At 55.0% G+C, this 57,671-nt stretch carries 52 protein-coding genes (1 of these 52 cut by a window edge); 25 read left to right on the top strand and 27 right to left on the bottom strand.

Translation table 11 applies throughout. The features are described 5' to 3' along the window. The 8 genes from Q4606_RS00555 to Q4606_RS00520 all read left to right on the top strand — a co-directional run. Nucleotides 1–1,522 carry the 3' portion of an EAL domain-containing protein gene (locus tag Q4606_RS00555; RefSeq protein WP_303606361.1) on the top strand. Its footprint begins 725 nt before the window's first position, so the window shows 1,522 of its 2,247 coding nt (coding positions 726–2,247); the start codon falls outside the window, past its left edge; its stop codon occupies nt 1,520–1,522. A gap of 71 nt (nt 1,523–1,593) precedes the next feature. Next, nucleotides 1,594–1,914, top strand: a complete 321-nt coding sequence (locus Q4606_RS00550; protein WP_303606360.1) for a hypothetical protein — start codon at nt 1,594–1,596, stop codon at nt 1,912–1,914. A 149-nt stretch (nt 1,915–2,063) separates the two neighbouring features. Continuing rightward, nucleotides 2,064–2,495, top strand: coding sequence for a MerR family transcriptional regulator (locus Q4606_RS00545; RefSeq protein WP_303594925.1), 432 nt, complete (start codon nt 2,064–2,066; stop codon nt 2,493–2,495). A gap of 6 nt (nt 2,496–2,501) precedes the next feature. Further along, nucleotides 2,502–5,117 (top strand): heavy metal translocating P-type ATPase, encoded by a 2,616-nt coding sequence (locus Q4606_RS00540; protein ID WP_303606359.1) that lies wholly within the window; start codon nt 2,502–2,504, stop codon nt 5,115–5,117. 140 nt (nt 5,118–5,257) lie between these two features. Continuing rightward, the gene (locus Q4606_RS00535) at nt 5,258–5,707 is read left to right on the top strand and encodes a DUF411 domain-containing protein (RefSeq protein ID WP_303606358.1); all 450 of its coding nucleotides are present in this window, start codon (nt 5,258–5,260) and stop codon (nt 5,705–5,707) included. A 177-nt stretch (nt 5,708–5,884) separates the two neighbouring features. Beyond that, nucleotides 5,885–7,603: a diguanylate cyclase gene (locus Q4606_RS00530; RefSeq protein ID WP_303606357.1), complete on the top strand. Its 1,719-nt coding sequence runs from the start codon at nt 5,885–5,887 to the stop codon at nt 7,601–7,603. Nucleotides 7,604–7,673: 70 nt separating this feature from the next. Next, on the top strand, nt 7,674–9,650 hold the full coding sequence (locus Q4606_RS00525; RefSeq protein ID WP_303606356.1) for a ribonuclease R family protein: 1,977 nt from the start codon (nt 7,674–7,676) through the stop codon (nt 9,648–9,650). Nucleotides 9,651–9,722: 72 nt separating this feature from the next. Then, a complete protein-coding gene (locus Q4606_RS00520) occupies nt 9,723–9,944 on the top strand; it encodes a hypothetical protein (protein WP_303594934.1) in 222 nt (73 codons plus the stop codon). Between the two features lie 30 nt (nt 9,945–9,974). On the opposite strand, the gene Q4606_RS00515 is transcribed toward Q4606_RS00520, so the two are convergent. Continuing rightward, a complete protein-coding gene (locus Q4606_RS00515; RefSeq protein WP_303594935.1) occupies nt 9,975–10,868 on the bottom strand; it encodes an acyltransferase in 894 nt (297 codons plus the stop codon). A 126-nt stretch (nt 10,869–10,994) separates the two neighbouring features. Between Q4606_RS00515 and Q4606_RS00510 the strand changes: the two genes are divergently transcribed. The 4 genes from Q4606_RS00510 to Q4606_RS00495 all read left to right on the top strand — a co-directional run bounded on the left by Q4606_RS00510 (nt 10,995) and on the right by Q4606_RS00495 (nt 15,511). Continuing rightward, a complete protein-coding gene (locus Q4606_RS00510) occupies nt 10,995–11,906 on the top strand; it encodes a LysR family transcriptional regulator (protein ID WP_303594936.1) in 912 nt (303 codons plus the stop codon). 227 nt (nt 11,907–12,133) lie between these two features. Then, nucleotides 12,134–13,345 carry a Bcr/CflA family multidrug efflux MFS transporter gene (locus Q4606_RS00505; RefSeq protein ID WP_303606355.1) on the top strand — a complete coding sequence of 404 codons (1,212 nt, stop codon included), beginning with the start codon at nt 12,134–12,136 and terminating at the stop codon, nt 13,343–13,345. 85 nt (nt 13,346–13,430) lie between these two features. Continuing rightward, nucleotides 13,431–13,928 carry a thiol peroxidase gene (gene tpx / locus Q4606_RS00500; protein ID WP_303594940.1) on the top strand — a complete coding sequence of 166 codons (498 nt, stop codon included), beginning with the start codon at nt 13,431–13,433 and terminating at the stop codon, nt 13,926–13,928. A 311-nt stretch (nt 13,929–14,239) separates the two neighbouring features. Then, the gene (locus tag Q4606_RS00495) at nt 14,240–15,511 is read left to right on the top strand and encodes an MATE family efflux transporter (protein ID WP_303606990.1); all 1,272 of its coding nucleotides are present in this window, start codon (nt 14,240–14,242) and stop codon (nt 15,509–15,511) included. 5 nt (nt 15,512–15,516) lie between these two features. Here Q4606_RS00495 and Q4606_RS00490 read toward each other — a convergent pair whose 3' ends face one another. After that, nucleotides 15,517–15,942, bottom strand: coding sequence for a thioesterase family protein (locus Q4606_RS00490; RefSeq protein ID WP_303606354.1), 426 nt, complete (start codon nt 15,940–15,942; stop codon nt 15,517–15,519). Between the two features lie 210 nt (nt 15,943–16,152). On the opposite strand from Q4606_RS00490, the gene Q4606_RS00485 reads away from it, so the two are divergent. Next, nucleotides 16,153–17,790, top strand: coding sequence for an MBL fold metallo-hydrolase (locus tag Q4606_RS00485; protein ID WP_303606989.1), 1,638 nt, complete (start codon nt 16,153–16,155; stop codon nt 17,788–17,790). A 36-nt stretch (nt 17,791–17,826) separates the two neighbouring features. On the opposite strand, the gene Q4606_RS00480 is transcribed toward Q4606_RS00485, so the two are convergent. Further along, nucleotides 17,827–17,985: a YqaE/Pmp3 family membrane protein gene (locus tag Q4606_RS00480; RefSeq protein WP_303594944.1), complete on the bottom strand. Its 159-nt coding sequence runs from the start codon at nt 17,983–17,985 to the stop codon at nt 17,827–17,829. A 202-nt stretch (nt 17,986–18,187) separates the two neighbouring features. On the opposite strand from Q4606_RS00480, the gene Q4606_RS00475 reads away from it, so the two are divergent. The 3 genes from Q4606_RS00475 to Q4606_RS00465 are packed head-to-tail and all read left to right on the top strand — an operon-like array spanning nt 18,188 to nt 20,987. Next, nucleotides 18,188–19,624 carry a succinylglutamate desuccinylase/aspartoacylase family protein gene (locus Q4606_RS00475; protein ID WP_303606353.1) on the top strand — a complete coding sequence of 479 codons (1,437 nt, stop codon included), beginning with the start codon at nt 18,188–18,190 and terminating at the stop codon, nt 19,622–19,624. Nucleotides 19,625–19,669: 45 nt separating this feature from the next. After that, nucleotides 19,670–20,608, top strand: coding sequence for a DMT family transporter (locus Q4606_RS00470; RefSeq protein WP_303606352.1), 939 nt, complete (start codon nt 19,670–19,672; stop codon nt 20,606–20,608). A 28-nt stretch (nt 20,609–20,636) separates the two neighbouring features. Next, a complete protein-coding gene (locus Q4606_RS00465) occupies nt 20,637–20,987 on the top strand; it encodes a hypothetical protein (RefSeq protein WP_303606351.1) in 351 nt (116 codons plus the stop codon). Here Q4606_RS00465 and Q4606_RS00460 read toward each other — a convergent pair. Then, nucleotides 20,971–22,173, bottom strand: coding sequence for a MalY/PatB family protein (locus tag Q4606_RS00460; RefSeq protein ID WP_303606350.1), 1,203 nt, complete (start codon nt 22,171–22,173; stop codon nt 20,971–20,973). The genes Q4606_RS00465 and Q4606_RS00460 overlap by 17 nt on opposite strands. 209 nt (nt 22,174–22,382) lie before the next feature. On the opposite strand from Q4606_RS00460, the gene Q4606_RS00455 reads away from it, so the two are divergent. Beyond that, nucleotides 22,383–23,270, top strand: coding sequence for an AEC family transporter (locus tag Q4606_RS00455; protein ID WP_303594952.1), 888 nt, complete (start codon nt 22,383–22,385; stop codon nt 23,268–23,270). Between the two features lie 4 nt (nt 23,271–23,274). Here Q4606_RS00455 and ppk2 read toward each other — a convergent pair whose 3' ends face one another. Beyond that, nucleotides 23,275–24,306: a polyphosphate kinase 2 gene (gene ppk2 / locus Q4606_RS00450; protein ID WP_303606349.1), complete on the bottom strand. Its 1,032-nt coding sequence runs from the start codon at nt 24,304–24,306 to the stop codon at nt 23,275–23,277. Between the two features lie 181 nt (nt 24,307–24,487). Between ppk2 and Q4606_RS00445 the strand changes: the two genes are divergently transcribed. Further along, the gene (locus Q4606_RS00445) at nt 24,488–25,378 is read left to right on the top strand and encodes a prenyltransferase (RefSeq protein WP_303594955.1); all 891 of its coding nucleotides are present in this window, start codon (nt 24,488–24,490) and stop codon (nt 25,376–25,378) included. A gap of 127 nt (nt 25,379–25,505) precedes the next feature. After that, nucleotides 25,506–28,007, top strand: coding sequence for an acyl-CoA dehydrogenase (locus tag Q4606_RS00440; protein WP_303606348.1), 2,502 nt, complete (start codon nt 25,506–25,508; stop codon nt 28,005–28,007). 22 nt (nt 28,008–28,029) lie between these two features. Here Q4606_RS00440 and Q4606_RS00435 read toward each other — a convergent pair whose 3' ends face one another. Continuing rightward, nucleotides 28,030–28,977 carry a LysR family transcriptional regulator gene (locus Q4606_RS00435; RefSeq protein ID WP_303594959.1) on the bottom strand — a complete coding sequence of 316 codons (948 nt, stop codon included), beginning with the start codon at nt 28,975–28,977 and terminating at the stop codon, nt 28,030–28,032. A 124-nt stretch (nt 28,978–29,101) separates the two neighbouring features. Between Q4606_RS00435 and Q4606_RS00430 the strand changes: the two genes are divergently transcribed. Then, the gene (locus Q4606_RS00430) at nt 29,102–29,992 is read left to right on the top strand and encodes a DMT family transporter (RefSeq protein WP_303606347.1); all 891 of its coding nucleotides are present in this window, start codon (nt 29,102–29,104) and stop codon (nt 29,990–29,992) included. A gap of 55 nt (nt 29,993–30,047) precedes the next feature. Here Q4606_RS00430 and Q4606_RS00425 read toward each other — a convergent pair whose 3' ends face one another. The 10 genes from Q4606_RS00425 to Q4606_RS00380 all read right to left on the bottom strand — a co-directional run bounded on the left by Q4606_RS00425 (nt 30,048) and on the right by Q4606_RS00380 (nt 36,398). Continuing rightward, on the bottom strand, nt 30,048–30,752 hold the full coding sequence (locus Q4606_RS00425) for a hypothetical protein (RefSeq protein WP_303606346.1): 705 nt from the start codon (nt 30,750–30,752) through the stop codon (nt 30,048–30,050). Nucleotides 30,753–30,851: 99 nt separating this feature from the next. Beyond that, nucleotides 30,852–31,154 carry a type II toxin-antitoxin system RelE/ParE family toxin gene (locus Q4606_RS00420; protein ID WP_303594966.1) on the bottom strand — a complete coding sequence of 101 codons (303 nt, stop codon included), beginning with the start codon at nt 31,152–31,154 and terminating at the stop codon, nt 30,852–30,854. Next, complete coding sequence (locus Q4606_RS00415) at nt 31,142–31,399, bottom strand: type II toxin-antitoxin system Phd/YefM family antitoxin (protein ID WP_303594968.1); 258 nt, start codon at nt 31,397–31,399, stop codon at nt 31,142–31,144. Before Q4606_RS00415 ends, Q4606_RS00420 begins: the two co-directional genes overlap by 13 nt. 234 nt (nt 31,400–31,633) lie before the next feature. Further along, a complete protein-coding gene (locus tag Q4606_RS00410; protein WP_303606345.1) occupies nt 31,634–31,768 on the bottom strand; it encodes a hypothetical protein in 135 nt (44 codons plus the stop codon). A gap of 208 nt (nt 31,769–31,976) precedes the next feature. Next, nucleotides 31,977–32,675, bottom strand: coding sequence for a DUF4145 domain-containing protein (locus Q4606_RS00405; protein ID WP_303606344.1), 699 nt, complete (start codon nt 32,673–32,675; stop codon nt 31,977–31,979). 98 nt (nt 32,676–32,773) lie between these two features. Further along, the gene (locus tag Q4606_RS00400; protein ID WP_303595917.1) at nt 32,774–33,442 is read right to left on the bottom strand and encodes a hypothetical protein; all 669 of its coding nucleotides are present in this window, start codon (nt 33,440–33,442) and stop codon (nt 32,774–32,776) included. Nucleotides 33,443–33,524: 82 nt separating this feature from the next. Further along, nucleotides 33,525–34,274 (bottom strand): DUF4145 domain-containing protein, encoded by a 750-nt coding sequence (locus Q4606_RS00395; RefSeq protein WP_303595916.1) that lies wholly within the window; start codon nt 34,272–34,274, stop codon nt 33,525–33,527. 93 nt (nt 34,275–34,367) lie between these two features. Then, a complete protein-coding gene (locus tag Q4606_RS00390; RefSeq protein ID WP_303595915.1) occupies nt 34,368–34,775 on the bottom strand; it encodes a hypothetical protein in 408 nt (135 codons plus the stop codon). 2 nt (nt 34,776–34,777) lie between these two features. Continuing rightward, nucleotides 34,778–35,098, bottom strand: coding sequence for an HU family DNA-binding protein (locus tag Q4606_RS00385; protein ID WP_303595914.1), 321 nt, complete (start codon nt 35,096–35,098; stop codon nt 34,778–34,780). A 736-nt stretch (nt 35,099–35,834) separates the two neighbouring features. Then, a complete protein-coding gene (locus Q4606_RS00380) occupies nt 35,835–36,398 on the bottom strand; it encodes a gamma-glutamylcyclotransferase (protein WP_303606343.1) in 564 nt (187 codons plus the stop codon). Between the two features lie 174 nt (nt 36,399–36,572). On the opposite strand from Q4606_RS00380, the gene Q4606_RS00375 reads away from it, so the two are divergent. Further along, the gene (locus tag Q4606_RS00375; protein ID WP_303594975.1) at nt 36,573–38,084 is read left to right on the top strand and encodes an acetyl-CoA hydrolase/transferase family protein; all 1,512 of its coding nucleotides are present in this window, start codon (nt 36,573–36,575) and stop codon (nt 38,082–38,084) included. Nucleotides 38,085–38,105: 21 nt separating this feature from the next. Here the strand turns inward: Q4606_RS00375 and Q4606_RS00370 are convergent, their stop codons facing one another. From Q4606_RS00370 to Q4606_RS00340, 7 genes are all read right to left on the bottom strand, one after another. Then, nucleotides 38,106–38,729, bottom strand: coding sequence for a MarC family protein (locus tag Q4606_RS00370; RefSeq protein WP_303594976.1), 624 nt, complete (start codon nt 38,727–38,729; stop codon nt 38,106–38,108). A gap of 119 nt (nt 38,730–38,848) precedes the next feature. Next, nucleotides 38,849–39,802 carry a transglutaminase family protein gene (locus Q4606_RS00365; protein WP_303594977.1) on the bottom strand — a complete coding sequence of 318 codons (954 nt, stop codon included), beginning with the start codon at nt 39,800–39,802 and terminating at the stop codon, nt 38,849–38,851. Between the two features lie 10 nt (nt 39,803–39,812). Further along, the gene (locus Q4606_RS00360) at nt 39,813–42,317 is read right to left on the bottom strand and encodes a circularly permuted type 2 ATP-grasp protein (protein ID WP_303606342.1); all 2,505 of its coding nucleotides are present in this window, start codon (nt 42,315–42,317) and stop codon (nt 39,813–39,815) included. Between the two features lie 74 nt (nt 42,318–42,391). Then, nucleotides 42,392–45,721, bottom strand: a complete 3,330-nt coding sequence (locus Q4606_RS00355) for a DUF2126 domain-containing protein (protein ID WP_303606341.1) — start codon at nt 45,719–45,721, stop codon at nt 42,392–42,394. Between the two features lie 35 nt (nt 45,722–45,756). Next, nucleotides 45,757–46,695, bottom strand: a complete 939-nt coding sequence (locus Q4606_RS00350) for an alpha-E domain-containing protein (RefSeq protein WP_303606340.1) — start codon at nt 46,693–46,695, stop codon at nt 45,757–45,759. Nucleotide 46,696: 1 nt separating this feature from the next. After that, nucleotides 46,697–48,157 (bottom strand): circularly permuted type 2 ATP-grasp protein, encoded by a 1,461-nt coding sequence (locus tag Q4606_RS00345; RefSeq protein WP_303594984.1) that lies wholly within the window; start codon nt 48,155–48,157, stop codon nt 46,697–46,699. A gap of 56 nt (nt 48,158–48,213) precedes the next feature. Beyond that, nucleotides 48,214–49,275: a putative zinc-binding metallopeptidase gene (locus Q4606_RS00340; protein ID WP_303606339.1), complete on the bottom strand. Its 1,062-nt coding sequence runs from the start codon at nt 49,273–49,275 to the stop codon at nt 48,214–48,216. Nucleotides 49,276–49,504: 229 nt separating this feature from the next. Here Q4606_RS00340 and Q4606_RS00335 point away from each other — a divergent pair, with 229 nt between their 5' ends. Next, nucleotides 49,505–51,082, top strand: a complete 1,578-nt coding sequence (locus tag Q4606_RS00335) for a Re/Si-specific NAD(P)(+) transhydrogenase subunit alpha (protein WP_303606338.1) — start codon at nt 49,505–49,507, stop codon at nt 51,080–51,082. A gap of 12 nt (nt 51,083–51,094) precedes the next feature. Further along, on the top strand, nt 51,095–52,492 hold the full coding sequence (gene pntB, locus Q4606_RS00330) for a Re/Si-specific NAD(P)(+) transhydrogenase subunit beta (RefSeq protein ID WP_303594990.1): 1,398 nt from the start codon (nt 51,095–51,097) through the stop codon (nt 52,490–52,492). A gap of 115 nt (nt 52,493–52,607) precedes the next feature. On the opposite strand, the gene Q4606_RS00325 is transcribed toward pntB, so the two are convergent. Then, complete coding sequence (locus Q4606_RS00325; RefSeq protein WP_303594991.1) at nt 52,608–53,720, bottom strand: NADH:flavin oxidoreductase; 1,113 nt, start codon at nt 53,718–53,720, stop codon at nt 52,608–52,610. A 132-nt stretch (nt 53,721–53,852) separates the two neighbouring features. Here Q4606_RS00325 and Q4606_RS00320 point away from each other — a divergent pair, with 132 nt between their 5' ends. Together Q4606_RS00320 and Q4606_RS00315 are read left to right on the top strand one after the other, a co-directional pair. Beyond that, on the top strand, nt 53,853–54,323 hold the full coding sequence (locus Q4606_RS00320) for a helix-turn-helix domain-containing protein (RefSeq protein WP_303606337.1): 471 nt from the start codon (nt 53,853–53,855) through the stop codon (nt 54,321–54,323). A gap of 157 nt (nt 54,324–54,480) precedes the next feature. Beyond that, nucleotides 54,481–55,206: an OmpW family protein gene (locus Q4606_RS00315; protein WP_303594995.1), complete on the top strand. Its 726-nt coding sequence runs from the start codon at nt 54,481–54,483 to the stop codon at nt 55,204–55,206. Nucleotides 55,207–55,361: 155 nt separating this feature from the next. Here the strand turns inward: Q4606_RS00315 and Q4606_RS00310 are convergent, their stop codons facing one another. From Q4606_RS00310 to Q4606_RS00300, 3 genes are all read right to left on the bottom strand, one after another. Continuing rightward, entirely contained in the window at nt 55,362–55,550 is a 189-nt protein-coding gene (locus Q4606_RS00310) for a hypothetical protein (protein ID WP_303606336.1), read from the bottom strand. A gap of 79 nt (nt 55,551–55,629) precedes the next feature. After that, nucleotides 55,630–56,028, bottom strand: a complete 399-nt coding sequence (mrtJ, locus tag Q4606_RS00305; protein WP_303595001.1) for a JDVT-CTERM system glutamic-type intramembrane protease — start codon at nt 56,026–56,028, stop codon at nt 55,630–55,632. 217 nt (nt 56,029–56,245) lie between these two features. After that, complete coding sequence (locus Q4606_RS00300) at nt 56,246–57,577, bottom strand: DEAD/DEAH box helicase (protein WP_303595003.1); 1,332 nt, start codon at nt 57,575–57,577, stop codon at nt 56,246–56,248. Nucleotides 57,578–57,671: the final 94 nt, after the last annotated feature.

The following is a 57,671-nucleotide window of genomic DNA, read 5'->3' as shown; positions in this document are numbered from 1 at the left end:
CTGGCAATTGAATCTCGAGCCTTCGCCGGAGTGGTTTGAAAAACAGACCAGTCCCTGGCCCCGGTGGACGTTTATTACCCTTCTTTTTATGGGCTTGCTGACCAGCCTCGCGACCCTTTTCCTGCAGCTTATCCTCAAACGCAATGAGGCTCTGTTAACAGCCAGGCGGAAGCTCGATGAAGAAATCGCGCAGCGCGAAACCATTCAGCAGGATCTTGTGCGACTGGAATCCACCGATACCCTTACCGGCCTGGCGAACCGTCGCTTCTTTATGGAAGACCTTGCTCATACGCTGAATATCGCGAATCGTCAGTCGTACCAGGTAGCACTGGTGATGCTGGACCTCGACCGCTTTCAGATGTTGAACGACTCGCTTGGACACCAGTTTGGTGATGCCCTTCTGGTTCAGGTCGCGGGTTGTCTCAACCAGCTCAGCAACGAGCGGGTCACGGTCGCCTATTCCGGTGGCGACGAGTTCATGATTTGTCTTCAGCATGTGGAGGATATAGACGATGTTCTTCATCTGCTCGGCCGGATCAAGCAGTGTTTTGAAACGCCATTCAATGTTCAGGGTGAAGCTCACAAAATAACAGCAACCCTTGGGGTTGCCGTTTACCCCCAAAGTGGCCTGGACGCGGACACCCTGCTGCGCAACGCTGACATAGCCCTTTATCGCGCAAAAGAGCAGGGCCGCAATACCTATCAGTTTTATACCGAAGGTATGCAGGAACGGGAGGTCATGCGCCTGGAGCTGGAAAAGGACCTCAGCCAGGCCTTGGTCAAAAACGAGTTTGTACTGCATTATCAGCCTCAGCTGAATCTGGACAGCGGTGAAATTAACAGTGTCGAGGCGCTCATCCGCTGGCAACACCCCCGCAGAGGTCTACTTGCCCCAGGAGAATTCATTCCACTGGCAGAAGAAAGCGGCAGGATAACCGAGATCGGTCACTGGGTAGTGATGGCGGCCTGCCAACAGCTGGCGGCCTGGAGAGGAACCCGCTTTGAACATCTGAGGGTAGCCGTAAACCTGTCCGGGCGGGAGCTGGATGATGACAGCCTGGTTGAACGGGTAAGAAACACTCTGGCGGCCGAGGGAGTCCCCGCTGATCGACTTGAAGTGGAACTCACCGAAGAAATCTTCATTCAGAATATAGAGCACAACCTTGGCCAGCTGAAGCGCCTTCACGATCTTGGCGTGCATCTTGCGATCGACGATTTCGGCGTCGGCTATTCATCCCTGGCATACCTGAGAAATTTCCCGGTGGACCTTCTGAAAATCGACCGCTCATTCATAACAGAAGTGACAGAGCGCCATGATGATGCTGTGATTACCCGGGCGGTCATCAATCTGGCGCACAACCTGGGCTTACAGGTGGTTGCTGAAGGCGTGGAAACACGGGCGCAGCTGGATTTGCTAAGGAGCCAGGGCTGTAATATGGCGCAGGGCTATCTGATCAGTCGCCCCGTTCCAGCGGTGGAGCTGGAAAAAGCCCTGTCCAATGGCGCTTTTGAGCAGGTGTAATGGCTGTTTCCGGTTTGTAATCACCGTAGATCAGCCCCAGAATTGTTGTTGAATTTTTCAGGTGAAATTTTATGCCCACGGGTTATTTGACGCCGGAACAGGACACCAAGCTTCGTCGATGGGAGCGCTGGAACCGGAATTATTTCATTTTTGCATTCGTGGCTCTGGTGATTGTGCTGGTGTTCAGTAGCCAGCTGGGGCTTTCCAGTGGTGACGATTGGGGATCCCTGGGCTTTCTGCTTGCGGCTCTGATTGCTCCGATCATTGTTCTGCAACTGCGCCTCGCATGCCCTGCCTGTGGCCATAAGATTGGCTGGCAGGCCAAATTGATGGCGCCGGATCAGTGCAAAATTTGTGGCACCTTCCTTCGGGCTAAAAGCTCCTCTTCCTGAAAACCTTTGACCTGTGAGTAGGTCACAGGTTTTAGGCTACTCTTAAGTTTCAAATACTCTCGGCTATCGTGCTTTTGCGATAGCCGCGCCGGTGTGGGTTGTGTGCCCGAAAACCGCCGCTCATTAACCTTTGGTGATGCTGCTGGATTATGAAAGTTAAAGAGCTTGCTACTTCTGCCGGGGTAAACCCCGATACCGTGCGCTTTTATACACGGGAAGGACTGCTAAAACCCACTCGAAATCCGGACAACAACTACCAGCATTACGATGCTGAGGATCTTCGGCGTCTGCGCTTTGCACGTAAGGCCCGACAGTTGGGTTTTTCACTACCGGAGGTTCGAGAGATTCTGGATCAGGCAGACGACCATCACTCACCCTGCCCTATGGTTCGGGATGTATTCCAGCAACGGCTGGCCGAGGTAGAGCGGGAGATCGATGAGTTGCTACAGCTGCGAAAGCGCATGAAAACAGCGCTGGCCGCCTGGCAGGATATGCCGGACGGGACGCCGGATGGCCATACCATCTGCCAACTGATTGAGCACTGGGATGACAGCAAACCCGGGAAGCAGGTTGAGGAGTAAACCACCATGAGCAATGCACCAGTATTACAGACGACTCTCAGCATTTCCGGTGCCACCTGCCAGGGGTGCGCCAGGAAGATTCGCAATGCGCTGGAGCCGCTGACCGGCGATGCAGGCCTGGTGGAGATTAACCTGGAAGATCAGACGGTTGCTTTGCCAGAAGGTATCGATGCCTCGGAAGCCGCCAGAATTGTGACCGAAACGGGTTACCCGGCGGAACCAGTGAAAGAGGCGGAGCAACTCGCCAGTTGCTCCGCGTTCAAGCCCGGGAAAGTAGAAGCCACAGCTGACAAAACAGTGGAAGAAACGTCGAGCGAGGGCAAACCGGAAAGACAGGCAGCGGCTATTCAAGGCGATAATCAGGTGCACCTGGCCGTGACCGGTGCTACCTGTGCTTCCTGTGTGAATACCATTGAGAAAGCATTGAAGTCGGTGCCGGGCGTGACTCACGCCCATATGAATCTTGCGGACAATACGGCTACGGCAACCGGGGCGAACGACCCGCAAGCTCTGATTAAGGCGGTAGAAAACTCCGGTTACGGCGCCAGTTCGATTGAAGATGCAGACGCCGCAGACGATAAGAAGCAGGAAGAAGACAAAAAGCGGTACAAAACCCTTCTGGTAAAAATGGCCATCAGTTTGGGCCTGGGTGTTGGCTTGATGATCTGGGGCATGGGGTTCGGTTCCATGTCGGTAACCGAGGCAAACCAGGGCACCTGGCTCGTTCTTGGCTTGATCACTCTAGCCGTTATGGCGGGTACAGGTGGGCATTTCTACACTGGTGCCTGGAAGGCGTTCCGGCATCACAACGCCAATATGGATACGCTGATTGCACTGGGTACGGGTACCGCATGGCTGTATTCCATAACGGTGGTGAGCACTCCCGACGCCTTACCGGAGATGGCGCGGCATGTGTATTTTGAGGCCTCGGCCATGATCATTGGCCTGATCAATCTGGGTCAGGCACTGGAACTTCGCGCTAAAGGCAAAACATCGGAGGCGGTTCGCCGGTTGCTGGACTTGCGGGCGAAAACAGCACGGGTTATCCGTGAAGGGCAGGAACAAGACCTTCCTGTGGAAGATGTTCGCAAGGGTGATCATATTCGCGTTCGCCCCGGTGAGAACCTGCCGGTAGACGGTCGTGTTGTTGAAGGCAGTACCCGTATCGACGAAAGCATGCTTACCGGCGAACCCATGCCGGTAAGTAAAGCGGTGGATGACGAGGTTTCTGCCGGTACGCTCAACACCCACGGCAGCATTGTTTACGAAGCAACCCGGGTAGGCAGCGAAACTGCCCTGGCCCAGATTATCCATCTGGTGAAAAAAGCCCAGGGTTCAAAACCGGCCATTGGACGGCTGGCAGACAAAATATCGTCGGTGTTCGTACCCAGCGTCATGCTGATTGCGGTGGCCGCCGCGCTGGTCTGGTACAACGTCGGGCCGGAGCCCGCGGTTGTGCATATGATGGTCGCTGCAACCACCGTCCTGATCATTGCCTGCCCCTGCGCCCTTGGCCTGGCCACGCCTATGTCGGTGATGGTGGGTGTCGGTAAGGCGGCGGAATACGGCGCCCTGATTCGTCAGGGGGACGCCCTGCAAACTGCAGGCAAACTGGATCTGGTGATTCTCGACAAAACCGGCACTATTACCGAAGGCCATCCGGCAGTTACCAGCCTGCACGCGATGAGTGGCGATGAACAGACGTTGCTGGCATTGGCAGCCGGTCTTGAACAGCATTCCGAACACCCACTTGCGGAAGCCATCGGTAACAAAGCCAAAGAGCAAAGCGCGGAGCCACTCAAGGTCACTGACTTTGAAGCGCTGAATGGCAAAGGTGTCGCGGGACGGTTTGAGGGTGACATAATCCGCTTGGGTAACCGCCGCTGGCTGGAGGCTGAAGGTATTTCTCTGGCAGGCCTGGCCGATGCGGAAAAAGCCATTACCGAGCAGGCCGGCACGCCTTTGTTTCTCGCCAGAGGCACTGAGCTGCTGGGCGTTATGGGCGTTGCGGACGCCATCAAAGCGGATTCGGAAGCGGCTATTCAGCGTCTACACGATGCAGGCATCCGCGTCATGATGGTCACCGGTGACATCGACGCCACGGCCAGAGCCATTGCCACGAAAACCGGTATCGACGACTACCGCGCCGAAGTCCTGCCAGAAGACAAAGCCGACGTAATAAACGAAATGCGCGGCAAAGGCTACACGGTTGCCATGGTGGGTGACGGCATCAACGACGCCCCTGCTCTGGCCGCTGCGGATGTAGGTTTTGCCATAGGCACAGGCACAGACGTCGCCATCGAAAGCGCCGCCATTACCCTGATGCGCGGCTCCCTGCACGGCGTACCGGATGCTATCGAAATTTCCCGGGCCACAGTGAAGAACATTCACCAGAACCTTTTTGGGGCCTTTGTGTACAACAGCCTCGGGATTCCCATTGCCGCAGGCCTGCTGTATCCAGTCTGGGGCATATTGATGAGCCCGATTCTCGCCGGCGCGGCCATGTCCCTGTCCTCAGTTACGGTAGTCACCAACGCCAACCGCCTGCGGCTGTTCAAAACCAGTCACAAACCAGTGCGAGAGCCAAAACAAAGCCGACAACCGGAAGAGGAGCGAAACTGATGGAAACATTACTGGTCAATACCGGAGGACTTATGCTCATGGCCGCTATTGTCTGGTGGTTCTGGCTTTCTCCAACCGATAGCAATGCCTCCGAACCGGATAAAAGCCATCACTAAAAACGACACAAAAAGAGCAAAACCATGAAGAAACAGATTTTGGGATTCGCCCTGAGTGCCACCTTCGGGTTCAGCACACCACTGTTGGCAGCGGACGCCGCTCAGAGCATTCATGTCTACAAGTCGCCCACGTGCGGCTGTTGCACCGACTGGGTTGATCACCTGGAAAGCAACGGTTTTGATGTGGAAGTCACCGACACCCACAACATGAACCGCGTCAAAATAGAAGCAGGTCTTAGCCCCAATTTGGCCAGCTGCCACACCGCTTTCGTGGGTGACTATGTGATCGAGGGGCACGTGCCCGCTAACGACGTTCATCGATTGATCGCCGACGCTCCAAAAGTCAGAGGCCTGGCCGTCCCTGGCATGCCGGTTGGTTCTCCGGGTATGGAAATGGGCGATCGAAAAGAGCACTACCAGGTGCTGATGTTCAATGCGCAAGGCCAAACCAAAGTGTTTTCCGAGCACAACTAACCCACGAGCAGGAGTCAGAACAGAGTCATGTCGGCCTGCTGCAGATTAGTATCGGCGCAACAAAGCACCGGAGCTGACCTGCAACAGGTTCTAATGCATTTATGACATTCTTTTCTACACTCCCGCCAACCTCTGCTCTATCATTGCTTCCATCCCTATAAACGGAGTCAGCAGTTCTTGAGCCTCAAGACCCGGTTTCTCAGCCTTGCAGCAGGCCTGATTGTTATATCTGCATGTGCCTCCTGGCTTGCCTACCGAGAGCTCTCAGCAGACCTGATCGAGCGTTGGGGGCGTCAGGTCGCTGAGATACAGGTACGCTACGACAGCGCCCGACTTCTGCAATCCCTCGAGCGCGAAATCGGCCTCGCCAGACAGATGGCAGACTCCTCCGCGCTCCTCAACTGGGCTGCCGCCCCCGGCAACCAGGCTCTCGAAGATACGGCCATCCGCGAGATGGAGAGCTTTCGCGCCAACTTTCGCGATAACAGCTATTTTGTCGCGCTCAGGGAGAGTGGTCGCTATTACTTCAATAACGAGCAAAATGAGTTTGCCGGCAAACAGTTTCGATACGTGCTGGACCCCGATGAACCCAATGACGCCTGGTTTTACCAGCTGATCGAAGAAGGCCGTGATTTCCACCTGAATGTAAACCCCGATGCGGAGCTGGGCGTTACCAAGCTCTGGATCGATGTCCTGATGCGCAACTCCGCAAATCAAGTAGTGGGCATGGTCGGCACTGGCATGAACCTCGACACTTTTCTGCAGGATATCGTCGATATCAACCAGGAAGGCATTACGACGCTGTTTGTCGATTATAACGGTGCCATACAACTCTACCGGGATCGCAACTACATCGATTTCGCGAGCGTTATCAAACCAGAAGGTCAGAAAAACACAGTCGACTTGCTGTTTGACGCCCCCGAAGACAAACAGCAGATTCTCGGCATGCTGCAATTGCTGAAGAAAAGCTCCGGTTCAGCAGGTCACGTAGAAAGCGGGTTTGTTACCGTCGAGGGTCGCGAACACTTGGCCGGAGTGGCTTTTTTGCCAGCAATTGGCTGGTTTGAAATAACCCTGCTTGACCTGAATACACTGCTACCAAAGAGCTACCTGTGGCCTCTGGTGGCTGTATTTATTGCAAGCCTCCTCATCACTCTGATCGTGTTCCACCTCATCATCCAATCACGCATCCTGAAGCCGATCGTGGGGCTGGAAGAAGCTGTGGATAAGGTTCGCAGGGGCAGCTTTACGCTACCTCGCCTGGACAAACCGGACAACGAGATAGGTCGGCTCGTCGACCACTTTGAAAAAATGACGGATAGCCTGCGCGATTCTACCCGGGAGCTGGAAAACAAGGTTTCCCTGCGTACCGACGAGCTTGCCCGCCTGGCTCGTATCGACCCACTCACCAACCTTAAAAACCGCCGTGGGCTGGACGAAGTTCTGGAAGAAGAAATTCAGCGCGCAGAGCGGCTGGGCAGTGGTTTTGGTTTGATCTGGCTGGACATCGATCACTTTAAATCAATCAACGATCAACTCGGCCATCAGGCGGGCGATGAGATTCTCTGCCGCGTCGCTTTGTGGCTAAAAGCCGGTGTCCGCCCCTACGATCACCCGGGGCGCTGGGGCGGCGATGAATTTGTTATTCTGCTCTCGCCCTGTGATCCGGCAACCCTGGAACGTATTGCCCGGCGCATATGCGAAAATGTTGAGCAGGAAAGCCGAAAAACCGGAACACCGGTAACGGTCAGCGTAGGCGGCTATTTCTCAGAACCCGGGGACAACATCGATACTGTGCTGCGCAATGCTGACAGTGCGCTTTATCGCGCCAAGAATGGTGGCCGCAACCGCGTCTGCATCACCCCTTCGGATAAAACCGGAATTAACCCCGTGTAACGGGTCTGACTCATATCGCCATAACCGTTATACTCCGCTCCATCATTCATTTTTTCAGCCAGGTTAATCCATGTTCAACGCCGACGCTCTCAACCAGTTGCGCCAGCTAAAGTCTGACATTGAGCAAAGCAAAGTCGTTTTCCCCGGAACGGTAAAAGCCACCAACGGCCGCTTCGGATTCGTCGCATTGGATGAAGGGCGGGATGTATTCCTGCCTCCCGAAGAAATGCAGAAGGTGCTTCCTGGTGACCGAGTCAATGTGACCGAGCAGGAAGTCGATAAAGGGAAAATCCAGGGTGTGGTAGACGAGCTTCTCGAAAGCCGGCTGAGCACATTTGTCGGACGCTATCTGGTCAAGGGGAAAGGGCATTTTGTGGTGCCGGAAACGCCAGGCATCAATCGCTGGATTTTCATTCCTCCGAAAGAGCGGATGAACGCGCAACCGGACGACTATCTTTACTGCTGCATACACAAGCACCCGTTTCATGACGGCAAAGGTCAGGCCAAGGTGCTTCGGGTTATTGGTAAAGCCGGTGAGCCCGGTATCGAGCGCGCCCTTACGCTGGCCACCTTTGATCTGGCAGACGCCTGGCCCGAACCGGTGGTACAGCAGGCCGAGAAGCTCGACGAGGCAGCCATCGAAGCGCTGGCGCCCGGCCGGGAAGATCGCACTGATCGCGCCTATGTCACTATCGATAGCCCCGCCACTCAAGACATGGATGACGCTCTGCTGGCAGAGCCAAACGCCACAGGCTGGGCTTTATCCATTGCCATTGCCGACCCGTCGTCGGTCATTGGTACTGAAAGCGCGGCTGAACTCGAAGCCTTCAACCGGGCTACTGCTATTTATTTCCCAGGCGAGCCTTTGCCGATGCTGCCCGATACTATCAGCACCCGACTATGCTCGCTGATGCCAGACGTTAATCGACTGGCTCTGGTGTGCGACCTGCAAGTCAATAACGATGGGAGCCTGGGTGACTACAGTTTCCATCAGGCTGTTATCCGTTCCCGGGGCAAGCTCAGTTACGATCTGGTCGCGAATCTGATTGAAGGTCGTGAAGACGAAGACATCAAAGCTCTGCCGGACGCAGTCGCCAACAGTCTCGACCAGCTGCACCAGGTCGCAACCGCATTGCGGAAATGGCGCAGCGAACATGCACTGCTAAGCGGCGACCGCCCGGAATTCCGTCTCAGGCTGGACGAAAACCGACGCATTCGCGCTATTGAGCCGTCGGTGCAAAACGAAGCGCACCGTCTTGTTGAAGAATGCATGGTTGCCGCCAACCGCTGCGCTGCGGATTTTCTGGCCAGCCGACCATCAGGCTTGTTTATTCAACACCCTGGTTTGCGTAATGACCGTGCAGCCAACATTCGCGCTCTGATCGAAGGCTACGCGCCACAGTTCGCCGATATCGATGCCACAACGCCGGCTGGTTTCCTGGCATTGATGAAACAGACTTCAGAACTGGAAGCGGAAGTGCCAATAAAGGCCATCGTTTCGCGCCAACTGGCCCGGGCAGAGCTGTCGTTTACGGCGGCCCCACACCAGGGCATGGGGCTCAATGCCTACACCACTTTCACATCTCCCCTGCGCAAATACTCCGATCTCTATGTGCACCGGCTTATCAAAGCAGCGCTCTGGGATACGCCAATGCAGATGCTGAGCAGCGAACAACTGATGGCGCTTCAGAACGCCCAGTTCAAAGCCCGACAGGCGGCCAATAGCCTGGAAACATGGCTCAAGAGCGATTTTGCCAAAACTTTGGGCGACGAACCCATGGACGGCGTCATCAGCCGCACAATCCCTGCGGGCTTCTTCGTGCGCCTGGAAGCCAATGGGCTGGAAGGGTTTGTGAGTTGCAGGGATCTCAATGGCAAATACAGCTTTGACCCAGTGACTCTGCGCCTGATACACAACAAGAATGGCCGCGTATTCCAGCTTAATCAGGCAGTAAAAGTCAGCTTCTCAGGAGTAGAGGAGGAGCGCCGGCAAATCAACTTCAAGCTGGTGGAGGCTGAAGAAATCCCTGTCACTACCGGCTCCTGAGCCGGTTGAAAAACCATAAGGGCAGGTGCATCGTACCGATAACATCACACAGATACGTCAACGAGGTGCGCCATGCCCATCAGTCCGGATGAATTCCTGAAAAAACACGGTTTCGACAAGGAAGAGGACAGTCCTGATCACAGCCTACAGCACAACGCGATAGAACACGCAAAGCACCTGCGCCGGCCCCATGCAGGTACGCCACACGACTGGGAAGACTGGGAAAGATACAAGCGAGAGCACCCCGGTGAGGTAGAGCCAGAAGAGAAAGAAAGCGACAACAGCAAAGGCTGAAGTCGCTCGGGTCTGGCGAGGGTGGTGAAGCTATGGGCGAAGCATTTCTTCCAGGCGTGCATCCTTGGCCTGCCACTTTTCTGCCAGCCAGTTTTTCACATTACGCCGGTGTTCCGCATCGGTTGAGTAATCCCGACCTTTCAGGTGCTCGGGAATGGCAACCGTTTGAATGTCCATTTTCACCTCCCGCGACCGGCCACAAATAAAATCCCAGAAGGTGGGTGCGCCGCCAGGATAGGCAATGGTTACGTCAACAAGCGTTTCTATCGAGTCACCCATGGTATCCAGAACAAAGGCCGCACCGCCGGCTTTTGGTGTCAAAAGATGGGTATAGCGTGACTTTTGTTTGTCGTGCTTGGCCTGGGTAAACCGCGTACCTTCCACAAAGTTCATTACGCTCACTGGCGTATAACGGAACTTTTCACAGGCACGGCGAGTGGCTTTCAGGTCTTCCCCACGCTTCTCAGGGTGCTTGAGCAGATACTCCCGCGAATATCGTTTCATGAAGGGGAAATCCAGACCCCACCATGCAAGCCCGATAACAGGTACCCAGATAAGCTGCTGTTTCAGAAAAAACTTCAGGAAAGGCGCGCGACGATTAAACACCCGCTGCATGGCAAAGATATCCACCCAGCTCTGGTGATTACTCAACACAAGATACCAGCTTTCACGACGCAAATTTTCCGCACCAGTGACCTGCCACTGCGTGCCGTGGGTCAGCTTCATCCAACCGGTATTACAAGCCACCCAGGATTCCGAGATCCAGATGATGACCCGGGTGCAAAGAACCCGAAAGCCCTTGTGCGGGATAACAAGTTTCAGCAGCGCCGGTATATAAAGTAACAGGCACCAGAAAAGAGTGTTGACTGCCAACAAAATGGAATTGAGTACGCCGATAACGGGAGCAGGTAGAAAGCTGAGCATGCGATGCCTGTTTTGATTATTTGGACAGAGATGGGCAATCATACCAATCACCACGGGCTATGGGCAGTGGCTGATTGTGACCAGACTAGCAAGCGGGAATGACCGTTCTCGATTACACTGCTATCCATGAACCTAATTGATACATTCAATCTTGATATTCGAGCACTGCAAACCTTTGTTGCCGTTCTGGACGAAGGAAGCGTTTCCCGTGCGGCCATCAAGCTTGGGGTCAGTCAGTCAGCCGTTAGCCATACACTGGACCGGCTACGCACTGCCCTCGGCGACCCCCTGTTCGTCAAATCCGGACGCGGTATAACGCCCACTCGCTATGCAGTGCAGGCAGGCCCGCACATTCGCCAGATTCTCGATGATCTGCACTCACTGGCCTCCGGCCCCCCCTTTACACCAGAAACCACCGAATTCACCTTTACCGTTGCCGCCAACGATTACGAGCGGGACCTGCTTCTCCCACCGTTGATGCAGCGTCTGCGGCAACAGGCTCCGGGCATCATGCTGCAAGTGATTGCCTCCGGCATTCCCAATGCAGACATGCTGCGCAAGGATATTTGTGATCTGATCATTTCACCGCACGCGCCGGAAGCCACTGACATAATGCAAAGAGGCTTGATGGGGGATCGGATGGTCGTCTTCTTCGACCCGAGCCAGCGTGAAGCGCCGGAGACAGTGACCGACTATGTGAAAGCCGATCACATAGCATTGGTGTTCGGCACTGGTGAGAAACCCGCCCTGGAGGCCGGCCTTTCAGCCCGGGGGCTGACCCGCCGTAACGTCATTACCGTTTCCAATTTCTCCGGCCTGCCGGAATTTCTCCGGGGCAGCGACATGCTGGCAACCGCGCCTGAGCGCATGAGCAAACACTTACTCCGAGACTTTGCCTGGGCACCCCTACCCTTCAGCTACAAGCCTTTTACATTGCTGATGCTCTGGCACCGCCGCAACCAGAATGACCCGGCTCACCGCTGGTTGAGAAACCAGGTGAACGCAGTCGCAGCCACCATGAACGGCCTCAACGAGTAATTCATCAATTTTGTTCATATATCCTATGAGCAGCGCCCCTGTTATTTTTTTGCAAATCAGCCCCTAGAATCCACTCCAATGTCGAGTGCAGGTGTGGGATGGGCTTTCCAAAACTGTGCGGAGCCATGGATGGCGGAGCCCAAGCGCCACATGGATGTGCCGCAAGGAGCGTGTTTTGGAAAGCCCATCCCACACCTGCTATCCCCCAATGTAAGCTTGGACAATAAATGCTCGCACTCACAAGTATATGGACAACCATACTGCTAGCCGCCGCCGTCGCACTGGGGCCGCTGGCCACTGACATGTATCTGCCGGCACTGCCGCAGATTGGCAGTGATTTCGGCACGGGTACCAGCCAGGTTCAGCTAACCCTGAGCCTCTACATGGCGGGCTTTGCCATAGCGCAACTGGTGTGTGGCCCACTGGCTGACCGGTTTGGACGCAAACCGATCATGATTGGCGGCTTTGTGCTGTTCGCCATCGCCAGCATTGGCTGTGCGCTTGCCAGCAATATTGAAACCCTGATTCTGTGCCGCTTTTTACAGGCGCTGGGCGGATCAGCCGGGCCAGTTCTCGGGCGTGCTGCAATCAGGGACATCTACACACCCCGCGAAGCCGCAAAAATCATGGCGCTTCTTGCCAGCATCATGGCGCTTGCTCCAGCTATCGCACCCACACTGGGCGGTGTCATGGTTGCCGGCCTGGGCTGGCACTCCATCTTCCTGGCGCTGGGCGGCTATGCCCTGATCATGGCTGTAGTGGTGGCGTTCGGAATCCCCGAGCCCATGCGGCCCGAATACCGTCAGCCACTAAAACTCTGCAGCCTGCTACGAAACTATCGCGCCATAGGCACAGACATCAGTTTTCTCGGCTATACCCTGACCAATGCGCTGATTTTCTCCGGACTGTTTGCCTTTCTCTCCGGTTCGTCGTTCGTACTGATCGATTTTCTAGAAGTGCCACCGCAACAGTTTGGCCTGTACTTTGCCGGCATCGTGGTGGGCTATATAACCGGTAACCTCACAGCTATCCGTCTTGGCAGCCGCCTGACTCCGGATCAGATTCTGTTGCGCGGACTTTTTGTTGCCGTGGCAGCCGGCGGCCTTATGGTATCGCTGGCACTCGCAGAGGTGTTCAGCGTATGGGCCGTCATACTACCTCAGGCACTGTTTATGGCCGGAACAGGCATGGTGATGCCCCAAACAATGGCGGGAGCCATGGCTAACTTTCCACGCATGGCCGGCTCCGCCTCAGCACTGTTCGGTTTCGCCCAGATGTCCATCGCAGCCCTCGCCGGCATGCTCGTGGGCTACCTGCACGACGGTACTTCGCTGGTGATGGCAACCATCATTGCTATCTGTGCCGTGGCTTCACTCGGCAGTTACCTTTTGCTGGTTCAGCGCCACCCCGCTCCTGGATTCGAACCACAGACAGGATGAAAACTCATCCAAAATGGTCTAAACAGAGTAAGCTGTCTCTGAATATTTCCGGATAGCTATGTCCGAGCAACGATAGGAGCAACCCATGAGCACAGTAACTCTCGACGGCAACCCCATTGAACTGAGCGGCAAGTTTCCACAGGTCGGCGATACAGTCCCGCCTTTCACATTGACCAACAGTGGCCTGGAAGACGTAAAGCTCGACAACTGGGCGGGAAAACGCAAAATCCTGAACATCATCCCCAGCATCGACACCGGCGTATGCGCTGCCTCCACTCGCAAGTTCAACGAAAAGGCCGGCGCTCTGGATAACACCGTTGTACTGGTGGTCTCCGCTGACCTGCCATTTGCTGCAGCCCGTTTTTGTGGTGCAGAAGGCCTTGAAAACGTCATCACGCTCTCGTCTTTCCGGAACTACAGCTTCCAGCAGGACTATGGAGTCGGCATCCAGACCGGTCCGCTGGCCGGCCTTTGCGCCCGCGCTGTGGTGGTCCTTGATGAAGACAACAAAGTTATTCACAGCCAGCTTGTCGATGAAATCAAAGAAGAGCCCGACTACGATGCGGCGCTGAAGGTTCTTTGATCCCGAGCCTTCATCCAGGCTAAAGATTACCTGAGTGGGTCAGAGAATTGCGTTCTGTAGGCATTATCAGAGCATGAGGTCTTCCGGGCGACAGCGCCTTTGCAGACTGTGCATTGCCAAGGATGGCAATGCCAAGCCCCCACGGATGGGTTCACGGCGTGTCTGCAAAGGCGCTGTCGCCCGGAAGACTAACTCCGAAACTAAAAAACAAACCTGTTAGACTCCAGCACCCCATCCAAGACCAAAGGCATCAGCCCAAACCCGTGAGCACTACCTCCCATAACGTCAGCCTCTCCCGCCAGCTCTACACCATGACCTGGCCAATGCTGTTTGGCGTGCTCTCCCTGATGACCTTCCAGCTCGCCGACAGCGCCTTCATCGGCCAGCTTGGCCGCGACCCACTCGCCGCCCTGGGCTTCACACTGCCCATGCAGCAACTCATCATCGGGCTACAGGTGGGCCTGGGCATCGCCACGACTGCCATCATTTCACGGACTCTCGGTGTGGGCGACGAACTCCGGGCAGTTCGCCTGGGCGGACTGGTTATCACCGTCGGCAGTACGCTGGTTTTTTTACTCTGTGTCGGCTTATGGCTTCTGCAAAGCCCGATCATGACCGCACTCGGGGCCGAAGACGCCCTTCTGCCCCTGATACGCAGCTATTGGGTACCCTGGCTCTTCTCCGCCTGGATAGGCGCATTTCTGTACTTCGGCTACAGTATTTGTCGCGCCCACGGCAATACAAAATTGCCAGGCTACATGATGGTAGCCACAAGCCTCGCCAACATTGCTCTGGACCCGCTCTATATCTTTGTATTTGATTGGGGACTGCCCGGTGCTGCCTGGGCCACCGTTACCTCTTTCGGCATCGGTTGTCTGTTTATCTATCCGAAGCTTCTCAAACGGGGCCTGGCCCGTTTCGATCTGCGCGAACTCGCTCTGGGCAGTGCCCTGAAACAACTCAATAACATCATGGCCCCCGCCATGGTCAGCCAACTCATGCCGCCGGCGTCAGCGATGCTGGCAACCGCCCTCGTCGCCGGCTTCGGTTCGGCCGCAGTTGCCGCCTGGGGGTTGGGAACGCGCCTTGAGTTTTTCTCCATTGTTGTCGTACTCGCGCTGACCATGTCCATGCCACCCATGGTCGGTCGCATGCTGGGCGCCGGCGATATCGAACAAATCCGGAAGCTGGTGCGGATTGCGGTGCGCTTTGTGGTGGGCTGGCAGCTCGCTATCGGCATTATCTGGCTGGCCGCCTCAGGCCTTGTCTCAGAGCTGTTCAGCAGCGATCAACAGGTGCAGGAAATCCTTGGGGCCTACCTGGTGCGGGTGCCACTCAGTTACAGCGGCCTGGGCGTGTGCATGCTCATGGTATCTGTGTGCAACGCCCTTGGCCTGGCCATGAGGGCGCTGCTGGTTTCAACATTGCGGTTGTTTCTGTGCTTTTTGCCACTGCTGTGGCTCGGAAGCCAGCTTAATGGCATCCATGGGCTGATGAGCGGGGCGCTGGTGGGCAACCTGATCGCAGGCATCATGGCATACAGTTTCTATCGTACCGGCATGAAGTCGCTGCGCAAAGCCTGACGATTTCAGGCGAAACGTGACCGGAAACTCTCTGGTATGGACACCACTTTCTTCTGCGGGTAGTCAAAAAATACAAACCCGTATTTTGCCAGGGCAACGGCCTGGCCACTCTCAGCCTTGGTCACCCGGAACACGAAGTCGCCGCCGTATTTATTGAAATCCATCACTCCAACTTCAAAACGCAGCATTTCGGGAAAAAACGATTCCGACTGATACATGGTGGCGAGGTCGGTCACGATAATGCCCTCACCGCCGCTATCGCTCTCAGGAATGCCAAAATTTATCAGAAACTGGGCTCGCGCCTCAGAAAGCATCGATACCAGAGCATCGTTGCCCAGATGGTTGGCGCCGTTGATGTCAGTCGTTCGGACCTGCATAAGCGTTTCGAAACAGAATACATCGTCAGGGAAAGAAAGTGCGATTCGGGCCACTGTGGAAGTTACCTGTCTGGCAAAATGTCGGGCAAGAAATCGGATAATACTCTGTTACGCCGAGGCCTTCATCTCAAGATCTTGGCGCAAAAATCGGGTATCGTCATTTTTGATCTTTTAGCGCTGAATTGAGCCTTTGCATATCAGGCTTGGATTGCGCGCTGAATGTAACGGCAAGTGGAGGTTACGGCCTTGAATAATGAAAACTCTATGGACATTCGCCCTGCGGCCACTCTGGCCTTAGTAAGGGACACTCCGAACGGAATTGAAATACTGTTATTGCAGCGCACCTGGGACGCCGTATTTTTACCCGGTTATTACGTTTTCCCGGGTGGCGCGGTCGATCAGCAGGAATCCTGGGGACGAAAGCATACTGCAGGCCTGGAAGACACCGAAATCAGCCACACCATGAGCCTGAGTGACGGCGGTACAGATTATATGCTGGCCGCTGTTCGTGAGTGTTTTGAAGAAGCCGGCGTGTTGATGGCGGTGGATGCAGACCGACGTACAATCGGCGGAGATCATGCGGCTCATGGAGATCGCGGGGCTGTATTCAGGGGCGAACTGTCCCTCGCTGAACTGTGCCAGCGGCACACACTGACCATTCCGCTCGACAGGCTGGCCTACCTGAGCCACTGGATTACCCCGCCCGGCCCACCCAGGCGCTTTGATACCCGCTTTTTCGTGACCCCAGCGCCAGATAACCAGCGTGTGAGCCATGATGGGGAGGAAACCATCAGCCACGTCTGGATCAGCCCGGCACAGGCACTGGAAGAACATCGTGCTGGCCAACGATTAATGACCTTGCCAACTGTCAGAACCCTGCGGGTACTGAGGGACTTCGAGACCGTCGAAAACCTGATGCGCTACGCCTGGGCAAACCCACCTGAACCCTTCCCGAGCAAGCCATGGCCAGCCACCCGGCGCGGTAAACCAGTACTTCTGGAACCCGGCGCACCAGCCTATGATGAAGCCGCCAAGCTGGATCCCGAAGCGGCAGGCACCACGAAATCGGAGATTGTACCCGGCGAGCCGGTTGAGATTGCAGCCGGTGTGGTTCGCCTCACGGCGCCAAACCCGGGCGTGATGACCGGGCCCGGCACCAATACCTACATCCTTGGCCACGAGCGTTTTACCGTGCTGGACCCTGGCCCCGATCATGCGGGACACATGGAGCAGATTCTTGCGTTCACTGGAGGGGAGATTGAATCTGTAATCGTTACTCACACCCACCTTGACCACTCCCCTGGCACCCGCACCCTGAAAGAAAAAACAGGATGCCGGGTTTATGGTCGGTCTGCACCCGCCGGGGCATCACAGGATCAGAAGTTCGCACCAGATGAGCAGCCTGAGCATGGCGACCTGATCGAGACCGATGCGGGCACGCTCAAGGTACTGCATACACCGGGACATGCCTCCAATCACCTTTGTTTTCTACTGAGGGATCAGGAACTGCTGTTTTCGGGGGATCACATCATGCAGGGCTCAACCGTGGTCATAAACCCGCCCGATGGCGACATGAAAGCCTATCTGGAAACGCTCTACGATCTGCTAGCGGAGCCAGTACGTTACATCGCTCCTGCTCATGGCTTTTTGATGGGGCACCCTGAAGCGATCATCGACTACCTGATCACCCATAGGCTATCTCGGGAACACAAGGTAGCAAGAGCTCTTGAAGATCTTTCGCCCGTGGGGCTGAAAGATCTGACCAGCAAAGCCTACGACGACGTGCCAGCAGCAATTCACGGAGTCGCCGCCCGCTCCGCGCTGGCTCATCTGCTCAAGCTGGAAGCCGATGGCAGAGCCCTTCAGCAAGAAGGGCTCTGGCGGACTATACCCACAACCTGAGTCGCGGGTACGTGCAGGTACTACACCTGCCCGTATCTATTTTTTTGCAATGATGTACACCGCGTGCACTATGCCAGGGATATAGCCCAGAAGGGTCAGTATTATGTTGATCCAGAAATGCTTCCCGATACCAACCTGCAGGAACACGCCCAGCGGCGGTAACAAAATTGCTATAAGAATTCGCAAAAGATCCATATTGTTTACTCCATCCGTCGGTTATAACTGACCTGACTGCAACGATAAACCCCGCAGTCTGGCCAAGCCGGTAATTTTACGCTAATTCGCGTGAAGTTCATGGCAACACTATGAAAATGGCATTAAACCTTTGTTATTGCCATTTCCATAAGCACCACTCGACCTTTACCCTTGGGCCCTTGTTGATGACCCGTGAGGAATCATGCTGTTTTCCAGGCTGCGAACACTGACCCATATTAAACCCGTTTTTTGCCTTCTGATGCTGACGATACCTGCCGTAGCCATGGCAGATCCACCCACTGACAAAAAACAAGTGGGGCCAGCCCGGGAGATTCTGCTGGCAGAACTGGCGGAAGACGAAAGCGTTGAGGATGTGGAACATTCAAAGCCGCGACACCCAACCGGCGATGTGCAGGTTCCGGCCAATGAGGCGGCACCAGAAAGCCCGGCACCAAAGCCAGAACCGGTCCTGAAGCCAAAGAAAGTGGCGCCTAATATTGATCTCAAAGACGTTGCACCGGCACCAGCTCCGGAGCCACCCGCGGATCCGGATGCTCAAGACGCACCTGGCAGCGAAGAAGCGGATGTCAGCAAGGCTCAGGAAGATGGTGCGCCTAGCTCTATGCCCGCGACACAGGAACAGGAAACACCGGAACCGGAGGATGAAAAACCACAGAGCGCCAAAAATCTGGTTCTGCTTGAAAGTGAAGTTCTGCCGGGCACATCCACGCGCCTGGGTTGGTCAGCAGGCATTCAGATTGCCGGCCTGTCACAGCCCACGCCTGTACTGGTAGTGAATGGCGCCAACGCAGGCCCAACCCTGTGCCTCACAAGTACAATTCACGGAGACGAACTGAACGGCATCGAGATTATTCGCCAGACCATGTACGACCTTGATCCGGAAAAGCTGAGCGGCGCCGTGGTGGGTATTCCCATCGTAAACCTGCCCGGTTTCCAGCAAGGTAGCCGTTATCTGCCGGATCGCCGTGATCTGAACCGACATTTCCCCGGCAGCAAGAATGGCAGCCTGGCGGATAGGATTGCCAACTCCCTGTTCGAGAAGGTTATTCAATACTGCGATATGCTGGTGGATATCCATACCGGCTCACTGAAGCGCACCAACCTGCCCCAGCTCCGTGCCGACATGAACAACCCCGCGGTTGCCGAATTTACCCGGGGCTTTGATCGAATGGCCGTTGTGCACAGCACCGGATCCCCCGGGATGCTCCGCACCGCAGCGGTGAATGCCGGCATTCGTGCCGTCACACTGGAAGCTGGCGAATCCCACCGCATTCAGGAACATCAGATTGATGCCGGCGTAAACAGCCTGGCCAGCCTGATGGAAAAGCAGAAAATGATTTCGCGAATGTTTGTGTGGGGTGATCCGGAGCCTGTGTACTATGATTCGGCCTGGGTACGGGCAAACCACGGCGGCATTCTGTTCAGCAAGGTCGAACTGGGCGCCAAGGTTTCCAAAGGTGAGGTTCTTGGCTATATCGCAGATCCGATCACTAACGCCCAATACCCTATTGCCTCCAGCAGTGATGGGCGCATCATCGGCATGGCCGTTGATCAGGTGGTTATGGCGGGTTTCGCAGCCTACCACATTGGCACCAAGGCAAAAGTGCCAGGAGAATAGTATCCTATCGTTGTACGCTCTCGCGAATGACTGACAGGAGTTGATGTGCCTTCAGAAAACAGTCCAGCCAGATCTGCGACTCTAACCTACGCAGGCCTGGTTCTGACACCTTTGTTCTGGGCTGGCAATGCCGTTGTTGCCCGGGGCACCGTCGACAGCATACCGCCCATTTCCATGGCTTTCTGGCGCTGGGTCATAGCACTCGCCATTCTGCTGCCCTTTGCTCTGCCCGGTATCTGGCGACACCGGGCCTTGATCCGCCAGCATCTGGGTTCCATGGTGGTACTCGCCACATTCAGCGTCGGTGCTTTCAACTCACTGTTATACGTTGCTGCTGTCACCACAACAGCGACCAACATTGCCCTGATCAATGCCACCATTCCGATTTTTGTTTCGCTGCTGGCATGGATTATTCTGGGCGATCGCACCCGGCCGATTCAGGCACTGGGGATTGTGCTCGCAATATTTGGCATTCTCACGGTAGTAGCACGAGGGGACCTATCGGTTCTCACCGGCCTGAAGTCACAACCAGGCGACCTGATAATGGTCGCCGCCGTGTTCAGCTGGGGTCTGTTTTCCGTGTTACTCAGGCGCCAGGCAGTTCCTCTACCCGGGTTTACCTTCCTCAGCACCCAGATTCTGCTTGGCACCCTGGTTATCCTTCCGTTTTATCTGGGTGACCTGCTGTTTTTCTCTGGTGGCTTTGAGCTAACCCGACAAACCGCTCTGCCACTCGCCTATTTCGCAATCTTCCCGGGGATTCTCGCCTACGGCTTCTGGAACTACGCCGTGCACAGTATAGGGCCGTCCCGGGCAGCCATTTTCATATACCTGACACCGGTTTTTGCTTCAATTCTGGCCAGTATTTTCCTTGGAGAGTCGTTGGGGCTCTTCCATATAATTGGCGGCGCGTTCATCCTAGCCGGACTATTACTGGCTACCCGAGCGGGTCAAAAGGTGCCGGACTACAGCAAGTTGTCCTGATAAACTCTAAATTCACAAGGAGCCCACCATGCTTAAGAAGCTCACGCTCAGACCCATTCATCACACACTGGGGTCCCTGCTGCTGGTGCTGATGATTTCAGCACTCGGTTCTGCCGCGAACGCCCAGACCAATGCGACCACGCAGGCTGAAACACCGGACCCGGCCACAACCTCAACCAGCACACCCGGTGAAAACTCTGGCCTTTGCGAACGTCCGGAACAGTGGCTTTGGGCCGAGACTTATGAAGAAGGTGATATGAGCTTCCACGGCGGCAAAGTATGGAAAGCCATTGAAAAAACCAGTGGCGATATGCCCGGGAAGAACGAGCCATCACGCTGGGAACGCATAGACGATCACTGCTTTATGGTTGATCAGTAGCCTGAGGGTTGCCCGGTAATGCCGCTTCGATACGCTGTAACACATCGACCAGCACCGCCTTCGGGCAGCCGATGTTGAGCCGCATGAAACCACTGCCCTGTTCACCAAATGAAATACCAGGGTTCATGCCTACTCCGGCGTCTTCCACAAAAAACCGTTTCAGGGCGGCATCATTCATTCCCAGGCTTCGGCAATCGAGCCACATCAAATAGGTTCCTTCCGGGGCCCGGGTCTGAATTCCAGGCAAGCGTGCGTTGACTGTTTGCAGCACAAAATCGCGGTTCTGCTGTAAATACGCCATCAAATCATCCAGCCAGGGCGCCCCATACCGGTAGCCGGCTTCAAACCCCGCAACACTGAACGGGTTGCACTGCGGCAAATGCATGGAATCAAACACTGCTTTCATGGCATTGCGCCGGTCCCGCTCCGGGATGACCAGAGCAGACAACCCCAACCCGGGCATATTGAAACTCTTGCTCGGAGCAACCGCGGTTACCAGGGCATCGTCCGGACCCGCGAGAGCGGCCAACATCCGGTGCCGAGGCTTGTCTGTGAAGGTAAGGTCGCAGTGAATTTCGTCGGAAATCACCGTCAATTCATGCCGGCGAGCGATAGCCAGCACAGCTGTGAGCTCCTGTTCTGACCAGATACGTCCGACCGGGTTGTGCGGTGAGCACAACATCAGAAGCCGGGCATCAGGGCGTGCGGCGCAGACCTCCAGGTGCTCCAGATCCATCCGGTAGTGCCCGGTTTCATCGTCGTAAATCAGGGGATTTTCAATAACCTCCCGACCGCTGAGCCGAACAGAGCTGAAAAACGGTGGATACACCGGCGGTTGCACAATCACGCCTTCGCCTGGCGCCGCATAGGCCATACAGGCAGCGTGCAGGGAGGGCACGACTCCGGGCGCCATCAGTATCCAGTCCCGTTGAATGTCCCAGCCATGACGCTCGCGAAACCAGTCAATTATTGACTGGTACAGACTTTCGGGAAACAGCGTATAGCCGTAGACCGGGTGCGCGGCACGCTCTGCAAGAGCACGGGTGACAGCTTCTGGTGCAGCAAAATCCATGTCTGCCACCCAAACAGGAATCACATCCTCCCGTCCGAACACCGCTCTGCGGGCATCAAACTTAACTGCGCAGGTATTTTCACGGTCAAGGGGCAGATCAAACAATTCTTTCACAGGCGCACTCCACTATCGGCCGACAATCGGGAAACACTGTTGAGTATTCTGGGTGGGTACCGCCATGTTCGCAACCGGCTCCCTCAGAGCACTGGCATTTTGCTTTGGTCGTATGGAATGTAATATTACTTGCCGAATCACCCAAATACTTGCGAACCTAACGGTTTACCCGCGCCAAGCTTCTTCCCCGGCGCCTGCTGGAGCTTTGAATGATCGGTCAAATCCTGTCCACACTGTTACCGGTGTTTCTCATCGCCGGATGTGGCGCCCTTTACGGACGGTTCCGCACACCAGACATTCAGGGTCTGAACGTTCTGAACATGGAACTTTTTGTTCCCATGCTGGTATTCAGTGTGCTGGCAGATCAGCACGCCCCGCTGCAGGAATATGCCGGGCTTGCGCTGGCCGCAACGGTTGTTGTTCTGGGCTCCGGGATTGTTCTGTATCCGCTGGCCCGGGTTCTCAACCTGAACCTGAAAACCTTTTTGCCACCCATGATGTTCAACAACTCGGGTAACATGGGCATTCCGCTGTTGGTTCTCGCCTTTGGCGAGGCCGCCCTGCCCGCGGCCATCGTTTTGTTTATCGTGGAAATGCTGCTGCACTTTTCCGTGGGCCTGTACATGCTTGACCCTCACACTTCCATACTACAGCGCCTGAGGCTCCCCATTGTGTTTGCCAGCATCGCCGGGCTGGCCGTAAACTTTGGGGGTGTGCCGCTACCGGGCTGGCTGCTTGAGTCTCTGAACATGCTGGGTGAAGTCTGCATCCCTCTTATGCTGTTTACCCTGGGCGTAAGAATGCTGGACATAGACTTCAGCGATTGGAAGCTGGGCATGCTTGGCGCCATTGCCTGCCCGCTCAGTGGCTTGCTGTTAGCGTGGCCCATGATCTACCTTCTGGACCTGCCCGGCCTTCAGGTTGCTGCGCTCTGGGTATTCGCCGCCCTGCCACCGGCAGTGCTTAACTATATGGTGGCGGAGCAGTATCAGCAGGAACCTCATAAAGTGGCTTCCCTCGTACTATTAAGTAACCTGGGAAGCCTCGTTGTCATGCCTGTTGTACTCGGGCTGGTGTTTGCTGCTGGCTACGTCTGAGCAGCTAGTCAGTACGCTTAACGTCCGGATGCAAACTCTTACCCAGTATGTGGTTGTCTTCCTCTATCACGGTGGAAGCACTGCCTACAATCAGCGGGTTGGGGCCGCGCACAACATGGCGGTCTTTATCCGGGTAATTCAGTTTACTGAGAAAATGCTGCATGCAGTCAAGCCGCGCACGTTTCTTGTCATCAGACTTGACCACCATCCAGGGTGCGTCTGCGGTATCCGTGTAGAAAAACATGGCTTCCTTGGCCTCGGTGTAGTCCGCCCATTTTTCCTGTGCGAGCTGGTCGATCGGGCTAAGCTTCCACTGTTTTAAAGGGTCCATTTTCCGTTTATTGAATCTGGCGGTCTGTTCCTTCTCGCTCACCGAAAACCAGTATTTGAATAGATGAATATCACTGCGCACCAGCATACGCTCCAGTTCCGGCGTCTGGCGCATGAATTCCAGGTACTCGTTGGGTTCACAGAAACCCATCACGCGTTCTACACCCGCACGGTTGTACCAGGAGCGGTCGAACAGCACTATTTCGCCACCCGTGGGCAGGTGTTTGATATAGCGCTGGAAATACCACTGGCCTTTCTCTTCCTCGTTAGGCTTTTCAAGTGCCACAACGCGAGCGCCCCGGGGGTTGAGGTGTTCCATAAAGCGCTTGATGGTGCCACCTTTCCCGGCGGCATCCCGGCCTTCAAAGATGATGACAACTTTCTGTCCGGTTTCCTTGATCCATTTCTGGGCCTTAAGCAGTTCTATCTGGAGCTGCTGTTTGTGGCTTTCATAGGCCTTGCGGCTGATCTTTGTCTTGTATGGATACTCTCCGCTCCGGAAAGCTTCTGCGATGTATTCCGGATCATGGCGATGTTCTGCAATTGCATGTAGCTGAGCACCAACGGAGGGTTTCGGTTCAGATTTGGTAGCGTTAGCAGGAGCCGAACCCTCCACGGAGTTTTTGGTTTTGGGCTTGGTTTTTGGCTTGGGCGTGGTTTTGGGCTCGGTTTTACTGGCAGTTACTGAGTCTTGGGTATTAGCCATGGGGGCTCCTCTCTTGATTGCTGGTATAGCTACCAGTTTACGCCCAAAAGTGCTCCTCCAGTGTCTTAACCAAGCTTGCATTGACCCACGTCAGTGAGCGAGGTTGTGGTTATAATCACGGGCTAGGGTATGTCTTTCATTGCTATGGCCCGCCAGCACTGTTTTGTCGAGGAAAACGTCTATGTCCGAATCCATTGCGGTGGTTCGCGCCTCCCGCCCCAACTTTCTGGTTCTTGCTCCCCTGTGTGTCGGGCTGGGAGTTGCAGTGGCCTGGCAACAAGGTGAGCCACCGGCATTGCTGGATACACTGCTGGTCTTTATTGGTGCCTTGTTGGCCCACGCTGCGGTGAATCTGTTTAATGAATACGAAGATTTTGCATCCGGACTGGACCTGATCACCACCCGCACCCCTTTTTCCGGTGGCAGCGGGGCTCTTCCGGAAGTCCCCGGCGCAGCAAAGCGGGTGCTGGCAGCGGCTATTGGCACTCTGGCTCTCGTTATACTGATCGGCCTTTATTTCCTCTGGCAGAGAGGATTGCCCATGCTGGTGCTGGGGGCAGCGGGTGTGGTGCTGATACTCACCTACACGCGTTGGATTACCCGCTCTCCCATACTGTGTCTGTTTGCTCCCGGCATCGGCTTCGGTCCGGTAATGGTTCTGGGCACACTGGTAGCACTCGGCGCCAGACTTGATGCCACTGCGCTCACCGTCTCCGTTATCAGCCTCATACTGGTGAGCGAGCTGTTACTGATCAACCAGATACCGGATGCGGAAGCGGATCGCAAAATCGGTCGCCGTCACCTGGTCATCACTCTCGGCACCCGCGCCGCCGCCCGCCTGGTGTCTGCCATGTTTATTTCCGGCTACGCTGTTCTGGTAACGGGCATATTCGCCGGCTGGTTACCATTGGCGTCTATACTGTCTCTGGCAACAGCACCCTTCGCTCTCTGGCTTGCCTGGAAACTGCCGGGCGCCATTGATCAACCAGACGCACTTAACGTGTTACTGGGCACCAACGTCGCCACTTTACTGGCCACGCTTGCGCTGCTGATTGTTGGTCTGAGCCTGTAATCCCGGCCTCGAACAATGAGCGCAACAGCAACAAGACACCCATGTATTGTCCTTGCATGTGTGAGAGCTTTAGCCGAAGGTTATTACTGACATTCTCTGATTTCATTCACGATACGGAGGTCTGCCCATGAGTGTACTTCTACTGCTCATCAGTGCCCTGATTCTGATCTATCTGGGAGTTGGCGGCACCACCGCGGCTCTGGTGATGTCTATCGCAACCCTGGTCGGCGTTTTCCAGGATGAATGGCACCTGGCCAGTGTTCTTTTTGGCGGTCTTTTTCTCGCACTAGCTCTGATTCTGGTTATTCCCAGCGAATTGCGTCTCGATAAGTTTAGCCGACCACTGCTGGGCTGGGTTCGCAGCCGCCTACCCAAACTCTCTGACACCGAAGAAGAAGCCTTGAAGTCCGGCTCTGTAGACTGGGATGGCGAACTCTTCTCCGGCAAGCCGCAATGGTCGAATCTGCTGGATGCCAGGCCTGCGCACCTGACCAGTGAAGAGCAGGCATTTCTGGATGGCCCGGTGGAAAAACTCTGCGCCATGCTGGATGACTGGAAGATCACCCACGAACACTACGACCTGCCGGATAAAGCCTGGAAGTTTATCCGTGACAACGGATTTTTCGGCCTGGTAATCCCGAAAGAGGATGGCGGCATGGGCTTCTCCAACACTGCCCATTCGGAAATCGTGATGAAGATTTCCACCCGCAGCGTATCCGCGGCTGTCACCGTAATGGTACCCAACTCCCTCGGCCCGGGTGAGTTGCTGATGCATTACGGCACCGATGAACAGAAACAGCACTATCTGCCCCGACTGGCCGGCGGCGAAGAAATTCCCTGTTTTGCCCTGACTTCTCCCATCGCGGGCTCCGATGCCGGTGCTATTCCGGATAAAGGCATTGTGTGCAAGGGCGAATGGGACGGAAAAGAAGTACTGGGCCTGAAAGTAACCTGGAACAAACGCTATATCACCCTGGCCCCGGTTGCGACGCTGATTGGCCTGGCCATCAAAGTATACGATCCGGAAAAGCTGCTGGGCGATAACGCCGACATAGGCGTAACTTGCGTTATGGTTCCTCGCGAAACCGAAGGTGTCCACTCAGGCGCTCGACACCTGCCCATGAACACCGTCTTCATGAATGGGCCCACCTGGGGCACCGAAGTGTTTATACCCATGGATCAGGTTATCGGTGGTCAGGACATGCTCGGCAAAGGCTGGACCATGTTGTTGGAGTGCCTCTCCATCGGCCGCTCCATTTCCCTGCCCGCACTGGGTACCGGTGCCGGCAAGGTTGCCAGCCTGGCGACCGGTTCCTACGCCTATACCCGCGAACAGTTCGGCCGCTCCATCAGCCAGTTTGAAGGTGTACAGGAAGCCCTGGAACCCATTGCCGGCTATACCTACATGATGGATGCCGCACGCCTCCTGACCTCCGGCATGCTCGACAGAGGCGTTCGGCCTGCCGTACCTTCAGCACTACTGAAATACCGCAACACCGACCTGATGCGCGTGGTGATCAATCACGCCATGGATGTGGTCGCCGGCCGCGGTGTCATTACCGGCCCCCGTAACTTTATGGCCCGCGCTTACAACGCCGTACCCATTGGCATTACGGTAGAGGGCGCCAACATTCTGACCCGCAGCCTGATGGTGTTCGGCCAGGGCGCCATTCGCTGCCACCCGTTTATTGTTGAAGAAATTGCCGCTGCAGGCATGGAAGACGAAGACCAGGCGGCGAAAAAATTCGATGGCATCTTCTACCGGCACCTGGCACACACCACGCGTAACGCACTGAGAGCGCTGGTTCTGGGGCTGACGGGAGGCCTTTTGGAAACAGTTCCCAGACAGGGCGATATCAAGTCCTCTTACCGCCAGCTTGCCAGGTTTTCCGCAGCCTTTGCGCTGATGACCGATGTAACCCTGCTCTCCGTGGGCGGCGGTCTGAAAGCCCGGCAACGACTGTCGGGCCGGATGGCAGACTGTCTCGTCCAGCTGTATTACGCCTCGGCGGTGATCAAACAGTGGCATGAAGAAGGTTACCCGGAGGAACAGCGCCCCCTTGTGGACTGGTGTCTGCAATCCTGCCTGCGGGACCTGCAGCGCTCCATGCGCGAGGCAATCATCAACTTCCCGGTACCCGCCCTGCGCTGGCCATTGCGCCTGCTGGTATTCCCACTGGGTGCAACCGGCCTGAACGGGCCGGATGACAAATTGGGTACCCGCGTGGCCGCCAGCATTGTTGAAGACACTCCGCTGCGCCAGCGCGTTAGCCGTGGCGCCTATACGACTATGGACCCGGACGATCCGCTGGGCAGGGTTCTGAATGCCTACAAACTGGCCAATGAAACCGCTGATATGCGCAGTCGCCTACATGATGCCATTCGTAATCGTGATGAGGACGAACTCGACGGCATCGCTCTGCTAATGGGCCACCAGCGTAAAGAACTGGTGGATTGGGCCTGTGCCGAAGGCGTTGTAAAGGCAGATGAGTGCGACAAGCTTCAGGAAGCACTAACCGCCTTGTACGACGTTATCCGGGTAGATGCCTTTGACGAGGAAGGGTTGAAAGCCTTGTCTCGATGCGCCAAGGGAAAACGTAAAGTTGTTGAAAGGCCGGCCAAAGAGTAGCGCTATAGTGCGCGGGGCTATCTCAGGCCCCGCGCAACCCTCCCATAATCGCTTCATCAACCAACCAGCGGCGCAGTATCTGAATGCCGCGCTCCTGCCTACGGCTGGTTTTCCAGGCAAAATAAAAAGTATCTCCAGTAACCACTGAATGGCTGGGTAAGCGAACAAACTCCTCAGAATCTTTTCGGGTACTCAGCATGTAGTCGTTGGTCAGGGCAATACCCTGATGAAAGCGTGTGGCCTCGAGAGCCAACAGCATATGGCTGAAATGCTGAACCCGAGCGCCAGTGGGGATAACCTCACCCTCTGCCTGATACCAGGCCTCCCAGTCGCCGGCGGCTTTGTCGTAAATACTGTGTGTGGATAATAGGGGAAAGCGGGCTATCTCGTCCGGGGTCATAACGGGCTTGTCGCGCCCCGTCACTTCTGTCTCCCAGCCCAACTCCCGCCGGATTCGCTGCCAATAGTCCTGACTGCACACAGGGAAAAGTCGTTCCACGTACAAAAGCTCGTAACTATACGCCGGTGAGTCCCGATGGATGGTAATAAAACAATCCGCTACCCGGTCGGACAGCACCGGGTTTTCACTGCTCATTTCCAGCGCCAGCTCCACCTGCGGATGCAGCCGCTGCAAATCGGGCAGCCTTGGCACCAACCAGCGCACGGCAAAAGAACTGAACACCGATAATCTGAGACGGGACTCCTCGTGCCCAAGCAGTTGATCGCTGGCCCGTTCTATCTGTAGCAGGGAACTACTGATGGCATCGAGGTACAGGCGGCCCTCGTCGGTTAAAGCAAGCGTACGCCCGCTACGCCAGAACAACTTTTCACCCAGATAGGTTTCCAGCTGTTTGATCTGATGGCTCACCGCGCTCTGGCTGACGGACAACTCCTGAGCCGCCATAGAGAAGCTGTTGAGGCGGCCCACCGCTTCGAATACCGGCAAGGCTTTGAGGGGAGGTAATTTCATTATCTATTTTTCTAATACCCATCCAATAAACATCATTTTATCGGATATTAAAACGCAAATAGACTGATGCTTCCACTACTTGAGTTCACCCTCTTATTCACCGCCATTTATCAGGAAACAGGACATGTCAGGAAAAACCGTCAACAGCGCCATCCTGCTGCTAGTGATCGGCAACGCCTTGGCACTGATCTCCGACGTGTTCATCAAGCTTCTGGAGCCAGGAGCGCCGATTCTTCAGTTTGCGTTTTTGCGCTGCCTCATCACACTTATGTTTCTGATACCACTGGCCCGCAAAATCGACCGGACCAACCTGTTCGCCGGCATCAAGGTACACGCTATACGTGCCCACGTGCACCTGATAGGCATACTGTGCATGATCGTGGCCCTGGGTAACCTGCCACTCGCCACCGCTAACGCCGTATTTTATGCAGCCCCGATTCTGGTGATGGTGTTCTCGGCGTTTTTCTTCCGGGAAGTCCTGTCACCCCTGAATGTATTTGCGGTGTTCAGTGGTTTCGCCGGCATTATCGTTATCCTGCGTCCGGTGGAGTTCAACTGGGCGGCTGTAGCTGCGTTCGGATCGGCGATCACACTGGCCATCAACGCGGTGATGGTGCGCAAACTGCCCAAAGGCCAGACCACTGTGCACAAGCTGTTTCTCAACTACTTGCTGGTGATTCCGGCATCCGGACTGCTTGCATTATGGGAGTGGCAGCAAGGCGCTTCCTGGCACCCGGAAATCCTGTTCACCGCAGCCGCGTCTGCTTTTTTCATTCTGGGCTACAACATCACTGTGCTGCTGGCCTACCGCCAAGTAGATGCCAATCAGGTCACCAGCGCCGAATACACCGGCCTGATCTGGGCGGTATTGATTGGCTGGATAGGTTTCAACGAGATGCCCGACCTTTGGTTCGCTGTAGGCAGCGCCATGATCGTGGTGCCGCTTATTATGGTGGGGATGCGTTCCCGTCAGCGGAGCCACCGAGTATTACGGGCTCAACCGCTGAATGGTTGATACTCTCGGCGCATGGAGATGCCAAAGAATGACCTGCTACTATCTGGCAGGACGATCAGCGTCGGGGAACCATCTTAATAGAAAAACTGGGGTCGTTTGGCACTACCCCCTCAAGCAGGCTCATTTCGTATTCGCTAAATGCTTCTTCCGTCCAGCGCCTAAGAGACGATGAATCAAAGTATGATCGTTTTGCCACATAAGATGCATTTGTTGCGCCCAACGAATAGTCAATTTTTAGCGCAACAGTCGTAATCATTGGTTCCTGAGTCGTCGATGGCTCAACATCCAAACACTCCCAAGCACCGCAGCCTTGCGGCGAAGAAAAATTCACAACCTGGCCGGGAAATACCTGGCCCTCGTCAAAGAAATCGATTAAGACGGACTCTCGTGGGAAAGCCAAAATTGCATCAGCAACCGTCCTCAGATTTTCCGATGTTTTCCAAAATGCCGACAGACGTCCAGAGATCACGACATGCTTGGCGTTACTTGATCGCAGAAATTCACTAATTTCAGAAAGAACTATATGAGCAACACCCGGGTAACGCGCCTGACTGCTGGCTATAACTGTCGGAGAGTTATCGACATGCACAATTTCGAAACTTCGCGAAAGTTCTGCTGCCACCTCTGGAAATCCGCAGAAAACGACAGGATCATCAATATTTCCCAATAGTGACGTAATATTTTCGGCAACCCCCGCGGGATCATGAAACGCCCGATAAACGGTATCCCAATCAAGATTGTCTGAATAATAATCCGTCATGAAATGACTCTTTGGGCCGAACATCGAGCTAACGCCGAAGCGCACCGGTGACTTTGATTTAGCGAAGCGGAGGCAAAGGCATCCGAGTGACGCGCCTGGTTAGCTGTTTCCAAGCATGTAAGCCCTGAGCTGCCGCTCCTCTCGCATGACATAGAGGACGAGAACACGCTTCCCATCCTCACGATAGAAAATGCGACACGGTTGAACCACTAACTCCCTGTATACCGAATTAGGGAGCTCGGGAGGAATCCGTCCAGATTGGGGAAAATTCTCCAAACGCCCGGTCTTATCGAAAATTTTTTGGACCAGATGACTTGCTGCAGCAGGATTATCCAGAGCAATGTACTCAGCAATGGCATCCAATTCTTGAAGGGCGGGCTCTGTCCAGATTACTTCAGCCATTTACTCATTTTCTCCCTGGCCTCACTTTGGCTGTACGTTCTTCCCTCAAGTACAGCACGCTCTCCCCGCGAGAGCCCCTCAAGCAGCTCAAGTCGGCGCTGCATAAACTCGTAATCTTGCACATCAACAAGGTATGCGGATGGCTGACCGTGCTCAGTGATCAGTATCGGCTCTTTGGACAAGTGCAGCTCTGCCAAAATCTTTGTGGCTTGGCGCTTGAGGTTCGTAACAAGCTCAACCTTCATGGACTCACCCTGAATCAGACTGATAGTGACACTATAGTATCACTATGCGGCGACACAATAACAGCTAACGCCTGTGGTAATGGGCGCCAGCGGAGCGCAGCGTAGTTGGCGTGGACTTCCCCCAATACTCCCGGACGTCAGCTTCTCTGGAGGAATAATCGATGGTGTCCCGATAATAGGAATACCTCGTCAATATATCCTTAACGTCTAATTCGGGCGCCTCAAGCAGTTCTCTCATGACATCAATATCTTGAGGTAGAACGCATTGGGCTTGGGCAGGCCGTTCTGGCCACGGGAATCACCAAGCGTGTGACGGTTCAGGAAATTCTCGGGCATAGCAACATTCGAACGACCGAAATCTACACGCATATCACTGGCGATCGACGTGCTGGAACCTTCAGCCCTTTTGATCGCTTGCCAAGTTCTTGATCGGCTATTTCTTACCCATCCAAGGGCCATAAAAGCCAGGAGTTTGGGATGCGGCGAATGTTCGCTTTTGGTTAGGAATTCGGGGAGCCCGGAATGGTAGCAAAGCGAACATTCAGGTTTGGGGATAACGTCAAAAACAGCGACGTATTTATACGTCCGACTGCTTTTTCTTGTTATGAGTCATCTTTACCATGTTGGCTTTATGCTCGAGATCGATGCGTGCTTCGTATAGATGAGTCAGAAGCGATTCTAAGAGATCAATAGATAAGCAAAGAGTGTGTTTGTCAGTCGCATTCAACCGGTGGGCTGCATCATCGCCTATGAACTTAAGGCCATTGAGCCCATCTATAATCGTGTTCGGAATGTTCGGCAATTCTTTCAGCTGTTCAATTTTCTTCGCAAGCCCCCAAGCCTTCTTATCGTCGATTCCCTCAATAACACAGATACCTTCTAACAAAGCACGAACGCCCATTGCCGTCACAATTTCCAAGCCTTGCTGAAAAGCTGTAACTATTTCTTTGTATGAATTGTTGAGCTTTTTATCTACATGGTGAAAGCGTTTTACTTGACGCTCGCCAAGGTTTTTCCTTTTTGGATGATAGCTGTAGGAAAATACCTCATCTCCGTTTTGGTCATACATTCCTGAGCATGTCCACTTTTCTTCCATAGTAGCAGTGTCGCAACCACGACATATGAGAAAACGGAACTGTGTCTCTTCGTAATAGCCAACAAAGGTCTGCCCATGATCTTCAAACTCTTCATGAAACGACTGATCATGAGAAGACTTAACGTCGTGGTTGGTCTCACCTTGACAGGTATTGCAATAGATCTTGACTCTGTCTGTCACTCTGCGCTCCGTAATTCATAACGCTTGCAGCATGCACGTCCACAGAATGAAACCGAAGTCGCAATGGAGGGCATCGTCGTGTCTGCATTAGCTATAAGTCATTTCACTACTCTTAAATAAGGAGGAAGCCTCTTCCCTCCGGCTCTTTGAGTATCCTCATCCAAGAAGGCTTCCCGAGCTTCGTCTACGACCACCTCAAGTTCCTTCAGGTAGTATTCGGAAAGCTCTTCGATAGACTTTTTCTTCAAATCGTCATCATCTGGAACCGGCAGTTCGCTGAAGTGCTGCTGAACCTTTGCCATGCTTTCGGGGAGGTCAACGTAATACTTTTCCTTTGTCCCATCCGGCAACTCGATTTCCCACCCACTACCGCCAGTTTGATCTCCGATGAAAAATCCGCTGGCTCCTGGGGGTGGAGTTCCCAACTTTTCCATGTCAGAAGATGAGAAGTTGATTGAGGCGGAGGTACTGACCGGAAGCTTTCCCTGCTTGAGTATTTCGTTTCTCAGCGTGACGAAATACTTCATCAGAACATCAGACTTCATCTTTGCCTGTATCGGTTGATACCAAGCATCAAACCGATCAGAACCGACAGGCGTTTTTAGGTTTTGAATTACGAAAGTCACCGAGCGGCCAAAAACGACTAAATTCCGGATGCCTGAATATCTTCGGTAGCGATTTCCGGACGTGAGATCCTCGTAACCAAACCGAGCAGTTTGGAGCGTTTCCTCAGCCTTCTGAATTATCGCCCGAATTTCATTATTCACTCAGAACCTCAATGACTGATAACGCTATGGCTTTGCGGCGCACCGGAGCGCCAGCGTAGGTGCGTCCGACAACAGCCACTTGTTAAGTTCTGGCCGGCGACCCGCGCCCGGCGTTGACAATGCTTGCAAGATCTCGAAGCTCATCTCTTTCGTTAGCATACAAATCTTTGAGAACGCTCTCCATCGCTCGGAATCCAAAGGCCAAGTCGCATTCACGCAATGACCCATCATGGCTAGCGTCGTTACCCAACCACTTGATTGCCATTAGCAAGTGCGCTGGCTCCCTGTGGGACTCTGATAATACTTCTAGTTTTTGGTGAAGAGTCCCATTAAGGCTTGGATCTAATTCAAATATCAACTTCTCAACTGCAACTCTCAAACGATTACACCCTGATGCCAGATCAGCCCATGCAACTGAAAATGCAGACTTTAGTATTTTCCCTATGCTATCAGGGCACCCTTTCGGAATCGCAAATAACGGGATCGCTGGCTCAAAATATTTTGGGATAAACTCTATATCTTCGAAATCTTCATCGCCAGCTTCCACTGCTGGGTAAAAAGTCTCATTTCCTATCCCACATACAAAGGTAATACCTGTGCACTTATTGCATTCAAAGGAAGCGGTAAATCGGTAGTCAATCCAGTCAGGCTCCCAATCTGGATGCGAGTGCAAAGATCTCGAATCTGGGGTTTCTTCGTAAAAAAGTGAATCTTTCCTCAGGGAAAGAAGACCGTTTTCACAATGGGGACACTTCCAGTCTGGTGTGGATGACCGATGAAATGGTTTGATGAAACGGTAACTCAGGTACCGGAGGTATTGCTGCTCATTCATACTTTGACCTCAGGAACTCAACGCTTGCAGCATGCGCGCCCACGAAATGGAGCCGAAGGCGCAATGTAGTGGGCGTCGCCGTGCCTGCACTGGTTATGTCTGTATAATCGACACGCTCATAGCAAATAAAAGCATCACAGCGCCGACCAGCGCTGTAATCTGCTTTAGCCCGAACGCTAGGCGCCTAAACCTGTATGAAATGGACTTGTCGTCATATCGGTACCCGTCAATCTCATTACTTAGCGCTGCTTGAACAGCAAAATAGCCAGCAAGAAACTGAGTGTAATCGAGCACAATCGTGAGAACCCCAAAAAAGCCTGCCAACAGCAGCAACTCATTTTTGCTCTCGTAGATACCTGAGAGTGCCCCGGAATCTGATGTGAGTATCGTATAGACTACCGCGACTAGGCCAAAACCAATATACCGAGATAGGTCACTGATTTTTGAGGACACATGCCGTTTCTCCTCAAGGACTGTTGTCCGCTTTTCGCTATCGGTCATGGTCATCTCTCCGACTTGGCGAAATCACTAGGACCTGGATCGTCTGTGCTTCGTTTGACAGTATCTCGGAGCTTTTTGCCAGCCCGTAAAGCCGGCACCTTTGATGGAGCGATTTTCAAAGCTCCGCCGGTTCTCGGATTGCGCCCCATTCGTGCTGCACGTTCTCGAACTGTGAATGTACCGAAACCGGTCAGATTAACAGGCTTTCCACGGCCTAAAGATTTGGAGATGGTACTGAATACGGCATCTACGGCTTTTTTGGAATCAGCCTTTGACAAGCCTGTCTGCTCAGCGACTGAATCAATTAGCTCCTGCTTGTTCATTTTTCTTCCTCACATTCGGAGTTTCTTTGCGCACATAACAGCAGCTAGACAACGCGCTTCATCATTGCAAAAAAATTTAGCTGTGTCGTTATTCCAGACTCTGAACCGTCCATCGCACCGCCTATAAAATTATAAAACAACAGCTTAGCCCACCATCGTGAGCTCTGCCACGGAATCATTTGGCGTCTGTAATTTGCTCCGTCAATCATACTGGATGAAAGGCCAGTGATTCGCTTGGAACCTTCAGGGGAAGGCCTGACTCGAATGTTCGCTTTTGTTTAAAGGAAACATTTTAGACCAGTGAGTTTGATCATGGCATCAGACTAGAAAGCGACTAGCTGTTGGAAGTGCAGGCTGGCGTGCATGCAATCGAAGAAATGTTTGCCTCCCATCTCAGCTGAACTAATTCCTCCGGTCTTAACTCTGCATTAACCCCCGCGTTGGTACCTTACATGCAAGAATTCCGATTGGGCTTTGATTTTCTTTCGCGGCGATCCCAACGGCGGCTTATTCAAAGGGCCAGAGTGATTGTCAACCAAGGTAAATTTTATGAGCATTAAAAACACGGCCGAGAGCTACGGCGCAATCGCGAAATGGTTTCATTGGCTAACCGCCGCTCTTTTTCTGGGAGCCTACATCAGCGTTTATTACCTGCACTGGCTATCTGGGTACCGGGGGCAATGTAGACTACTTTTTCCTTTTTGAAATTCCGAAGCTTGAAAGTTACGTCGCCAACTCAGGAGCCAGCTTTTAAAAAAGTTTCTATAGAAAACGTGTGTGAACAGTCATCGCCCAGTGCCCGCAATGACTCTGCCAGCCTGAGAAGATATTCGGAGTTGGGGCCACTTGGCCCAGAGGCTGCAGCAATCTGCCGGGCAATATCAGCTTCAGGAGCATGACCAAGGAAGGCTTCGTTATCTTCGGTAGCGATGTAAACCAACCCTTCCGCAGGGTCACCATCTTCAAACGACAAAGTTGTAGAAAACCGTAAATAGCCGTTCTTTTCCCGCACGTCCAGATACTCAAACACCTTGGGTGAAACCCGAAACGCCATGCCTTTGCATTCGGCTCCGGGTTGCTCAATAAGAGTCACCACCCTGCCCGGCGCGTCCGGGGTACCGCGATGGTCATGGGAGGCCTGCCAGAACCTGCGGGCCCAACCCTGAATAGACGCAGGGCGTTGCTCCAGGAACGGGAAGTCCACTTTGTAGATCAGCGAGCCATAACCAAACAACCAGATTGATTCAACGCCGGAGAAATCCTGTCGGTTGCGGTTGTGTTCTGTGGTATCGGTTGACACAAATCCTCTCCTCAAACATGAAAATCCAGAGCAAGCCTTCGGATTTCAACAACATAGGTACGCAACAGAATTTATCTGGAAATATCACTATAGATGTTAATCATAAATACTAAATATTATAGTAGAATATTCCGCATTTTTGCATCGCACACCCTTCTACCCACCGGAGCCAGCATGACGACAGCATCCAGAATACTCTGCCCTGCCCTGCGCAAACGAATAATGAGTGCAAAGGATGCCGCCGCGCTGATTCCATCCGGCGTGAACGTCGGCATGAGTGGCTTTACCGGCGCTGGCTACCCGAAAGAGGTTCCCCAAGCCCTGGCAGAGCATATTCGGGAGCGCAAAGCACAGGGTGAGAATTATCGCATCAGTGTTTGGACGGGTGCCTCAACAGCCCCGGAGCTTGACGGTGCCCTGGCCGAGGTCGACGGCATCGAACTACGCCTGCCCTATCAAAGTGACCCGGTCTGCCGCCAGAAAATCAATGACGGCAAGATGGAATATATTGATATCCACCTGTCCCACGTTGCGCAACACGCGTGGTCCGGTTTCTTTGGCAAACTCAATATTGCCATTATCGAGGTTGTCGGCATTACCGAGGATGGCCGTTTGATTCCCTCCTCTTCTATTGGCAACAACAAAACCTGGATCGACCAGGCCGACAAAGTGATTCTGGAAGTGAATCACGGCCAGAGCGCCGGCCTGGAAGGCATGCACGATGTCTACTACGGCACTGCCCTGCCGCCACGCCGCAAGCCCATCCCCATCACCCGACCGGATGAGCACTTCGGCGCAAAATACCTCATGTGTTCACCGGATAAAATCATTGCAGTGGTGGAAACCAATGCTCCGGACCGTAACTCCCGGTTCAGCGATCCCGATGAAAGCTCACGCCGGATAGCCGATCACCTGCTTGAGTTTTTCACCAGCGAAGTTGAAAACAAGCGCCTGCCCGCCAATCTGCTACCACTGCAGTCAGGTGTAGGCAACATCGCGAATGCGGTGATGGCAGGGCTGAACGAAGGGCCATTCAACAACCTGACCGCCTACACAGAGGTGCTTCAGGACGGCATGCTGGCTATGCTGAAATCCGGCAAACTGGCCAAGGCCTCCGCGACAGCCTTCTCGCTCAGCCCGGAAGCAAACAAGGAACTGGCTGACAACATCGACTTCTACCGGGAACGTATCGTGTTGCGCACCCAGGAAATCAGCAACCACCCGGAAATAATCCGCCGCCTTGGCATTATTGCCATGAACGGCATGATCGAAGCAGACATCTACGGCAACGTGAATTCCACCCATGTAATGGGTACCCGGATCATGAACGGTATTGGCGGCTCGGGAGATTTTGCCCGCAATGGCTACCTGTCCATCTTCATGACCCCGTCTACGGCTAAAAATGGCGCTATTTCCACCATCGTACCCATGGTTTCCCATGTGGATCATACCGAGCACGATGTACAGATTGTCGTCACCGAACAAGGCCTGGCAGATCTACGCGGCCTGCCACCCCGCCAGCGCGCACTCAACATTATTGAAAAATGCGCTCACCCCGATTTCCGCCCACAACTGCGCGACTATTTTGAACGCGCCTGCGCCAGCGGTCGCGGCATGCACACCCCGCACCTGCTGGGCGAAGCACTAAGCTGGCATGAGCGTTATGAGGAAACCGGGCGGATGTAATGTCCGGCAAGTCGCCTGAAATCAGACGCTCGCAATAAAGCCCGTAATGCCCGTAAGAACGATTTCGGCGGCCATGGCCGAGAGCACCAGGCCGCTGATTTTTGAGAGGATATTCAGCCCGGTTTTGCCCAGCGCCTTTTCCAGATAGCCAGACAAGTGCAGCAGAACACCCAGAATCAGCAAGCCGGAAAGCAATCCCAGCAGGCCGCCGGCCACTTCCGGCACCTTCTTGAGTTCAGCGCCGTAAACCAGAATGGCACCTATGGTAGCGGGGCCAATCATCACCGGAACCGCCAGTGGCACCACAGCGATGTCGTCACGATCCTCTTCTGGCAGGCCAGTGGCGTGATTACGGGTACCGCTGGTAACCAGGCTGATGGCCGTCAGGAAAAGCAGGGTTCCGGCACCAATACGGAAAGAATCCAGAGTAATACCAATGGCGCTGAACAGCACAGGGCCACCAAAAAACAGCAATACGCCCATAACAGATGCCGCGATACAGGCCCGGCGGATAACCGCAGTTTTTTCAGCAGCGGGCAGCCCACGGGTCAAGGCAATAAACATGGACACTGCAAAGAAGGGCGCCAGTAGAAACAGAAAACGAATCGTGCTGCTGATGTAGGTAGAGAAAAACGTTTCAAGCATTGCGGGAATTCCAACGGCCAAAGAAAGCTGCCCAGCATAGCTTTCTGCAACACTCTCCGCCGTAAGGAAGTGAACGTATGAAGTGTTCGTGAAATCCCGATCTGGCACTTCCAGGGCGGTTACTGAGAAGGCTCTTCCAGGTAGGTTTCGCCATCTGCGTATAGCGCCCTGAACTCTTCCTCAGGAACAACAGTAACGGCAATCTCCGGTTCGTGCTCACCACCACCAAGCAAGACGCCCCGCATGGGGGTGATGTCTGAAAAGTCCCGCCCCCACCCCAGGGTAATATGCTCCAGGTCTGGCCAGATGGCATTTGTGGGGTCCAGCTCAAGCCAGCCGAAATCCGGCACGAAAACGGCGACCCAGGCATGGGTGGCATCGGCGCCAACCAGACGGGCTTTGCCCTCCGGCGGATGGGTGAGTATATACCCGCTCATGTAACGCGCTGCCAGCCCTATAGATCTCAGGCAAGCAATCATGATGTGAGTGAAATCCTGACACACGCCCCGGCGGGCCCGAAATGCCTCTTCCACCGGTGTGAATGTTTCCGTTGCCGATGCGTCGAAGCTGAAATCGCTATGGATCTTTTTCATTAGCGCATCGGCCGCCTCTACCAGAGACCTTCCCGGTTGGAATGCCTCGCGGGCATAGGCCGCGTAGCGGGAATCTATGGGAACATTGGGGGAAACAAAGCGGAAGGCTGAGGCCTCCAGATGTTCCGGCGAGAATTTACGGTCTGCGCGGTAGCGGAGACTGTCACGCACCCTCTCCCAGGCCACTTTTACACTGTTTGAAGAGGGTTTTGGCCGATCACGCAACTCAACCCAGAACTCGCTGGTTATCTTCAGAAAATCGTGGTCGGCGGTAAAATGAATCGCGGTGATCCGGTTTCCGAAACTGTCCAGAAACGTACGTCGCACCGAGGGTTCGGGGTCAATGGCCAGGTGGTGTTCAAGGTTTCTCTGCCACGGCAAGGCACGAGGGGTAAGTCGGAGCAGGTGGTGGGATTCACCGACCACCTGATCGTATTCGTACAGAGTCTCATGACGCACATGATAACGAACAAATTTCATCGCAGCCGCCTCAATCCGGTTTCACGGAACGGTTTGAAAACCGGGTGTGAATAAAGCACTGTCGCTGAATTTCATCAGAAACACGATAGACTTCCGTGCGCATCTCACACAAGAGTTCACCCATGGCCTCACAGGCTTCGTCCATGTGCTTGTGCTCAAAGGGGTGCAGGTCCACCGCCTGCAGCTTTTTCAAGCATTCCCCGAGATCCGGGGGAAACAGCTGCCCGGTTTTCCGCCCCATCTCCGGTAAATCCTTCTGCAACTGACGAACCTGAAACATCACAGAGTGCGGGTTGCTGGCGTCCATCACCAGAGTATGGAGAACGCCCAGTAGCTCAGGTGTTCGACGATACCGGGTTCGGTAGGTGACTTCCGAGTTCGCGACTTCCAATAGCCACTCAAGCATGGCATTACGGCTGAACCGGTCACTGAACAGCGGCACACAGATCAGGGTACAAAGATTAGCGAGGCGCTCCAGGCGACGCCCGATCACCAGAAACACCCAGCTGGTGTCGCGGGTGATGTCATCCATGGCAAATCCGGCCAGTGAGATGCAATCCAGAAGCACCAGGTTTAACGCCCGGATGGATTGGTCCGCAGTGGTCGGGGGCGGCGCAAGGGGTTTACCCAGACGGTTGAGTGTATGCCAGTTGTCTGAAGACAGGCGGTCTCTGACCTGGCTGGCATTTAAAAGCACGGCCTGAAGGATGGAGGCTATTGAGCCTGGTAGCTTCGGGTCGCTGACCGCTCTCAGCAAGGTTTCGGGAAGAGGCTCGGGTACATCGTCTTCTTCGGCTTCAGGAAAGATGCCAAACCTCAGTCCTGCCAGCTGCAAGCCACGCAACGCTTCTTCATCGACCTGGTCATGGCCTGACAAGCGGTTGAAGGCCGCGCGCAAAAGCCGGGCTGTGGCCTCTGCTCGTTCAGAGTGGCGCCCCATCCAGAAAAGGTTTTCACCAACACGAGACGGCGTATCCCGCTCACCGTCGAGCAAATCCGAGACCTGCAGTCGCTTCTTGATCAGGGATGTTGAGGGGGCTGTGTATGGGCCTTTCACCCAGGTATCTTTGGAAAGCCCTCCCCGTTGCATGGAGATCACTTCGACACCTTCATCGACCGCCACACGGGTGAGCCCTCCTGGCATCACTTGCCAGCCGGAAGGCGTGGCTGCGGCAAACAGACGCAAACCGATAGAGCGTGTTGCCAGAGGCTGGTCGTGATCGCCCTTCCAGACCGGCGCCTGAGAAAGGTGCACCAGCTCCTGCCCTACGAATGCATGAGGGTGGGCGTGCATTTTCCGGATCAGGGCTTCGCGCTCCGCGCCCTTCACCTGGTAGCCAAACACCGGCTCCATGCGCATGCTCGCAAAAGCCGGCTTGATAACCAGCTCATCCAGGTGTTCGATAACGTAATCAAGGGCCGGCTTTTCTCCACACCACCAGGAAGCCACCGACGGCATTGCCAGGGATGACCCCAGTAACTTTTTCGAGATCTCGGGCAAGAACCCGAACAACGCAGCACTCTCCAGTACCCCAGAGCCCAGCGCATTCGCCATCAGCACCTTACCTGCCCGCACAGCACCCAGAAGGCCCGGCACCCCAAGAACGGAATCTGCGCGAAGCTCCAAAGGATCACAGAAACCATCATCGAGCCGACGATAAATGGCATGAACCCGACGCAGGCCCTGAAGTGTTTTCAGGTAAACCGTATCGTCACGTACGGTCAGGTCCTGCCCTTCCACCAAGGGTAATCCGAGGTAACGAGCCAGGAAGACATGTTCGAAATAGGTCTCATTGAATCGGCCCGGCGTCAGCAGAACACACAAGGGCGACTCCGACCCGGCAGGAGACATACTGGCCAGACTGCTCTGAAACCCCTGAAAAAAATCGGACAGGTTGGTCACCGGCAGATTCTGGAACGGGGCCGGAAAAGCACGGGAAATCACCAGCCGATTCTGCAGAGCGTAACCAGCTCCTGATGGCGCTTGAGTACGATCCGCCATCACCCACCAACCACCGTCCGGCGCCCGCGCCAGATCCAATGCGTACAAATGCAAAAATCGTCCACCGGCCGGTTGGATACCCTGACAAGGCCACTGAAAGCCAGCTTGGCCGTATACCAGCGCGGGGGGCATAAGCCCCTCTTTGAGCAGGGTTTGGCCGCCATAAAGGTCTGCCAAAACCCGGTCCAGCAGCTCTGCCCGCTGGGCTACGGCACTGGAAAGCCACTTCCATTCGTCGGCGCCGAGCACCAGAGGCAGAAGGTCTACCTCCCAGGGCCGGGCGTCGCCACGAGGGTCTTCGTAAACGTTGTAGGTAACGCCATCTTCGGCAATGGCATTGGCAACGGTCTGAGCTCTCAGGTTCAGACCTTCAACTGATTCGAGATTGAGCTGTTGCAGCAAAGGACCCCAGTGGGATTCCGGCCCGGAACCCTTGGAGCCAAGCTCATCAAACCGGTCCGGCACCGGGTGGTATTGGCGGAGAATGTTCTTTACTGCGTGCTGCTTCGCCACCTGTTTTCTGGCTCCCATGAATCAGTGAGCTGGAAGCATAGCCGTATTGGGGGTTCGGGAGCCAGCATCAGAGTTCAAGTCTCGTTATCCTGATTGTGATATCGCAGGTCCAGAGTAAACGGAAACTCCCGTCGTTCCGGTACCGGGCGCAGGGGCTGCCGCCCCGAACTGTGCCCAATCCGGGAAAAACGAGCCATACGCCGGCCTTCTGCCTCAAACGAATTGACCGGCAGGGTTTCAAAATTGCGACCACCCGGGTGAGTCACATGATATTCACAGCCACCCAGGCTGCGCTCATTCCACGTATCCACAACATCGAAAACCAGCGGACCATCCACACCAATCGTCGGGTGCATGCACTGTGATGGCTGCCAGGCGCGATAACGCACCCCAGCGACAAATTCACCTACCGTTCCCGTGGGCTGTAATGGCAAAGGGACCTCGTTGCAAGTGATCTGGTAACGATCCGACGTGGCGCCACGAACTTTCACCTGCAAGCGCTCAAGTGAAGAGTCCACATACCGCGCCGTGCCGCCAATCGCACCGTGCTCACCCGTCACATGCCAGGGTTCAAGGGCCGAGCGCAACTCGAGCGTGATGCCTTTTACCCTATAGTCGCCGATTCGTGGGAAGCGGAATTCGAAATGGGGTGCAAACCATTCACTCTCCAGCGGGTAACCAAGCGTCTTCATGTCGTCGATCACGTCTTCGAAATCCTGCCAAACAAAGTGCGGCAGCAAGAACCGGTCGTGTAGTTCCGTGCCCCAACGCACCAGCCTGGTTGGAGCGTAAGGCTGCTCCCAGAAACGAGCTACCAGGGCTCTCAACAGCAACTGCTGGGTCAGGCTCATCCGCGCATGGGGCGGCATTTCAAATGCCCGCAGTTCCAGTAACCCAAGCCGGCCGGTAGGGCCATCCGGAGAATAGAGTTTGTCGACACAGAATTCGGCGCGATGAGTATTACCGGTTACGTCCGTCAACAGATCCCGGAGCAGCCGGTCCACCACCCAGGGTGCGACTTTCTTGCCAATCGGGCATAGCCGCTCCATCTCACGGAAGGCCAGCTCCATCTCGAATACGTGGTCGTTGCGGGCCTCATCAATGCGTGGTGCCTGCGAACTGGGGCCAATAAAAAGGCCCGAAAACAGGTACGACAGGCTGGGGTGGTTATGCCAGTAGCTGATAAGGCTGCGCAACAGATCCGGCCGCCGCAAAAATGGCGAATCCTCCGCTTTATGGGAGCCGAGCACAAAATGGTTTCCACCACCGGTGCCCGTGTGGCGACCATCCATCATGAATTTCTCGGACGTCAAATGGCATTCGTAAGCGTCGGCATAGAGGGATTCCGTTTGCTCAACCAGTTCACCCCAGGTGTTCACTGGCTGGACATTCACCTCAATGACACCCGGGTCCGGCGTAACCCGGAACTGGTTCATCCGGGGGTCGGAGGGTGGCTCATAACCTTCCAGCAACACGGGTTGTTTAAGCTCGGCTGCGGTTAGTTCAATGGCTGTAACCAACTCAAGGTAAGGTTCAAGCTCGGCCAGGGGTGGCATGAATATGCGCAGGATCCCGTCCCTGGGCTCGACACACAGTGCTGTCCTGACGATATCTGTCGCGGACTCGCCTTTGCGGGGCGCCCGCTTTGGCACCTCGGGGTCTGCAGACAGGGAACCGGTTGGCCCTCGACTGTTCCATTGCCGGACCTCCTCATTAGCGGGCAGCTCGCTGCGCGGAGCAAAGGGGTCCTGCTCGTGTATCCAGGGGTAGTCGGCCTCCTCTACCCACGGCTGGCTATCGAGGGGCAACCGGTGGCCCATGGGAGAGCCACCCGGAATCAGGTAACAACGCTGGCTGCGCAAAAACCAGGGACCGCTTTGCCATTCGTGCTCTTCTTCCGTCACACGTAGCGGCAGCACATAGCCCACGGGCTCATCCAGCCCCCGGCTGAATATCTGCTGCAGCTGCTGACGCTCCAGCGGATTGTCGAGTTTGGCATCAAACGGATCGACGTTGACCGGAAGGCGACGCTCTCTCCAAAGGTAGTAAAAAGCATCTTCATAAGCTGGGAAGAGCTGGCCGGCATCAACGCCCAACCGCTCCGCCAGCCCCTTGAGAAAACGCAGCGCAGCTTCCGGCGTGGCCTTGCCCTCCGTTCGTTCATCCGCTACCCAACGCTCATCGCGCCAGACAGGTTCTCCATCCTTGCGCCAGAAACAACTCAAAGACCATCGGGGAAGAGGTTCGCCCGGATACCATTTGCCCTGGCCGAAATGAACCAGCCCTCCGGCTCCGTACCGATCTTTCATGCGATGGTAAAGCTCGATCGCTTTTAACCGTTTGGCGGGGCCCATCGCCTCCGTGTTCCACTCGGGCTCGTCACGGTCATGGTTTGCCACAAACGTGGGTTCACCACCCTGGGTCAGGCGCACGTCCAACTCGGTCAGACGCTCATCAACCTCATGGCCAAGCCCGACGATCTTCTCCCACTGAACATCGGTATAGGGTTTGGTAACCCGTGGGGCCTCCCAGATGCGGGTAACGCTCATCTGGTGATCGAATTCAACGTCACACTCTTCGGCCATGCCGGTCACCGGAGCGGCCGAAGACGGGTCCGGACTGCAGGCCAGAGGAATGTGCCCTTCGCCGGCGAACAGGCCGGAGGTCGGGTCCAGGCCAACCCAGCCAGCACCAGGGAGAAAGACCTCGCACCAGGCATGCAGATCGGTAAAGTCGACTTCCGGTCCCGAGGGGCCATCCAGGGCCTTCTGGTCTGCTGTGAGCTGTATGAGGTAACCCGAAACAAACCTCGAAGCCAGGCCCAGATACCGAAGGGTCTGAACCAGCAACCACGCAGAATCCCGACAGGATCCCGAGCCGTTACTCAGGGTCTCCTCAGGGGTCTGCACGCCGGGCTCCATCCGGATCAGATAATCGACCCGCTCGGAAAGGCGTTGATTCACCCCAACAAGAAAATCCACGCTGGGTGCTTCCGTGCGATCAATCGAGTCCATCCAGTCCCGGAACTTCGGGGTTTCGGGCAGCTTATGAAGGTAAGGTTCCAGTTCAACTGTCTGCCAGTCTTCATAAGTAAACGGGATGGTTTCCGCCCGCGGCTCAAGGAAGAAATCAAACGGGTTGATCACCGCCATCTCCGCCACCAGATCAACAACGATCTTGAATTCCGCGGTTTTCTCAGGGAACACCAGGCGGGCCAGGTAATTGGCCTGTGGATCCTGCTGCCAGTTGATGAAGTGGTCTTCTGGCTCGATCTTCAGGGAATAACTCAGGATCCGGGTCCGCGCGTGCGGACAGGGGCGTAACCGAACCACCTGAGGCCCCAGAGTAATGGGGCGATCGTATCGGTAATGGGTGGTATGGCTCAGGGCAACATGAATTGACATGGAACCTATCTCACATTCAAAAGAAAAAGGTGACCTCAGGCTGTCTCGTAGACAGGAAACCAGGTCTCAGCAATATCGTTGTGAAGCTCACCAATTTCCAGCTGCAGGTTCTCCAGAAAGAGTATGACCTCTTCTTTCCGGATCAACGTGTCAACATCGCCCTCGCGAGCATGACGAACTGCCTGCAACGCAGTTCGCAGAGGAATCTCGTTTACTGGCAGCCGGTCGAGCGCGCCGGCAACCTCGGCAAGGCTGTGCAGAACAGACCGCGGAAAAGGCTCGTTCTGAAGCAAAAAGCGAATAACCGAAGGGCCATTAACCCGGCGCCGAACGTTCTGCCGGTACATCTGGAACGCACTCTGATAACGCAGAACGCTGGTCCAAAGCAGACCTCCATAGGCTTCAGTACCGTCCCAACCATCCAGAAACTGCAGTGCACCTACCTCAATCTGGCGTGTGCCCATATCGGCCCGCTCCAGATTACGGCCCACCCGGATAAAGTCGTACCCGGTATCATGGCTCATACATCCGGCAAGAAGCCCGTTCACCATCTGGCAGCGGCCAACGATCTCGCTTAGAAACTCGTACCTGGCCCGCTTGCCTATCCCCTGGTCCAGGTTCTCCAGCGTATATCGGTAGAGCTCGTTGATGACTTCCCAGGCATCCGTGGGAACCTGATCACGAGTGGTACGCACGTTTTCCCTCGCAGCCTTGATGCAGGATGCTATCGAGCTAGGGTTGTAGCTATCCGCCATCAGAAATTTCACGCAGTTGCGCTCATCTTCCCGCTGATAATGTTGATCAAAGAGCTCTTCCATACCCGTGACCGCCACCAGCCCCTTCCAGGACAGGCGCGTTTCCCTGGGCATATCCAACGCCAGGGAGTTAAAGGCCATGATCATCCGGGCGTTGTTTTCGGCCCGCTCAAGATACCTGGCCATCCAGTACAGTCGTTCGGCTACACGTGACAGCACATTAATTCTCCTCGTCCACGATCCAGGTATCTTTGCTTCCACCGCCCTGGGAGGAGTTCACCACCAGGGAGCCCTTGCGCATCGCCACCCGGGTCAATCCTCCTGACGTGACATAGGTCCTGACGCCCTGCAAAACAAAGGGCCTGAGGTCCAGATGACGGGCCGCCAGCCCCTCATCACACAAAGTCGGTGCCACGGACAGACTCAACGTGGGCTGGGCCACGTAATTACGCGGATTTTTCTTGATCAGAGCAGCGAACTCGGTGCGCTGCTTCTTGGTTGAATGCGGTCCTACCAGCATGCCGTAGCCCCCGGATTCGTTCGCCGGTTTAACAACCACCTCCTCAAGGTGTTCCAGCACATACTCACGATCCTGTTTGTTGACACACATCCAGGTAGGCACATTGGGGATGATGGGCTCCTCATCCAGGTAATAACGGATCATGTCCGGCACGTACGCGTAAATAACCTTATCGTCGGCAACACCGGCCCCTGGCGCATTAACCAGGCCCACCTTGCCATTGCGCCAGGCCCGCATCAGGCCGGGCACGCCCAGGGTAGAATCCGGCCGGAATACTTCCGGGTCGAGAAAATCATCGTCAATACGACGGTAGATAACATCCACTCGTTCCAGCCCCTCAACGGTTCGCATGTAGACGCAATCGTCCTCACCGACCACCAGGTCCGCGCCCTCCACCAGCTCAGCACCCATGCGCTGGGCGAGAAAAGAGTGTTCAAAATAGGCTGAATTGAAGATACCGGGAGTCAACACCGCAATTTTCGGATGATCCTGTGGGCGAGGCGATATGGATGCCAGCATGTCGAATAGCTGATTGGTGTAGTCATCGACTGGAAGAATATTCGTGTTATCAAAAAGCTCCGGGAACACCCGTTTGGTCAGATGCCGGTTCTCGAGCATGTAGGAGACGCCGGAAGGTACCCGCAGGTTGTCCTCCAGCACATACACAGTACCGTCTTTATCCCGAACCAGGTCAGACCCGCAAATATGGGCCCAAACCCCCAGAGGTGGTGTAAAACCACGGCATTGCTCGCGAAAATTCTTGGAGTTGGCGAACACACTCTTGGGTATCACCTTGTCTTTGACGATATTCTGATCGTTATAGATGTCGTTGATAAACATATTGAGCGCAGTCAGGCGTTGTGCGAGCCCCTGCTCAATCGTTTTCCACTCCCGCAGGGAAATCACCCGTGGGATGATGTCAAAGGGCCAGGCACGGTCTATGTTTTCCCCTTCACTGTAGACCGTAAAGCTGATTCCCATCTCCAGTATCGCCAGCTCGGCGGCCTGCTGACGAGCTTGTATTTCATCAGAGCCGAGATTTCCGAGGTAATCGGTAATAGCAGTCGCAGCTGCGCGGGGCTGCCCCTTGGCGGCAATAAGCTCGTCAAAGAACTCGGTTGGATCGTAATTTTTCCAGTCAATGACTTTGTTCTTTTTCATCTTGGATCCTTTCATTGCTGACTGCACGAACCGGTGCGTCTCTTCAGCGACCTGAGTTAACCGCTATTCACTATCCGGTGTACCAACCGGAGTTTTTCCACCACCGGGTCCGCCAGCACGAAGGGGTAGGCATGCTCATGCCCCATGCTTCGATTCAGGCTGTTAAGCGCAAGTGTCAGCGGCAACCAAAGTTTGACCAGCCCATCAAAATCGTCGGTCCTGTAGGGGTCAAACGCCTCGCCCGGCCCGCTATTCATCTCCGATCCCCGTTTAGCGTTTACACGTAATCCGAGCTGCCAGGCCGTCTCCAGTGTATCCACCATATGCAGGTAGTGTGCCCAAGTCTCAGCCCAGTCTTCCCATGGGTGGCTGCTGGCGTAGGCACTGATGTAACTGTTTTGCCAGTTGGCCGGTGGACCACACTGATAATGCTGGTCCAGAGCCAGTTTGTAGTCTCTCGTATCATCACCAAATACTTCGCGAACCCGGCCCAGCCAGGGGCCGGGCCGGACCAGATGATCCCAGTAATAATGACCGGATTCGTGACGAAAGTGCCCCAAAACGGTGCGGTAAGGCTCTGCCATCTGGCTTCGCATACGTTCCCGCTCCACCGGGTCCGCCTCGGCAATATTCAGAGTGATAACGCCGTGTGAATGGCCGGTTATCACCTTTGCCCGCTCGTCGAACATCGCTGGTTGATCCGCGAGAAAATCAAAAGCCAGGCCATATTGATCCTCCTGCCGGGGCTCACAAGGCAGGCCCAGACGCAGCAGAGAATAAACCAGGCGCCGCTTCTCTCTCTCCAGCCGCACCCACAGATCGTGATTCCGCGCCACGCTGAGGTCGGGAATTGTGCGGTTCAGGCGACAGGCGATACAGAACGTGTGAGTGTCGGAAACGGGTAGGAGCCAGTTACAGGCACCCTGGTTGCGGTAATTGCCACAGAGTTTGTACTGGTTACCATTGGTGACATCTTCCCAGGTGTCAGCGTCCTTCGAGTTAATTGCCAACAGATCCATAACATCCGGGGCAAAACCCAGGCTTGTGCCACACGAGGTACAACAGCTGTTTTCAAAGTAAAGCAGGCTGGCACATTGGCCACAGTGAAACATTTTCATCAGGGGACATCCTTGGCCGATATCGGCAAGACCGTGTTCTCAGTATTGGCGATACCGGCAAAAACGCAATATGCAGGCCCCCGAAATCTCTGGAAGCATCCCGAAAAACCTGGGCGCCAATTTGGTCAATGGGTAAACATCTCAATCGCCGGGTAGATCCGATAACTTGAACTAGTATGTAGGTATCCAGGCATCTGGTTCATCGGACAATCCGGAGGGCGTCTCAAAGATGAAAATCGGAATCCCCAGGGAAATTTTTAATGATGAAAGGCGAGTAGCAGCCACACCACCTTCTGTTCACAAACTCATCAGCCTTGGCTATGAGGTGGCTGTTGAAAGCGGCGCCGGAGAAGCCGCCAACTACTCTGATGCGGCCTATGAAAAGGTCGGCGCGGAGATAGCGGCTGACCCCACATCCCTGTGGCGGGAAGCAGATTTCATCCTGAAAGTGCGCGCTCCCATGGAGAACGGCGCCCTGGGCAAGCACGAAGCCGATCTGATGAAAGAGGGGGCTTTTCTGGTCAGCTATATCTGGCCGGCGCAAAATCCGGAGCTGCTGGAGAAACTGGCTGCCCGGAAAATCACCACCTTTGCCATCGACAGCCTGCCCCGCATCAGTCGCGCGCAGAAAATGGATGCCCTCAGCGCCATGGCCAACATAGCTGGCTATCGCGCGGTAATCGAGGCGGCCAATAATTTCGGGCGTTTTTTCACTGGTCAGGTAACAGCTGCGGGCAAGGTGCCGCCGGCTAAAGTTATGGTGATAGGGGCTGGCGTCGCGGGCCTTTCGGCAGTGGGCGCGGCCAATAGCCTGGGTGCAATTGTGCGGGCATTCGATACCCGTCTGGAAGTGAAAGAGCAGATAGAAAGCATGGGTGCCGAGTTTCTTCAGCTGGATTTCGGTGAAGAAGAAGGCAGTGGTACCGGCGGTTACGCCAAACAGATGAGCGACGAGTTCATCAAAGCGGAAATGGCACTGTTTGCGGAACAGGCCAAAGAGGTGGACATCATCATCACCACCGCCCTGATTCCTGGCAAGCCGGCCCCCAAACTGATCACTGCGGAGATGGTAAAATCCATGAAACCCGGCAGTGTGATTGTCGATCTGGCATCGGAACGCGGTGGCAACTGCGAACTCACCGAGCCTGGAAAAATCACTGAGCAGCACGAAGTCACACTGATCGGCTACACGGATCTGCCCAGCCGCATGGCCAAAGTCGCCAGTGACCTCTACGCCACCAACCTGTTCCACCTGCTAACCGAGCTGACGCCAGAGAAAGACGGCAAGCCGCAGGTAAATATGGACGACGACGTGATTCGTGGCCTGACGGTGGTACTGGATCAGGACGTCACCTGGCCACCTCCTCAGCCACAGACACCAACCAGCCCCAAGCCCGCGCCGGGTACAGAGGAACCCTCGGCAGAACAGAAGGCGGCTGCACACAAAGAGTCCCGGCGCCGCAGCCTGATTGGTAAGGGCACCTTGCTGGTGATCACCCTTGCTGCACTTTACGGCATTGGCGCTCACGCCCCCGATAGCTTCCTGCGTCACTTCACGGTATTTGTGCTGGCCTGCTTTATTGGCTGGCAGGTGGTCTGGAACGTGACAGCCTCTCTGCATACGCCTCTGATGAGTGTCACCAACGCCATCAGCGGCATTATCGTGATTGGCGCCATGTTGCACCTGGCCCAGGCGGAAAACGTCGTGGTCGGGATCATGGCGTTTGTGGCGGTGCTGATTGCCAGCATCAACGTGGGTGGGGGCTTCCGGGTTACCCATCGCATGCTCAAAATGTTCCGCAAGTAGGAGGCGACCGCCATGAGTACAGGACTCGTCAGTGTGGCCTACGTGGTCGCCAGTGTATTGTTTATTCTTAGCCTGGGAGGCTTGAGCCATCAGGAATCGGCACGCAGGGGCAACCTTTACGGGGTAGCCGGCATTCTCATTGCGCTGGTCGCGACCATAGCCAGTGTCAGTGACAACGGGCTCGTCGCCATTGTAATCGCAGTGCTTGCGGGGGCCGGTATTGGCATCGCCATCGCCAACAAGGTAGAAATGACACAGATGCCACAACTTGTGGCGCTGCTGCACAGCTTTGTGGGTATGGCCGCGGTACTGGTGGGTTTTTCCGGCTACATCGAGCCGCTGATTCACACAACCGGTGCCGAACACACCATTAAGCTGGTGGAAGTGTTTGTGGGTATCTTTATCGGCGCCGTCACCTTCACCGGCTCACTGGTGGCCTGCGGCAAGCTGGATGGCCGTATCGACAGCAAAGCCCTCACCCTGCCCGGCCGGCACCTGATGAACCTGGCGGCCATAGCCGTAACGGTGTTACTGGGCGCCTGGTTCCTGAGCACAGAGAGCATGGCGCTGGGCATACTTGCCCTGGTGCTGATGACTGTAATAGCCGCTGTTCTTGGGGTTCATCTCATCATGGCCATTGGTGGTGCAGATATGCCGGTGGTGGTGTCCATGCTCAACAGTTATTCCGGCTGGGCCGCAGCGTCTATCGGCTTCATGCTGGGCAACGACCTGCTGATCGTGACCGGCGCACTGGTGGGCAGCAGCGGTGCTATTCTCAGTTACATCATGTGCAAGGCCATGAACCGGTCGTTTATCAGCGTCATCCTCGGCGGTTTCGGCCAGACCAGCAGCAGCTCTGCCGCAGCAGGCTCGGAAGACCAGACGGCTGTAGAGATCAGCGCCGACGAAGTGTGCGAGGAGCTGCGCAACGCCGATTCAGTGATTATCGTTCCCGGCTACGGTATGGCCGTGGCACAGGCCCAGAGCGGGGTCAGCGACATGACCAAACTGCTGAGGGAGCGTGGCGTAAATGTACGCTTCGGAATTCACCCGGTTGCCGGCCGCCTGCCCGGACATATGAACGTGCTGCTGGCAGAGGCCCATGTGCCTTATGACATAGTGCTGGAGATGGACGAGATCAACGCGGATTTCCCCGAAACCGATGTGGTACTCGTTATCGGCGCCAACGATACGGTGAACCCGGCAGCGGCAGAAGACCCGGGCAGCCCCATCGCCGGAATGCCGGTGCTCGAGGTGTGGAAGGCTCGCCAAGTGGTGGTACTGAAACGGGGTATGGCAACCGGTTATTCCGGAGTGGAAAACCCGCTGTTCTTCAAAGATAACGCCCGGATGCTGTTCGGCGATGCCAAAGACAGCATCGACAAACTGGTGAGCGGACTGAGAGGTTAAGCCAATTTAGCCAAGCGAGTCGTGATACATGCGGTATCCGGTCTCCGGGATACCGCATAAGATACCTCGCCAATGGCGGGATCTCCCTTGCAGAGAGGAAGTCTTCCGTCCGGGCTCAGTAAAGCTTGGTGAGGGACTTACGGGCGAAATCGTCTACCTCACCTAGCCGTCCTTCCTTCACTTTGGTCAGCCATTCCGGATCTTGCAGAAGCGCGCGGCCCACAGCGATCAGTTCAAACTCGTGGTTATTCATGCGCTCTACCAGTTCGTCGATACCGGACTGTTCCACGGACTCTTGCTTGCTGGCCATAGTACCGCTGATGAAGTCTTCAGTAAGACCAACGCTGCCAACAGACATGGCCGGCTTGCCAGACAGCTTCTGCGTCCAGCCCGCAAGGTTGAGGTTGGAACCTTCAAACTCCGGCTCCCAGAAACGACGGGTTGAAGCATGGAAAATATCCACACCGGCTTCAACCAAAGGCTTGAGGAACTTTTCAAGCTCGTCCGGGCTGTTAACCAGTTTGGCTTCGTAATCCTGCTGTTTCCACTGGGAGAAGCGCAACATGATGGGAAACTCGGGGCCCACACGATGGCGAACGGCCTCTACAATCTCCACGACAAAGCGCAGGCGGTTTTCCATGCTGCCGCCGTACTCGTCTTCACGCTGGTTGGTGCCTTCCCACAGGAACTGATCAAGCAGATAGCCGTGGGCACCATGAATCTCGACGCCGTCAAAACCCAGGGCTTTGGCGTCCTGCGCGGCATCGGCGAACGCAGTAATCACATCTTCGATGTCTTCTTTGCTCATCGCCTTACCGTTGGGCTTGCCGGGTGCAAACAGGCCAGACGGGCTGTAACCGGGAACCGAAGGATCAGGATCTGTGCCTTCCTTGCGCACCGCACCCACGTGCCAGAGCTGGGGGAAAATAGCGCCGCCAGCTTCATGCACCGCATCAACCACTTTCTTCCACCCTGCAAGCGCTTCGTCGCCATGAAAGGCCGGAACATTGGGATAACCGTTGGCACCTGGATGATTCACCGTAGTGCCTTCAGTAATGATAAGTCCCACACCTGCCTCGGCGCGGCGCCGATAGTAAGCGACCACGTTTTCACCCGGAACACCTTTGGGCGAGAAATTCCGGGTCATGGGCGCCATGGCAACCCGGTTGCGTAGGGTAAGGTTGTGAATATCGAATGATTCGAACATCGGGCCCAGATTCATGGCCATGAGTGACTACTCCCTTAAAAGTGATGACTAACCCGCAAAGCAGCCTATTAGCTACCTCACTAATTTGGTCTCTTAACGCAACTCTATTTAATCTGGTTTTAAGATGCAACCCAATTATGTACACTCGGATCCATGGCAAGAAAACGTTTTGATGATTCCAATTGCTCCGTCGCCCGCGCCCTGAATCAGGTCGGGGACTGGTGGTCGCTGCTTATTGTGCTGCACGCCATGTACGGGACCCGACGTTTTGTGGATTTCCAGCAGGAGCTGGGAATTGCCAAGAATATCCTGTGCGACCGCCTTGCCCGCCTCGTGGATAACGGAGTGCTCAAGAAAGTTGAAGTGGGTGAACATGGCTCGCGCTTCGAATACCGGCTTACCGAGAAAGGACGGGATCTGTTCCCGGTGGTCATTGCCCTGCGCCAGTGGGGGGACAAATGGAACCCGGCACCGGATGAAGCACCACTGGATCTGCGCGACCGGGCCACAGGGCAGCCTGTTCAGACAATCCAGGTACGAAATGCCGATGGCGAACCCATCACCGTGAGGGACGTTTTCGTGCCTGACGCAAGCTCCCCCGGCAGCAAAAAAGACTCAGCCTGACAACCAGCAAAATAAAGTTCCCAGCCCTTTTCTTGAGTTGCATCAATCTGCAGTACTAACGCAAATCGTCCAGGCCTGATTATTGCGCTATATCAACTTTCCTATCTCTGAGGCCTTTATTCTTGGCGCATCAACGATTCAGGTTAAGGAGATAGATATGTCCCATACGTTCAAGCTCAGCGTGATCGCAGCCGCAGTAATGGCCGTTGCACCAGCAGCCCAGGCTTTTGAAGCAGGCGATTTCATTCTGCGTGCTGGTGTTGTGGAAGTGGCGCCAGACGATTCAAGTGAAGTTATCACTGTAGCTGGCGACCCCATTTTCGGGTCTGACGCGCGCGTTGCGGTGGACGCCAATGCACAGCTCGGCATTCGTGCAACCTATATGTTTACAAACAATCTGGGCGTAGGCGTGTTGGGTGCTACTCCTTTCAAGCACAATATCAGTGGTGCCGGGGATCTTGAGGGCGCCGGCAAGCTGGCCGAAACCAAGCACCTGCCGCCAACAGTTACCCTTCAGTACTACCCGATGCACAGCAGCTCCGCACTGCAACCGTACGTCGGCGTGGGCGTGAACTACACAACCTTCTTTGAAGAAAAGACTACAGACACACTCAACGGTGCAGTTGCTGCGACAGTCGGCCTTCCCGGAGCGACCACCAAACTGAATCTGGACGACAGCGTCGGCGTTGCCTTTGAGGCAGGCATTGACTATATGCTGAGCGAAAACTTCGGCTTGAACGCTGCTGTCTGGTGGGCGGATATCAACACCGACGCAACCATTAAGGTTTACGATGCCAACGGCGGCTACGTAGCCCAGACCGACGAGTTCGAAGTCGAAATCGACCCAATGGTCTACATGGTAGGTTTCACCTACAAGTTCTGATACTCGTATACCGGCAGCTGCCACGGTCTGTTGGCTGCCGGAGCGTAGATTTCTTGTGCGGAGCCTTATGGCTCCGCATTTTTTTGTCTGAAGGTTTATCCCTGAACCTGGCTTTCCCTCACTGCACCCCGGGTTACCCCTCCCCATTGATCAGCTTATTGCACCTGGAAGCTCACCGACGCCAGCACTTCCGCACGCGGCGGGTTCTGGCTGACAACACCCGCAAATTCAGCAATCCATGGATGCTCCCCGTGAACCGCCTCGACAAAGGTCGGCCGAATGTTCTGGTAATAAAGCGTGGATTCAACTGTGAAAGGTGCAACCGCTGTATTGGATACCGGCAACGCGTATCCGATAGTATCCTGCCCCCCATTACCCAGGTTGAAATCTGCATCTCCGTCAACGCCGGGTTTTTTGTGAGGCTCAGGAAAACAGATACCAGCCAGGTAACAGAGCAGCGTTCCAGGCGCCGTGAAGAATCACACAAGGCACCAGTGACCCGTGACGATCCCGGAAGTAGCCGAACGCCAGCGCCGGAAAAAACACCAGCCAAGCCAGAAGATCGGTTCTGTAGACCAGGTGCCAGACCGTAAACAGAAGCGCTGCAATCAGGTTAGCGAAAGAAAGCCCAGCCAGACAACGCTTGCCAAACGCAGTGTCACCCAGGTAGCCCTGTACGACGCCGCGAAAGGCAAACTCCTCGACCACCGGAGCCCACAAAACCAGAGAAACCAATGCCATCCAGCTCGTATCAAGCTCGGCGCCTCTGCCCGCCAAGGCGCCAATAGCGACACTCAGGCTGCAGCCGGCAATTAACGCCACCACAAAGTGCCTGTCTTCACACAGCTTTGTCGGGCGTGTTAAACCCAGCTGTTGTTTTAAAGAAACGCTTTGGTGCATGAGTGGAAAAGCCTTGTCCCGCAAAGAGCTGAATTCTGGATACTAGTGCATCTGCAGCAAGAAAGTCAGACACCACAAACAACAATGCGGAGCCGAAGCTCCGCATTGTTTAATCAGTTACCTGCATAGCCAGAAGGCTTCAGGCACCCTGAGTCTGGCGCTGACCTGAACGCCCACGCTGGCCATTGCCACTCTGGCTGCGGCCACCACTACGTCCGCCAGGCTTGTCACCAAAGCTGCGGGGCTTGCCACCCGGGCGACCGTTTCCACCGCCATTACCGCCGCTTCGATTGCGCGCCTTGCTCGGATCCGCCTTGGCTTTGGGTTTCATGGCCACGTGATTCTTCGGCTCGAAACCTTCCATTTCCTTGCGGGGCAACTGCTTCTTGATCAGCTTTTCAATGCCAACCAACATCTTCAGTTCATCAGCACTAACCAACGACAACGCGTGGCCACTTTCACCTGCCCGTCCGGTCCGACCAATGCGGTGTACGTAGTCTTCCGGCACGTTGGGCAATTCAAAGTTAACTACTTGCGGCAACTGCTTGATATCAAGCCCACGGGCTGCGATATCGGTGGCCACCAGCACACGCACTTCTCCGGCTTTAAAGTTAGCCAAAGCACGGGTACGCGCCCCTTGAGACTTGTTGCCATGAATGGCTGCTGCAGTAATGCCGTCTTTTTCCAGCTTCTGGGTCAGGCGGTTAGCACCGTGTTTAGTGCGGGTAAATACCAGCACCTGTTCCCAGCTGTTATCACGCACCAGCTTGCTTAGCAGAGCGGTTTTCTGGCTCTGATCCACTGCGTAAACCGACTGCTTTACCGTCTCGGCAGTGGTGTTCCTTACCGCCACATCGATTTGTACCGGGTTGTTCAGAAGGCCTTGTGCCAAAGCGCGAATTTCGCCAGAGAAAGTCGCTGAGAACAAAAGGTTCTGACGCTTGGCCGGCAGCAGTGCCAGGATCTTTTTAATGTCGCGGATAAAGCCCATGTCCAGCATGCGATCGGCTTCGTCCAGCACCAGGATTTCCACTTCGTTGAACTTCACAGCATTCTGCTGATACAGGTCCATCAGGCGACCAGGAGTTGCAACCAGTACGTCCAGGCCTTTGCGCAGCTTCATCATCTGCGGGTTGATTTTTACGCCACCAAAAACCACTGCGGCCTTGGTGGGAACATACTTGCTGTAAAGATTTACGCTGTCGTGAACCTGCGCAGCCAGCTCCCGTGTGGGCGCCAGAATAAGCACGCGAGGCCCCTTGCCCGTGCGGGGCTTCTCAGCCAGGCGCTGCAGTAGTGGCAATGTAAAACCAGCTGTTTTACCTGTTCCCGTCTGGGCTGCAGCCATAACATCCTTACCGGAAAGTACGGCGGGAATAGCCTGAAGCTGAATGGGGGATGGGGTTTCATAGCCCTGGTCAGCCGTTGCACGAACCAGTTGCTCGGAAAGACCGAGTGAAGAAAAACTCATATAAGATTAACTCTTGATTGTTCTGCCTCCACGAACACCGTTTTCGGCGAATGCGGGCAGATGCCATGAAGATTCATGGAATAAAAGACGACTA

Source organism: Marinobacter sp. 1_MG-2023 (assembly GCF_030549045.1).
GTDB lineage: Bacteria > Pseudomonadota > Gammaproteobacteria > Pseudomonadales > Oleiphilaceae > Marinobacter.
This window is presented reverse-complemented; position numbering and strand designations above follow the sequence as displayed.

What these genes read in the sequence shown, in the direction of transcription:
- Q4606_RS00515 (WP_303594935.1), bottom strand. Translation starts at nt 10,868, where the DNA reads ATGCTCAGCTTTCTACCTGCTCCCGTTATCGGCGTACTCAATTCCATT.
- Q4606_RS00395 (WP_303595916.1), bottom strand. Translation starts at nt 34,274, where the DNA reads ATGAATGAGCAGCAATACCTCCGGTACCTGAGTTACCGTTTCATCAAA.
- Q4606_RS00445 (WP_303594955.1), top strand. Translation starts at nt 24,488, where the DNA reads ATGTCCGAATCCATTGCGGTGGTTCGCGCCTCCCGCCCCAACTTTCTG.
- ppk2 (WP_303606349.1), bottom strand. Translation starts at nt 24,306, where the DNA reads ATGGCTAATACCCAAGACTCAGTAACTGCCAGTAAAACCGAGCCCAAA.
- Q4606_RS00425 (WP_303606346.1), bottom strand. Translation starts at nt 30,752, where the DNA reads ATGACGGATTATTATTCAGACAATCTTGATTGGGATACCGTTTATCGG.
- Q4606_RS00510 (WP_303594936.1), top strand. Translation starts at nt 10,995, where the DNA reads ATGAACCTAATTGATACATTCAATCTTGATATTCGAGCACTGCAAACC.
- Q4606_RS00480 (WP_303594944.1), bottom strand. Translation starts at nt 17,985, where the DNA reads ATGGATCTTTTGCGAATTCTTATAGCAATTTTGTTACCGCCGCTGGGC.
- Q4606_RS00420 (WP_303594966.1), bottom strand. Translation starts at nt 31,154, where the DNA reads ATGGCTGAAGTAATCTGGACAGAGCCCGCCCTTCAAGAATTGGATGCC.
- Q4606_RS00535 (WP_303606358.1), top strand. Translation starts at nt 5,258, where the DNA reads ATGAAGAAACAGATTTTGGGATTCGCCCTGAGTGCCACCTTCGGGTTC.
- Q4606_RS00370 (WP_303594976.1), bottom strand. Translation starts at nt 38,729, where the DNA reads ATGCTTGAAACGTTTTTCTCTACCTACATCAGCAGCACGATTCGTTTT.
- Q4606_RS00545 (WP_303594925.1), top strand. Translation starts at nt 2,064, where the DNA reads ATGAAAGTTAAAGAGCTTGCTACTTCTGCCGGGGTAAACCCCGATACC.
- Q4606_RS00505 (WP_303606355.1), top strand. Translation starts at nt 12,134, where the DNA reads ATGCTCGCACTCACAAGTATATGGACAACCATACTGCTAGCCGCCGCC.
- Q4606_RS00325 (WP_303594991.1), bottom strand. Translation starts at nt 53,720, where the DNA reads ATGGCCATGAATCTGGGCCCGATGTTCGAATCATTCGATATTCACAAC.
- Q4606_RS00335 (WP_303606338.1), top strand. Translation starts at nt 49,505, where the DNA reads ATGAAAATCGGAATCCCCAGGGAAATTTTTAATGATGAAAGGCGAGTA.
- Q4606_RS00365 (WP_303594977.1), bottom strand. Translation starts at nt 39,802, where the DNA reads ATGAAATTTGTTCGTTATCATGTGCGTCATGAGACTCTGTACGAATAC.
- Q4606_RS00550 (WP_303606360.1), top strand. Translation starts at nt 1,594, where the DNA reads ATGCCCACGGGTTATTTGACGCCGGAACAGGACACCAAGCTTCGTCGA.
- Q4606_RS00340 (WP_303606339.1), bottom strand. Translation starts at nt 49,275, where the DNA reads ATGAAAATGTTTCACTGTGGCCAATGTGCCAGCCTGCTTTACTTTGAA.
- Q4606_RS00375 (WP_303594975.1), top strand. Translation starts at nt 36,573, where the DNA reads ATGACGACAGCATCCAGAATACTCTGCCCTGCCCTGCGCAAACGAATA.
- Q4606_RS00525 (WP_303606356.1), top strand. Translation starts at nt 7,674, where the DNA reads ATGTTCAACGCCGACGCTCTCAACCAGTTGCGCCAGCTAAAGTCTGAC.
- Q4606_RS00315 (WP_303594995.1), top strand. Translation starts at nt 54,481, where the DNA reads ATGTCCCATACGTTCAAGCTCAGCGTGATCGCAGCCGCAGTAATGGCC.
- Q4606_RS00440 (WP_303606348.1), top strand. Translation starts at nt 25,506, where the DNA reads ATGAGTGTACTTCTACTGCTCATCAGTGCCCTGATTCTGATCTATCTG.
- Q4606_RS00385 (WP_303595914.1), bottom strand. Translation starts at nt 35,098, where the DNA reads ATGAACAAGCAGGAGCTAATTGATTCAGTCGCTGAGCAGACAGGCTTG.
- Q4606_RS00410 (WP_303606345.1), bottom strand. Translation starts at nt 31,768, where the DNA reads ATGCGTGTAGATTTCGGTCGTTCGAATGTTGCTATGCCCGAGAATTTC.
- Q4606_RS00485 (WP_303606989.1), top strand. Translation starts at nt 16,153, where the DNA reads ATGGACATTCGCCCTGCGGCCACTCTGGCCTTAGTAAGGGACACTCCG.
- Q4606_RS00320 (WP_303606337.1), top strand. Translation starts at nt 53,853, where the DNA reads ATGGCAAGAAAACGTTTTGATGATTCCAATTGCTCCGTCGCCCGCGCC.
- Q4606_RS00355 (WP_303606341.1), bottom strand. Translation starts at nt 45,721, where the DNA reads ATGTCAATTCATGTTGCCCTGAGCCATACCACCCATTACCGATACGAT.
- Q4606_RS00435 (WP_303594959.1), bottom strand. Translation starts at nt 28,977, where the DNA reads ATGAAATTACCTCCCCTCAAAGCCTTGCCGGTATTCGAAGCGGTGGGC.
- Q4606_RS00465 (WP_303606351.1), top strand. Translation starts at nt 20,637, where the DNA reads ATGCTTAAGAAGCTCACGCTCAGACCCATTCATCACACACTGGGGTCC.
- Q4606_RS00540 (WP_303606359.1), top strand. Translation starts at nt 2,502, where the DNA reads ATGAGCAATGCACCAGTATTACAGACGACTCTCAGCATTTCCGGTGCC.
- Q4606_RS00345 (WP_303594984.1), bottom strand. Translation starts at nt 48,157, where the DNA reads ATGAAAAAGAACAAAGTCATTGACTGGAAAAATTACGATCCAACCGAG.
- tpx (WP_303594940.1), top strand. Translation starts at nt 13,431, where the DNA reads ATGAGCACAGTAACTCTCGACGGCAACCCCATTGAACTGAGCGGCAAG.
- Q4606_RS00430 (WP_303606347.1), top strand. Translation starts at nt 29,102, where the DNA reads ATGTCAGGAAAAACCGTCAACAGCGCCATCCTGCTGCTAGTGATCGGC.
- Q4606_RS00390 (WP_303595915.1), bottom strand. Translation starts at nt 34,775, where the DNA reads ATGACCGATAGCGAAAAGCGGACAACAGTCCTTGAGGAGAAACGGCAT.
- Q4606_RS00415 (WP_303594968.1), bottom strand. Translation starts at nt 31,399, where the DNA reads ATGAAGGTTGAGCTTGTTACGAACCTCAAGCGCCAAGCCACAAAGATT.
- Q4606_RS00475 (WP_303606353.1), top strand. Translation starts at nt 18,188, where the DNA reads ATGCTGTTTTCCAGGCTGCGAACACTGACCCATATTAAACCCGTTTTT.
- Q4606_RS00520 (WP_303594934.1), top strand. Translation starts at nt 9,723, where the DNA reads ATGCCCATCAGTCCGGATGAATTCCTGAAAAAACACGGTTTCGACAAG.
- Q4606_RS00495 (WP_303606990.1), top strand. Translation starts at nt 14,240, where the DNA reads ATGACCTGGCCAATGCTGTTTGGCGTGCTCTCCCTGATGACCTTCCAG.
- Q4606_RS00300 (WP_303595003.1), bottom strand. Translation starts at nt 57,577, where the DNA reads ATGAGTTTTTCTTCACTCGGTCTTTCCGAGCAACTGGTTCGTGCAACG.
- pntB (WP_303594990.1), top strand. Translation starts at nt 51,095, where the DNA reads ATGAGTACAGGACTCGTCAGTGTGGCCTACGTGGTCGCCAGTGTATTG.
- Q4606_RS00455 (WP_303594952.1), top strand. Translation starts at nt 22,383, where the DNA reads ATGATCGGTCAAATCCTGTCCACACTGTTACCGGTGTTTCTCATCGCC.